Annotated in this window: 28 protein-coding genes and 4 pseudogenes; 9 read left to right on the top strand and 23 right to left on the bottom strand. The window is 58.3% G+C overall.

The genetic code is table 11. The annotated features are described in order from the left end of the window. Positions 1-332: 332 nt before the first annotated feature. The 22 genes and pseudogenes from QC821_RS19870 to QC821_RS19760 all read right to left on the bottom strand — a co-directional run bounded on the left by QC821_RS19870 (position 333) and on the right by QC821_RS19760 (position 25,660). Positions 333-1,274, bottom strand: coding sequence for a tyrosine-type recombinase/integrase (locus QC821_RS19870; protein WP_309724968.1), 942 nt, complete (start codon positions 1,272-1,274; stop codon positions 333-335). Between the two features lie 212 nt (positions 1,275-1,486). Continuing rightward, positions 1,487-3,259, bottom strand: a complete 1,773-nt coding sequence (gene mobH, locus QC821_RS19865) for a MobH family relaxase (RefSeq protein WP_309724966.1) — start codon at positions 3,257-3,259, stop codon at positions 1,487-1,489. 321 nt (positions 3,260-3,580) lie between these two features. Then, the gene (locus tag QC821_RS19860) at positions 3,581-5,845 is read right to left on the bottom strand and encodes an SNF2-related protein (protein ID WP_479691079.1); all 2,265 of its coding nucleotides are present in this window, start codon (positions 5,843-5,845) and stop codon (positions 3,581-3,583) included. Positions 5,846-5,938: 93 nt separating this feature from the next. Further along, entirely contained in the window at positions 5,939-7,441 is a 1,503-nt protein-coding gene (locus QC821_RS19850) for a DUF6094 domain-containing protein (RefSeq protein WP_479691078.1), read from the bottom strand. A gap of 68 nt (positions 7,442-7,509) precedes the next feature. Beyond that, positions 7,510-8,103, bottom strand: coding sequence for a hypothetical protein (locus QC821_RS19845; RefSeq protein ID WP_309724965.1), 594 nt, complete (start codon positions 8,101-8,103; stop codon positions 7,510-7,512). An 82-nt stretch (positions 8,104-8,185) separates the two neighbouring features. Next, a complete protein-coding gene (locus QC821_RS19840; protein WP_309724963.1) occupies positions 8,186-8,818 on the bottom strand; it encodes a DUF3275 family protein in 633 nt (210 codons plus the stop codon). 92 nt (positions 8,819-8,910) lie between these two features. After that, positions 8,911-9,450 (bottom strand): RadC family protein, encoded by a 540-nt coding sequence (gene radC, locus QC821_RS19835; protein ID WP_299311022.1) that lies wholly within the window; start codon positions 9,448-9,450, stop codon positions 8,911-8,913. Between the two features lie 77 nt (positions 9,451-9,527). Further along, entirely contained in the window at positions 9,528-9,893 is a 366-nt protein-coding gene (locus QC821_RS19830) for a hypothetical protein (protein WP_309724961.1), read from the bottom strand. Between the two features lie 358 nt (positions 9,894-10,251). Then, positions 10,252-10,419, bottom strand: a pseudogene (locus QC821_RS19825) (IS1634 family transposase); the annotation flags it as partial. 285 nt (positions 10,420-10,704) lie between these two features. Beyond that, positions 10,705-11,733 carry a LysR family transcriptional regulator gene (locus tag QC821_RS19820; RefSeq protein WP_309724959.1) on the bottom strand — a complete coding sequence of 343 codons (1,029 nt, stop codon included), beginning with the start codon at positions 11,731-11,733 and terminating at the stop codon, positions 10,705-10,707. A gap of 173 nt (positions 11,734-11,906) precedes the next feature. Next, a pseudogene (locus QC821_RS19815) lies at positions 11,907-12,786 on the bottom strand (transposase). A gap of 630 nt (positions 12,787-13,416) precedes the next feature. Next, positions 13,417-14,835 carry an IS1380 family transposase gene (locus QC821_RS19810; protein WP_309724957.1) on the bottom strand — a complete coding sequence of 473 codons (1,419 nt, stop codon included), beginning with the start codon at positions 14,833-14,835 and terminating at the stop codon, positions 13,417-13,419. A gap of 197 nt (positions 14,836-15,032) precedes the next feature. Then, the gene (locus QC821_RS19805; protein ID WP_309724955.1) at positions 15,033-16,172 is read right to left on the bottom strand and encodes a glycerate kinase; all 1,140 of its coding nucleotides are present in this window, start codon (positions 16,170-16,172) and stop codon (positions 15,033-15,035) included. 12 nt (positions 16,173-16,184) lie between these two features. Beyond that, a pseudogene (locus QC821_RS19800) lies at positions 16,185-16,345 on the bottom strand (IS1595 family transposase); the annotation flags it as partial. Positions 16,346-16,801: 456 nt separating this feature from the next. After that, entirely contained in the window at positions 16,802-17,764 is a 963-nt protein-coding gene (locus QC821_RS19795) for a D-2-hydroxyacid dehydrogenase (RefSeq protein WP_309724953.1), read from the bottom strand. Positions 17,765-17,874: 110 nt separating this feature from the next. Then, positions 17,875-18,771: an HpcH/HpaI aldolase/citrate lyase family protein gene (locus tag QC821_RS19790; RefSeq protein ID WP_309724951.1), complete on the bottom strand. Its 897-nt coding sequence runs from the start codon at positions 18,769-18,771 to the stop codon at positions 17,875-17,877. Then, a complete protein-coding gene (locus tag QC821_RS19785; protein ID WP_309724950.1) occupies positions 18,768-19,958 on the bottom strand; it encodes a CaiB/BaiF CoA transferase family protein in 1,191 nt (396 codons plus the stop codon). Before QC821_RS19785 ends, QC821_RS19790 begins: the two co-directional genes overlap by 4 nt. 16 nt (positions 19,959-19,974) lie before the next feature. Then, the gene (locus QC821_RS19780) at positions 19,975-21,087 is read right to left on the bottom strand and encodes a zinc-binding dehydrogenase (RefSeq protein WP_309724948.1); all 1,113 of its coding nucleotides are present in this window, start codon (positions 21,085-21,087) and stop codon (positions 19,975-19,977) included. Positions 21,088-21,103: 16 nt separating this feature from the next. Then, positions 21,104-22,387, bottom strand: coding sequence for a TRAP transporter large permease (locus tag QC821_RS19775; RefSeq protein ID WP_309724946.1), 1,284 nt, complete (start codon positions 22,385-22,387; stop codon positions 21,104-21,106). Next, positions 22,384-22,950 (bottom strand): TRAP transporter small permease, encoded by a 567-nt coding sequence (locus tag QC821_RS19770; protein WP_309724944.1) that lies wholly within the window; start codon positions 22,948-22,950, stop codon positions 22,384-22,386. The genes QC821_RS19775 and QC821_RS19770 overlap by 4 nt, the downstream gene beginning before the upstream one ends. A gap of 194 nt (positions 22,951-23,144) precedes the next feature. Continuing rightward, positions 23,145-24,164: a TRAP transporter substrate-binding protein gene (locus QC821_RS19765; RefSeq protein ID WP_309724942.1), complete on the bottom strand. Its 1,020-nt coding sequence runs from the start codon at positions 24,162-24,164 to the stop codon at positions 23,145-23,147. A gap of 56 nt (positions 24,165-24,220) precedes the next feature. Continuing rightward, positions 24,221-25,660, bottom strand: a complete 1,440-nt coding sequence (locus QC821_RS19760; RefSeq protein WP_309724940.1) for an aldehyde dehydrogenase family protein — start codon at positions 25,658-25,660, stop codon at positions 24,221-24,223. Positions 25,661-26,395: 735 nt separating this feature from the next. Here QC821_RS19760 and istB point away from each other — a divergent pair. After that, positions 26,396-27,099: pseudogene (gene istB, locus QC821_RS19755) on the top strand (IS21-like element helper ATPase IstB). A 223-nt stretch (positions 27,100-27,322) separates the two neighbouring features. On the opposite strand, the gene QC821_RS19750 reads toward istB, so the two are convergent. Further along, positions 27,323-27,601: a hypothetical protein gene (locus QC821_RS19750; protein WP_309724939.1), complete on the bottom strand. Its 279-nt coding sequence runs from the start codon at positions 27,599-27,601 to the stop codon at positions 27,323-27,325. Between the two features lie 143 nt (positions 27,602-27,744). On the opposite strand from QC821_RS19750, the gene mads1 reads away from it, so the two are divergent. The 8 genes from mads1 (at position 27,745) to QC821_RS19710 (ending at position 41,734) form a co-directional block, all read left to right on the top strand. After that, entirely contained in the window at positions 27,745-27,939 is a 195-nt protein-coding gene (mads1, locus tag QC821_RS19745; RefSeq protein ID WP_309724937.1) for a methylation-associated defense system helix-turn-helix domain-containing protein MAD1, read from the top strand. After that, on the top strand, positions 27,932-28,756 hold the full coding sequence (locus QC821_RS19740) for a hypothetical protein (RefSeq protein ID WP_309724935.1): 825 nt from the start codon (positions 27,932-27,934) through the stop codon (positions 28,754-28,756). Before mads1 ends, QC821_RS19740 begins: the two co-directional genes overlap by 8 nt. Then, positions 28,743-29,294, top strand: a complete 552-nt coding sequence (locus QC821_RS19735; RefSeq protein ID WP_309724934.1) for a hypothetical protein — start codon at positions 28,743-28,745, stop codon at positions 29,292-29,294. The genes QC821_RS19740 and QC821_RS19735 overlap by 14 nt, the downstream gene beginning before the upstream one ends. A 50-nt stretch (positions 29,295-29,344) precedes the next feature. Beyond that, positions 29,345-32,779 (top strand): BREX system P-loop protein BrxC, encoded by a 3,435-nt coding sequence (gene brxC / locus QC821_RS19730; protein ID WP_309724932.1) that lies wholly within the window; start codon positions 29,345-29,347, stop codon positions 32,777-32,779. A gap of 16 nt (positions 32,780-32,795) precedes the next feature. Continuing rightward, positions 32,796-34,472, top strand: a complete 1,677-nt coding sequence (locus QC821_RS19725) for an RNA-binding domain-containing protein (protein ID WP_309724930.1) — start codon at positions 32,796-32,798, stop codon at positions 34,470-34,472. Between the two features lie 112 nt (positions 34,473-34,584). After that, positions 34,585-38,040 carry an Eco57I restriction-modification methylase domain-containing protein gene (locus QC821_RS19720; RefSeq protein ID WP_309724928.1) on the top strand — a complete coding sequence of 1,152 codons (3,456 nt, stop codon included), beginning with the start codon at positions 34,585-34,587 and terminating at the stop codon, positions 38,038-38,040. Next, positions 38,033-40,696: a TrlF family AAA-like ATPase gene (locus QC821_RS19715; protein WP_309724926.1), complete on the top strand. Its 2,664-nt coding sequence runs from the start codon at positions 38,033-38,035 to the stop codon at positions 40,694-40,696. The genes QC821_RS19720 and QC821_RS19715 overlap by 8 nt, the downstream gene beginning before the upstream one ends. A 9-nt stretch (positions 40,697-40,705) precedes the next feature. Then, a complete protein-coding gene (locus QC821_RS19710) occupies positions 40,706-41,734 on the top strand; it encodes an AlbA family DNA-binding domain-containing protein (protein WP_309724924.1) in 1,029 nt (342 codons plus the stop codon). Positions 41,735-41,809: the final 75 nt, after the last annotated feature.

Here is a 41,809-nt window from a genome sequence, read left to right as displayed (position 1 = left end):
GAATCGTGTTCTGGCAGGAACATCTTGATTCTACAAGAGGAAACCACTCGCCATCTTCTTTTTCAGGTCGGCCTCATGAATAAGCCGGGTTCATAACCGCCATCACGCCATTGATCAGATTGGCGATGAAAGCACCAGTACCGGGCTTGGCAGTACCACTGTCGACAGCAGCAAGCCCGGACGGCAATACGTAAACGATTACTACAATAGTTACGACTGTAGTACTAACCCGGCAATCTAACAGGTTGCCAAAAAACGCCCAGCATGTTCCATGGTTACGGGACCTGAGGCACACATGAAAAACTGCCGGGTTAACATAAATGCCTGCTAACTTACCTGTTCTCCAGGTGCGGTCTCAACATTTCAACATCTGTATGCACATATTCCAGCGTCGTTTTTACACTAGAATGCCCCAGAAGGGCTTTAGTGATATGAAGATTTCTATCAGGCTCCCTCATTAACTCAGTCCCAAGAGTATGCCGAAATCGATGTGGGGTAATTCGGCAACCACAGGCCTCTGATAGCAAGTCGAAGAACCGCTCAACTTGCCAGGTGTTCATTTTTTCAGATCGGTGCCTTTCGCTAAAACGGTTAACATTGAATAGCTGCTCTCCTCTCTCGAATCCCATCACTCTAGCCGAGTTCATAAGCATTTTTAAATGCGGCTCTAATGCAGTCGAGATAGGTATCGTATGCTCCACCCTGTTCTTTGCCCCTTCAGATGAGGCCACGATATATCTATCCCTAACATTCACATCCCCAGGAGTAAGATAAAGAAGCTGCCTAAGCCGCATTCCTGTGTGATAGAAAGTCTCAAAAACAACCCTCCAAAACCATGCCGGATGTATCCTTTCTGGCTTAGCCTTAACCTGCTCTAACTTCTCCGAAAGCATCAAGCACTCCCTGGCCAGCTTTATTTGCCCCTTGGTAAGCACTTTCTTTTTCTTTTTATAAACAGAAACACTAACCCCGGAAAATGGGTTTTTCATGATAGGGAGGTAGCCGTGATCTATCCCATGCTTATAGATTGCCCTCAAGTGCCTCACATAGTTATTCCAAGTTATCTCAGATATCCTCCTCTCAAAAACATTACCTATGGAGTGCTCCCTCCACTCCAAAACATGGTCACGGGTGACTTCACAAGCAAGAACATCATCACCCATGTAAGACTTAAAAATACCTAACCTGCTTGCATATGTTTTCTGAGTTGCCGGACGAAGCCAGCGATCCTTAAGAAAAACTGCCAAAAGCTCATCCAAGCTCAAAGCGCTCATAGCTTGTCCTCAGAGTCAAAAAAAGTAAGGGTTGTCTGAATTGTGAGTCTCCAGACTCACTGGCATAGTCATGAATCATCCCTGCTATCAGCCAGACTGCCCTAAAAACCGCCGGAACAGCTTCACTGGCAAGCTATAGGGAATACGACTCCTCTCCGTCAGCCAGCGCTCAGAAAAACAGGATTGCAACAAGTCATCAAAGGTAAATGTTTTCATTCTTCAGGCTTCCCATCAATCAGGTTAATAAAGGGGTTATCAAAAACCTCCTTACCCTCCTCCATCAGGTCATCCTTACCCACAAGATACCCAGACAGGGTGCTCGACTTTTTGTTTGGACCGACCACCTTCACCTTGTGAAAACTTCCGCCATCCTTGTTCTTCTTGTGAAGCTTCAGCTTCTGGAATGAATCCTGAACTGCTTTCCACTCATTCTCTTCTCCGCTCACTTCCTGGCAGTAGCGCTTGAACACCCTGGGGCTCACAATAAACAGTTTCCCGTCTACTGCATGCACCAAGGCCTTCGAGTCGTTCATTAATATCGTGTGGGTTTTCAGCCCGCCCCGCAGCCAGGCGAGAAAGTCTTCCCCGGATGATGACTGTCCAAGCGATGCCTGCTCCGCAAGTTTCTCGGCACCCTCATCAGGATTACGACTTGGCTGCCGCTCCATACCTGACGCTGCTTTCTCATTGCCACCTGTGGCGATATCAAGAATGGAGGCTTCCAGATCATCCCGAGTGTGCTCAGTTCTATTTGAATCAGCCATCTCACCTGTTGTCTCCGCAGGCGCAGGCACCTCATCTGACTCCGGCTCTGGAAGTTCCTGCCTATTCGCCCGGCCACTTTCACAACCTTCAATGGCCTCGACGTTTCCCGAGAAAATCTCCGGCTCTTCATCACCATCCCATACTAGAGACTTGTGAACCTTGAGCATGGAAAGATCGGTTTGCCACTCCCCCATCTCGACCCTGCACTTCCAGACCGATCGCCCCTCCGGGTTCTCCATGATCAGGCCATGGGACTGCATTTCGTCATAGAGGCGAGACTCATTGGATGGCACACCCTCGATGCCATGGGAAAGGAGGTAGCTCTTGATCTCTCTTGGCACCAGCGGCGTCACCAGCCACAGTGCCTCGGAGGTAACGAAACCCTGCGCCCCCTTTTCATTGAGCCGGATCTTTTCTTTCACGACGTGGCGAATGGCACCTTTCAGCTTGCTCTGCAGGGAGTCCTTGGGGGCTTTCTCAATGTTGGACACCTTGCCGCCCAGCGACTTGGCGACACTGGCCCTGTCAGCCTGACTGACGATTTCACCGATAACCCCGGAGCGCTCCGAGTGGCCACTGATAGCATACATCAGCAGACCAAACAGCTCCGGCTGGCTTCTCAACCACTCGAGCCCGGCATTGCCAATCACTTCCTTGCACAAGAGAGGGTTGGCCACAGCGTGAAGGAAGTAGTCGCGACCTTTGATATAGCGAACGCGATACTGATCGGGAATGATCCCCTCCCATAGGCACCACCTACGCCCGGATTTCAGGCGTATGTCGACGTCGACGATGACCTTGGCGATATCGTGTAGCAGGCAGGCATAGATGACCGCCACGCTCCACAGCTCCCCGGTAGAGGACTGCCGTTCTGGGGACTCCTTCGGCGGGAGCAGGTGCTGTCGTCGGAGCCTGAGACCAAACACGCAGGTCTCGAGACCGTGATCCAGCATGCCGCCTGGGTAGCTATGGTGATGGGATTCCGAGGCCGGCAGCAGTTGGACACGCTCGGCGTAACGCTGTAGAGGTTCCTTGACGTAGGCCTCGAACACCGGCGCCGTCAGCGAGGTGCTTTCCTGTATTGCCCGGAGCAACTGCTGCCGATAGGGTGTGGCCAGCAGCTCAGCACCGGTGCGCGGGCTCTCCCAGCCGGTATCATCCTGAACGCTATCGGTGCCGGTCGTATTACGGCGCCCGCGTAGTAGTTTACGAATCAGCAATTTTCGCTCCTCTGGATGCAATCCGTGCATCACAGCGGTGGACCCTGATGGGCACCAGCAGAAACGTTAAATGCGATGAGAGGCGTTTTACCCCAGAGCACTCCTTGCTCCGGTGCAATTGCTATGGGGTGCAACCCAAGCGAGAATGATTTTACTTATCAGGCAAGTTACATAACTAAGAAAATAACAATATACTTAATAAGATATATCTTAATTTTTTGTCGTCCATATCTTACAACCAAGGTCTAAAATCTACAGGCATCCGTCCGGTGAACGTGAAGAAAAGCCCCCTCCGAAGAGGGGGCCTAGGTTGGATATCGGTCAGGTGACCAGCTGCCTGGCCAGGGCCATCTCGACAGAATCACCATCCGTATTGAGGGCATCCAGGCCCGACTCGGGCACGTCTCCCGACGTGCTTTGGGCCACGGCGATCTTCTTGGCCATCAGCGACAGGCAGGCGATCTGTGACGATCCGGCATAGCCGAGGTAGAGCACCTTCACCGGCTGCCGCTGGCCGATCCGCCAGGAGCGGCGGGCGGCCTGCTGCAGGGTGTAGACGTTCCAGCCCGTCTGCATGAAGACGATGGTGGGGAAGTCCAGCAGGTCGAGCCCGGTCTTCACCAGGTCCGGATTGGTGATCAGCACGTCGATACCCCGATCGACTTGATCGGCAATCCAGTCCTCTCGCCGCTGGGTCTCCACGCTGGAACGCAGCACCACGACCTTGAAGCCGGCCTGGGTGAGCACCGCCTTGAGTCGGCTGCTGGTATCGCGCTTGCCGGTGTAGGTCGTGTAGACCAGCACCTTGCGCCCCTCCGCCTTCTCTCGCCGGCATATCTCCACCAGCTCCCGCTCCTTGGGCATCGGCTGCTGCTCGCCATAGAGGCTCTTCACGAACGCCAGCAGGCTGCCCGAGCGCGGATGCTTAACCGTTTCCGGTCGGAAGCAGCAGTCCGGCCAGGCCAGCAGCGCATTGAGCACCACGCCCAGCAGGGTGGTGTCCTTGCGTGCCAGGGCCTGTCTGAGCTCGGCGGTCAGTTGACCCTCGAGCCGCCGGTAGGCAAAGGCCTGCTCGTCGTCCATCGGCACCTCGATGAAGTCTTCATCGTAGGGCGGCAGCACGTTGCCACCGATGTCCCTGAGCTTGAGGAAGACGGTGAAGGGCAGCACGTAGCGCATGATCCCCTTCGGGCCGAAGCCCGGGGCCTTGACGGTGCGCACCGACAGCTTCTTGCCTCGTGCTGTCTTGTGCGCGTCGCCGTCGCGCTCGGTGTAGATGTCCTTCAACACCCCGTGGTCACGCAGAAACGACATGGCCGCAGGCCCCATCGATCCGCGCCCGTTGGGGCGATACCCGTCCTCGAGCATCTTCGGCGTGAGGATGCGGAACAGCAGGTGGAACAGGTCATCGGCGTAGCCGCCCATCAGGGTGCCGGTCAGCAGCAGCGACTTACGCGCCTTGGCTGCCAGCACGCCCATGGCCTGGCCCTGGGCCGACCCGGCGTTCTTGTACTCATGCCCCTCGTCCACGATCAGCAGATCGAAGGTGTGATCCGGCAGCTGGCGTTTGATGAACTCGGTCGGCTGATAGCCTCCTTCGCCGAAGCCGAACTCCATCGTGGCCATGGCCCGCTCCATGCGGGCCGCCTGCCGGTCGGAGAACACCAGCTCCCCGTTCTCATCCATGAGGTTGATGAACTCGTGGAGGTTGTCACCCAGCAGCGTGGCCAGGAACTCCTCGCCGAACTGCTGCACCAGACGCTCTGACGAGACCTTGCCGATGGTAGGCAGCTTGCGCAGCGCCTTGAGCACCAGGCCCCGCTGCAGGCTGCCCGTCGCCCGCTGTGGCCGCATCAGCGTCCAGAGAGGGCTGTGACAGTGCCGGCACTTGTGGCGCCGCTCCTCACGGAGAAACTGCGACAGCGATACCGCTTCGTTGTCGCTGTCGATCACCGTGCCACCGCACTGGGGACAGGCCGCCAGCTCGCCGCCCGGCACGCGCTTGCGCACCGCGGCGGGTCGCCAGTGGAAGCCCATGCGCATGCGCACACGCCCCAGGATGAAGAACTCCGGCCGCCCATCGGACGGCTGGCCCAGGGCCTCACGGAGCTTGAGCAGCTTGACCAGGGTGTCCGGGCCGTTCAGCACCCAGACCCTGGCCTGATCGACGGTCTCCAGAATCTCCCGCCGCCACTTGTAGACCAAGTGGGGCGGCGCGATCACCAGGAAGCGCCGATAGCCCTCGCCGTGACAGACCGCCGCGGTGGCGATGGCCATCATGGTCTTGCCGGTGCCCATCTCGGCGTTGATGATGCCCGCCGGCTCGTGCCGGTCGAGCAGAAGCGCCGAGATGGCCTGGACCACCTCGGCCTGCTCGGGGAAAGGCGCTCGCTTGAGGGCCGCCATCACGGCCTGGCGACGAGGGTTGGCCTCGCCGTCATAGACCGGGGGATGGGAGCGGTTGAGCGAGGCCAAAAGGCCATCGCCAAACTCCTCCACAAAGGCGTTGAGGTCCACCTGAGGCCCGAAGGCCTCGCTAGACAGCGCCATGCCAGCACGCGCCGGCAGCTGAGTGATGTCGTTCATGTCCGTCTCCTTGTGCACAAGAAAACGGCGGACACTCCCCTCCCCTGGCGGGTTGGAAAGGCCCGCCGTGGGGAATGGCGCCCGGGGCGCCGGTCAGTAGTCGTCTGGCAGCAGCAGCGTGGTAGCGCTGCGATCCGCCTCGGTGATGATCCAGACGGTGAGCAACTCACCGATCCGGTAGGACGAGAGCAGCCTGTCACCGTGAACCAGGGCCTGCTCATTGCTCTGGCGGTCCTCCTCAGGCACGTCACCCCAGTCGCCGGTGACGTGTCGTCGGAGCAGCGCCATGGGCGAGACCTCGCCCCGCTCCACCATCTCGTTCACGGCCCGAGTCATCACCACACGCCCTACATCGAAGCGGCGTGGATCCGGCCTCGCGGCACGTTCGGCGACCCGGTTGAGCGGCTCAGGAGCATCGCCTGCCTCAGCATCGGCCGTCTGATCATCCTCTTCCGGCTCGCCATCATTGGCCGCCGGCGTCGAGGTAATGGTCAGCAGCTGCCCACAGCGAGGCGAGTCTGGCGTCATCTCCCAGGCGCGGATCACCGGCACAAAGCGGTCGGTGAGCACGCGGGTCTCGGTGATGGAGCCATCCTCCCGCTCGGTGAACTCGGTCTTGGCGACCTTATCCTTGTGGGTGTTGCCCTTGACCACCAGGCAGCGCCCGTTGGGCGCGGTGACCACGCCGGAGATCGCCCCGGCCGCCAGCGACAGGGCCAGATGCCAGGAGGAGAGTCGACGCACCGGAGGACGCGGCGCCTGGCCGGTCTTCCCGAACACGCTGCCCACCTCGGGCCAGAGCCCCTTCAGCCGCCCGACCTCATCGGCCAGCTGCTCGGCATCGAGCGACACGCGGTAGAAGTGGCGCAGCTCGCCCTGAGCCGCCGGCACCGCGTAGGGCTCGAAGGGCCACACCTCCGGGATCACCTCGGGTATGACCTCCTTGCTTCCCACGCGCAGCAGCTGGGCGCGCATCGCCTTGGCCTCCTGGCTGCGCTCCGCCTCACGGCGTCGCACCCGGCGGCCCAGGATCACCACCTGCTGAAAGTCATTCACGGCGGCGCGGAAGACCCTCAGCTCGGTGAAGTGGTTGACCAGCCAGCCGGTCAGCTCCTTGTCCAGGGCGTAGTCGGGAACGATCAACACCATCACACCCCCGACCTGCAGGGTGCCAACGGTGCGCTGGTAGAACAGCTTCTCCAGGCGCCTGCGCCCCTTGCCCTGATAGCTCTCGTAACCGGCGTGGTCGGCCAGCAGGTCGCCATAGGGCGGGTTGAGCCACAGGCAGCCCATGCTGCGCGGTGAGATCACCGTGTCCATCAGGTCGCCCTGCAGGCCTCTATCCACCAGGCCATGCATCGAGGCGGCCCGCTCGGCGTGATACTCCACCCCGCAGGCCTGAACACGCTCGCGCCCCAGATGGTGCGCAAGCTCGGCGATGGCGGCCCCCTCCCCCGCACAGGGGTCGAGCACGCGCATCCGGCCGGCGCTTGCCGGGCTCAGCGCCTGAAGCACCCGCTCCAGCGACGCCTCATCCGTGGGGAAGTAGCCATTCCTGGCGAAGTTGCGCGCGATGCGCTGAAACATCAGTGCCATGCGACACCTCCTGTCGATTGGGTGTAGTAGGCGCGGCCAGAATGGCCGCACCAGGGTGGAGCGAGCGCTCAGGGCTCGGGGGTAAGCACGCCGGCGCGGATCATGCCGCTGAGGCGCAGGGCCAGGTCGTTCTCATCGAGTGAGATCGCCCAGGCCTGAATCGGCCCCTGTGAGAACGAGGCCGGCAGTACCGCCTGCTGGGCATGCAGCAGCGTCATCACCGGCGCCTGCCAGTGATCCAGCAGGGGCAGCGGGCAGAGCTCCCGCACGCGAGGCCATAGCTGGTCATCCACCGGGCAGGCACCCTCCTCGTCGTCGAGCAGGGCGATGCTGTGCAGGTTGGCGCGATCCGGCGAGATGCAGCGCTGATCGAAGAGCCACACGTGCACCAGGGTGCCGAAACGCGTCTGGCGCAGCCGGGCGGAGCGCCGGGAGTAGCGGTCCATGTCGCCAAAGACCATGGCGTGGCGAGTGTCGCCCTGGCAGAGATGCAGGGTATCCAGGCCATTGTCTGCCGTTGGCAGCGTCAGCCTGGCCAGCAGCTCCTGCAGCGCCGTATCCCGCCCCCACAGGGAGAGAAACAGGCACTCACGCTGCCGGCCGATACAGAACGCATCGGCGTACAGGTCCAGGCACTCATCGAGGGTGTAGAGGTCGGGCATGATGGCCTCCATCGGTTAGCGAAGATCGATGGGGACATCCCGAGCCCAGGGCATCGAGATGCCCCGGTGGGGAGTGGCTGCCTCAGGCAGCGGCTTGCCAGGTCTGAGTCGGTGCCTGGAATCGGTAGCCCAGTTCCTTCAGTCGACTCACCTGACGGCGGAACAGCGCCCGGTCCACGGTGGGATCCAGCTTGACGCTCGGCCCCAGGGGCCAGAGCAGCCCGAAGAGCTCGGCATCGGGATGGGCTTCCTGGCCAGCGGCGTGGGTATCCGGGGCTTGGTGCCCTGGCGCCTCGCTGGCTGCACCCTGAGACGGCGGAGCCGGCGCGGGCGGAGCCGGCGGCTCTCCCGGCGCAGGCGTGGATGGGGCTGGCGGCACAGAGGGCGCAGGTGCGGCCCCCTCCTCCTCCAGCGGGTCCATCTCCGCGGAGTCGAAGCGCGGGCCATGCTGGGTCACCAGCATGCCGTCCTCGGTCAGCAGCATCTCGCCGACCTTGGCACGCACCTCCACGACCAGCCGGCCACCGGAGAAGTAGCTCGCCGGACGAATCTCGAGCAGCAGAAACTCGCCCTCAAACACTCCTTCGCTGAACTGGTCCAGCTGAGGGTCCTTGATGACGAACTCGCCGATCGAGGCCGCCAGCCGGCCCACGTTGAAGGGGCCGTTTCGCCCATGAATGGTGCGGACGGTGAGCCGCCCGGGGATCTTGATCATCACCAGACTCCTGTTCGACAGGATGCAAAAAGAGCGGACGGGGCCGGCAGTGCCGGCACCCGTCCAAGGGTCTCGGGCAAGTGCCCGAGGTATCAGAGATAGCCCCGCTCTGCGAAGGAGACCGAGTCCGAACCGCCCACCACGATGTGGTCGAGCACGCGCACTTCGATCAGACCCAGCGCCTCCTGAAGGCGCTGGGTGATGCGTCGGTCCGCATCGCTCGGGTCGGGCTCTCCGCTCGGGTGGTTGTGGGTGAAGATCACCGCACCGGCGTTATGGTGCAGCGCCGCCTTCACCACCTCCCGCGGATAGACCGAGGCGGAATCGAGGGTGCCGTGGAACAGCTCGCTGAACTCGATCACGCGGTGCTGGGTGTCCAGGAAGATGGCACCAAACACCTCATGGTCGTAGCCGGCCAGCTTGAGCCACAGGAACTCACGCACCCGATTGGGCGTGGTGAGCTTCATGCCCTTGGAGACGGAGCGCTCCACCACCTGCCGCGCCGCATCGATGACGCGGTCATCGGGGGCCGCCAGGTAGTTGCCGTCGCTGTCGCGCACGAACAGCTGAGGCGCATTGGATGGGGAATAGCGAGACTCTGCCGGGAGGGCAGCTGCTGAAGTGTGTGTCATGACCAGTACCTCCGGACATGACCGGGACCGCCCCCTCCGGGAGCGATGTCCCGGTCGGGGTGGGTAGTGAGGAAGGATTACGCGGCGAAAAGCTGCGCGTGGTTCAGCTCGTCGTAACGGGCCACCAGCAGGTAGTCACCGTGCTGGCGGTCGTTTTGCACCACGAGGGCCTCGAGCTCGAGAGCCAGAGGCTGGTGAGGGTTCCCGCTGGGCGGGAGGCGATGATGCGTCAGCCGTACCGCCTGGGTCCCTGCCGGATACCCGGACAGCTGGCTGGCCAAGCTCTGCAGCAGTAGCTGGAATCGTTCGATGGGAGTGACCCCATGCTCCGAGACCACGTGCTCTGCGACGTACATGCAGTCATCCATGACCCGCTCGCTGATGCGAACCTTGCCCGCAAAACCGAAGTCACGCGCCAATAACGACATATCGTAGGATTTCATGGTGGATCTCCTGCGGTGGTGCACACAGGGGACACACCTTCCCCACCGGGGAATGTGAATCCCCTGGTGGGTGATGGCACATGAGTGCCGAGGAAGACGTGCTGCATCCAGCCCGGGCGGGTGGCCTCGTCTCGGGATGCGCGAGGCCTTGGGAGGTGGCGTACCGCCAAAGCGGCGCACCCTTGAAACGCCTGGGTGCCGGGGTGCCTCGGTTGGTGCCGGTCGAGACCACCGGGCCGCCATGGGCGACGCTTGCATAGGTAAGCTTACGTCGCCGATAGTCGCAGTCAAGCCATGGACTCGCATACTAAGTGGCCCGCTTTCGGCCGAGGCTGTGTGAAAACTCGAAAAAAACTGAGACGCGCAGCAGGCCATTGATCAGCGTGCTGGATTCCCCCGCCGTAACGGCTTCCAAGCGTCCCAGCGTCGCGATCACGCGTTGGCGCGACTTGCCGGCTTCGGCGCGGTACGACTCGACGAGCTTCACGTAGCGGCGCGGCCCGGATTCGGTGACTTTGACGAACATGCCACCACCATAGACAGCCTACTCATCTATTAGCATGGCACTACGAAAAAAAACGTGTCACTACAAGAATGTTGGCCCCGATTCGATAAGCCACTGAATTCCTGTCATGGCGGCTGGAGTCGTTGATTCTTGATTAGGCCCTTGAATCATAACCGATTTTCAGCCGCCTTTTTCATGTCCTTTCCAATATCCGGGTTAGGGTTAGGGTCAGTGGTTGATTGTTCATGCGACAGGACGAGCTGGATCAGCCGGCGTAAGCTAAACAGCTACAAATTTTAAAAACTGTCAACGATGCTTTTTCATGAAAATAGGATCGGCTGTGGCCAACCATGTTTCTCCTTGTATCTTTTCCCAAACTAATTCTTCAATGATACGGGCTACTTCCTTTGATGCACGGGATCGGATGCGCGCGGTGGGAAATGAAACATTCACGACTCTTGAAATAGCTGGGTTTGCCACACGGCAAGCTACCAAGTCCTGACAGAAGCCATCGTTAAAGGCAGCCGATGACATGATTGTGTAACCATATCCCTTGGAGACGAGGCGCTGAATTTCGCCGAAGGCATCGATTTCGATAACTACATTGATCTTTACAGCTTGCTTATTGGCTTGCTTTTCTATCAGAGTGCGGAGCCCGTGTTCTGGTCCAGGAAGAATAAGATTGATGTCACTCAGCGCAGAAAATTGAACATCCCCGCTTGAGTTCTTGTAGAAATTGAGGCTTTCTTCGTTCTTTCCGACGAGTAATAAATCTTCTCGGGCGAGAGAGGTAATCGAAACGCCTGGTGGAGCACTAGCTCCGAAGGTAATACCAACATCAAGGATGTCACCCTGAAGCCATTGGATAATGTAACCCGACATGCTTTCCACGATCCTCAACTTGACTCCTGGGATCTCTTCCATGCAACGCTCCAATATGGGTGTGGCAAAGCTGGCAATCAGGGAGGTCGGCAGGCCAAGTCGCACAAGTCCGACAGGTGACTGGCGAAAAGAGTTCATTTCTGCTTCCGCATTCTCGAGCTGCCGTATGATGATACTTGCATGTTGAAGAAGTTCCTGCCCTTCTTCGGTGATCTGGATGCCTTTGCTCGTCCTCTGAAATAGCACAACACCAAGTCTATCTTCTAGTGTTCGCATTCGCGAACTGACAGACGGCTGTGACATGTGCAGGAGTGCTGCAGCTCGAATGAAGGAACCACTTTCCGCCACAGCGACAAGACATTTGAGATCTTTGAGGTCCATTGCAACAACCTTTCTAAAACCTGAATCCGTGAAGCCGGCGCCGACACTTTCCCTATCACCGCCAGCGAGCATTTTTTGACTTCCGGCCCCATCTCCATCGCCCAACGCATGCCTACGATGGCCGCCCCTTGCTGCGAGGACCGGCGACGACGGTCCGTGTTGTCATGAATTTCTACCCGCCGAGCACGCTGATTCTGGCTGCTGGTGACCATAACCTCTGCTGGGTGGCTTTGTTCGACAGGCGATCAGCATGGCGTTCCTCGCGGATAGCGCAAGCGGCTGCGCAGAGTGGTAAACACCGTCATGCGCCCGATGTCATGCCCGACGTCGAGGATGATCTGTCGCGCCTTGTGGATCATGAGGGCCGCACGATGCACCAGCTCTTGCAACACTGTGCGTAGCCGGCGCCGCTTGGCGGGATGGCGTACCGGACTCAGCTCGCCTGTCATGCCCATCTGGCCCATCAACCAGCAACTGGCCATCGCGATCCGTGGTGCGCTCCACCAGACGCATCACGCGCTTGACGACGTATTCGCCCTTGTTGTCGTCGCGGATCGAGACGGTCTGCGTCCACAGCGCCTGGCGCTTACCGGGGCGTAGCTCCAGGCCCAGACACCACCCTTCGTTGCCCAGGTAAGCGGCAATCGGAGTGTAGCCGTCGACCTTCTGGTAGGTCCGCGAGACGCCTTCCTTCTTCGAGTTGCTGTTATCCATGACGAAGGTGTCGATGTCCAAGCAGACATGTGTCGTCTCGGCGGTGATCGGTGCCTCGACCAGTGACAGCAGGGTGGTGGACCAGCTGGCGGTGAGCGCCTGCAGGTCATTGGCGGCAAACTTCTCCAGCCACTGTCGCAGCGTCGCCGTGCTGGGCACCTTCTGCAGGGTCAGCAGCTGCTGGAAAGGCTTGTCGCGGCGGAAGTTCTCAATGGCGTTATAGTCGCTCATGCCCAGGCACAGCAGGCCCAGGTAGCTCTTGATCACGTCACTGGTGCGCATGCCGAGCGTGGTTGGGAAGCGGCTGTCGATGCTGTCGACGCCGGCGATCTCGAGGCACTGCCCGATGATCGACAGACCGGCATGGCTGGTGAGGGTGCGGCGACTGGCGCGGAACTTGACGTTGGGCATGGATGGAACTGTCTGGGTGAACGGCGATAATGGCTATATTGCCATTCGGGTCAGTGGGTTAGAAGACTTTTAGGGCGCCAGTCTCACGCATTCAGGCAAAATCAATGCTCGAATGTATTCTCCCTACTATGAGGCCTATATTGCCTCCTTTACGATGCCTGTCAAGCTTGTTGGAACACGGGATCACGCCTGAGGGGGCACTAGAAAATCCATAAGAAAACCAGAATGATATGAATGAAAAGACCTGCATGGGTCGTCATGGTGTAAGTCGCTAAATACACAACCAGGCCAAAGGTGACCCATGCAACCGGATTATTCACCAGGCAGGCGTGAAAATGAAGGTGGCGAATGATATTCTCTAAGAATCAGTCAGTTCCGGAAAGAACACGATCCCAAGAACCCGGCTTATTCATGAGGGCGCTGGTTGAGTGGATTGGCGGCCCTGGTCGCCAACACTGGACCTCAACCGCCGCATGGGCAGCGTGAGAACCTGCTGCGTATGCAAAAACAGTGCACATATTTTTGCTGCTTATAGCTTTCAGGAATGGCTTGCGGTCATCCGTGCAACCGTCATCGTCAGCCGAGGTGGGGCTGCCTTGCGCATGGATCGGTTGTGGTATCGCCGGCGAGTCAGCCCAGCGCGGTCAGCTTCGGCAGCCCCTTCAGCAAGGCGGGCCACCATTTGTCAGCCGCATCGCCCAGGTGAACGGTGATGCGCCGAGCGTGAAGCGAGAGCGTCGCCGCTACCTTGAGTACCTGCTCGCGCATCCGGCCCAGGCTCCAACCCTGCCGGGTCTGGCACACCAGCAAGCAGCGCAGGCCATGCAGGACCTGATAAGCGTAGAGGCTCAGCAGCAGGCTCACCTCGTTGCGGGCCATGACCGCCTGAACCGTGGAGACACCGCGATCCGTCGACGACAGGTGCACATCCAGCGCCGACTTCACCTCACCCATGTGGGCCTCGGCGCTCCCGCGCTTGCGATAAAGCGCCAAGACCTTCTCCGACGGCCAGTCGAACTTGCCGAGGTTGGTGACCAGGAAGAAGGCATGCAGCAGCAGGTCATCGGGGCGCTCCTGCACGACCAGCACCACGCGCCGTGGCGCTGGCCAGGAACCGGCTTGGTACTCAAGGTCATGGCACCATTCTCGAGGCTGTTCAGGAGGTCGGCCGCGGGGCCGCTTCAAGTATGGCGCCGCCAGTTTTTGAAGGCCCTTGTGGCTGCGTAACCGGCCCAGGTACTCGATGTCGTGCGCTTCCAGCGCCTCCAGCGTATCGTTGTCGGTGAAACCGGCATCGATGCGCACCCGAACCTGGGCGCCGGTGCTCTCGTTGAGCCGCTTCACCAGGTGGGGGGTCCAGGTGTCGGCATTCTCGGCCGGACCGGCGTTGCCCTCGCGCAGCAGGCCGCCCACCATGTCGCCGGTTTCGGCCAGCGAGGCGACCAGCGGCGAATAGATACGTGCGCCGTACAGGCCATGATAGGCCGAACCGCCCTGGTGGCCGTGAACCTCGATCGGCAAGCCGTCGATATCCAGCGTCAGTTGCTTGGGACGTTCGCCGTTCTTCAGCGAGGTCAGGCGCCAGATCACCAGCCGCAGCAGGCCTTCGTGCACGGCATCGATGTTGTCGTCGTGACCGAGGCAGGTTAGCAGCCTGGACAGCGTGGCTTGAGAGGGCCGCTCCTGTGCCAACGGCGTCAGTCCGCGCGCATCACTGCAGGCCAGCTGCCAGAGCGGATCACGTCGCAGCGTGTCGGTATCGCTGAGATCGATCCAGCCCATCGCCCGCTGCAGCACCAAGGTGCGTATCTGGCTGGCCAGCGAGTGGCGAATGCGCAGCAGATGGCGCGGATCGACCAGGTTGTCGTCGAGCGCCTCGATCACGCCGCTGCTGTCGAGGGCTTCGCGCAGCAGCAGCGCGCCGCTGTCGCTGGTGGTGCGCTGGCCGCTCAGCTCGACACGGACAGAGCCGTTGCAGGAGGGCGTCCAGGTGGATAGGCTTTCACCCATGGCGAGTGGTCCTCTTAAATCGTGTTCTGGCAGGAACATCCTGATTCTACAAGAGAAAACCACTCGCCATCTTCGTTTTCAGGTCGGCCTCGTGAATAAGCCGGGAAGAAACCATTCGCCATAGGTGAAACCATATCAGTTGGCGCTTTACCGCAAGCGTGGCAAGGCCGAGGCCCATATGGGCGAGCTGAAGTCGGCACTCAACGTCCACCTCTCGTCGACGGACCGGTGTGGCTTCAAGCCCTGCGGCATGCCGTCAGCAGGCGCACCACGCTCTCGGCGCGGTCGGCGAGCAGCTCGGCACAGCGCGACAGCGCCTCGTCCAACGACATAGGGCCATCGGCCAGGGCAAAGGCGGCGCTGATGCCCTCGTCATGGGCGGCCTGCCAGCCCTCGCCGAGTCGGCCCGCCAGGGCCACCACCGGCACGCCCCAGAGACGGGCGCGGCGGGCGATGCCCACCGGCGTCTTGCCGGCCAGGCTCTGGCCGTCGAGCTGGCCCTCGCCGGTGATCACCAGCTCGGCGTCGTCGAGCAGGGCATCGAAGCCCACCTGGTTCATGACCAGCTCGATGCCGGGACGCAGCTCGGCTCCCAGGAAGGCCCGGGCGGCGAAACCCATGCCGCCGGCCGCCCCGGCGCCAGGCAACCCGCGGTGATCGACGCCCAGGGCACTGGCGGCGAAGTAGGCGAAACGCGCCAGCGCCGCATCCAGGCGAGTCACCTCCTCGGCGGTGGCGCCCTTTTGGGGACCGAACACGGCACTGGCACCGCGATGGCCCAGCAACGGATTGTCCACGTCCACCGCGGTGTCCACCTTCAAGCCGGCCAGACGCGGGTCGAGGCCCGCCAGGTCGAGCCGTTCCAGGCGCTCGAGGGCCGCCCCACCCGCTGGAAGCTCCTGCCCCGCGGCATCCAGCAGGCGGGCGCCCAGGGCCTGCAGCATGCCGGCGCCGGCGTCGTTGGTAGCGCTGCCGCCGAGCGTCAAGAGCAGCCGTTCGGCGCCGGCGTCCAGTGCCTCGCCGATCAGTTCGCCGACGCCATGGGTGGTGCTGTGCATGGCGCTGCGTTCGTCACGCGCGAGCTGCTGCAGGCCGCTGGCCTCGGCCAGCTCGATGAAGGCGCTGCGCGTCGCTGGCTGCCAGCCCCAGGCGGCCGGCCGCGGTCGCCCCAGGGCGTCCTGGACCTCGGTCTTGCGGCGTTCGGCGCCGGTGGCGGCGAGCAGGGCATCCAGGGTGCCTTCGCCACCATCGCCCATGGGGCACCGGATGGCCTCGACCTCCGGCAGGGCGCGACGAAGTCCTCGGGCGATAGCGTCGGTGGCGTCACGGGCGGGCAGGGCATCTTTGTAGCTGTCGGGGGCGATCAGGATCTTCATCGCGGTGGGGGTCCTCGTTGGCGTCGACGGTGTTCGGACTGCTACCCCAGCAAGTGCGGGATTATGACCTTGAAGTCGTAGCCCCGAATGAAGCGGTACTCGAACTCGGCCAGGTAGCGCGGTGCATGGTGGCAACGGATGGCATGGTAGGTGCCGGTGATGGTGTACTTGAGTCGGGTAGTCCGGGCGATTGCTCAACCCGCCCCCCCCCCACACACAGATCCGAGTATGCACGATTAGCGCACTCGGCTCCTCAATCACCAGTTTCGCTGAAGGCTCAGCACTCTCCGGGTAGAGCCGTCGGGCGACCCGCGGCTCTGCCCGGAGAAATCGAGTCGGAAGTGTCGAAGTCGGGTCCGTCACACATCCGCTTGGCTTCCCAAGCAACCAGGCATTTCCTGGCGCACTCCCGCTGATTTATCAGACCACAGGTGCCGATTTCAGGCCAAAACAGGGCAGAAAGTGCCGAACTCAAGGGAGCAGTTCCTCAGCGAGATCAAGACCGATCTCAACCTGGAGCGCTTGCCGTGCGGAAAGTTCTGCACCAATAACCTGATCCTGCATCTCGCCAAGTTGGCTTATCGACAGATTATATCATTACCTTTCTATCCCTTACCGGCGGAACGAAACTAAACTACTACGTTACGCGCCTCACCATGATAGAAGGCTTCAATATTATCGATTAACTGGTCTGCGAGACTTTGCACGGCTTCTTGGCTAGCCCAAGCCACATGCGGTGTGAGAATAACATTATGTCTCTTCGCGAGAGTCATCATAAGATGGTCACGAGCAGGAGGCTCCTCAGTCACCACGTCGAACCCAGCTCCAGAAACCAGGCCCTCCTCTAGCGCCCAGCCAAGTGCTTCTTCGTTCACCAGGCCGCCGCGCGCTGCATTGATAATAAGTGGTCTTTTTTCCATTATACTGAATTCGTGTTGGTCAAGAAGATTACGTGTTGAGGGGATTAGAGGGCAATGAAGCGTGATAATATCGCTTTGACGAAGCACTTCCTCAAAGGGAGTGTAAAGCGGCCCCATGCCCTGCACCCCCTTGTATGAGGAGAACAGAACGTTCATACCGAAGGCCTCGCCCAGTCGAGCCACGGATTTTCCCAGCACGCCGTCGCCGATTACCCCCAAAGTGGCATTGGCCAAATCATGAATAGGATAATCGAAATAGCAAAACTGAGCAGCATCCTGCCAGCGGCTATCAAGCACTGACTGTCGGTAGGGAATGATGCTACGCCTCAGTGCAAGAATGAGGGCGAAGGTATGCTCTGGCACGGTATTTTTAGCATAGTCCCGAATATTTGATACTGTCACATTCCTCGCCTTACAGGACTCAATGTCTATACGATCATAACCTGTGGCGGCGACAGCAATAAGTTTAAGATTTTTTGCACCTTCTATGGCCGCCTTCCCCAAGGGAACTTTATTTACGATAACGATTTCGGCATCTGCGATGCGTTCAGAAGCCTCTGATTCATGAGTGCTTTGATAAACTTTTATTTCATGGGGAAAGTTAGGCGTCCTGAGAACAGTCTCAGGAGACAATGTTTCCTTGTCAAGAAAAACGATTTTATAATTTCCCATTATATACACCTACCTCTTATCCTGATTTTAAAATACATCAAGCTTTACGATTACCAGCCATTACAAATGCCTGATCTAAAGCAACATATCATACGGCAATTATTTTGCTACTAGCTCTTTCTTTCCTTGATACGACTATTAGTTTTCAATAATGCGCGTGCCTGCTCGACCACTGGAAGGTCAACCATTTTTCCTTGATAACTAATGGCACCACGCCCTTCCTCTAGAGCTTGCTCAAAGGTTTCGATTAAGGCTTTAGCGTGCGATACCTCATCGGCCGAAGGCGCAAACTCCTCGTTGAGAATTCCCACTTGATCTGGATGGATCGCAAACCCCCCCACAAACCCAAGCTCACGTGCTTCCTTAATAGTCTCACGATATTCCTTGAGATCAGAGTATCCGGCCACGGATCCTACGAAACCAAGTGGAAGACAACCAGCTGCCCTTGCAGCTGTCACCGCTTGCATATTGGGAATCATCAGAGATTTGTGGGTTGGTCGCATACCCATGGAAACTGCAAGGTCCTCTGCTCCGATGATGATCCCGACTACACGTGGATGCGCATCTGCAATTTCATTTATATTTGCTAGTCCTTCGGCAGTTTCAATCATTACGACAAAGTCAGTATGGCCTGGCTCCATTCCCCGTTCTCGCTCAACTTCGTCTACAATCTCGGCAACGGCCCGAACATGCTCGGCATTTGGAACCTTGGGAAGAGTCAAGGCAAGTACCGCGGGACGGATAGAAGCTTCTATATCTGGAATAGCAAGGCGCCAAGGTCGATTGATTCGAACCACCACGTCGCAACCTTTATCAGATAGCCTATCCGCCACCTCTCCCAGCTTCGCTCTGGCTAGTTCTTTCTGACTTGGCGGAATGGCATCTTCCATATCGAGTTGAATATTATCAGCCCCGCGTTCTGGAGCGCCATCAATAAATTTATCGTTCAGGACAGGAACGAATAGGAACGAGCGCCAGAAGGGAAGATCACGACTTATATCTCTCATGGTTGTTCTCCTGAATTTTCTCGATGTCCACCTAGTTCACGCAGGATTTCCTCATTGTGCTCACCAAGCACAGGTGCCGGTCGGCGGAAGACGCCAGGGGTAGAACTCATCCGGGGAATGATGTTATGCATTGGCAAGGTTCCCATGTCGGTGTCTGGAAGTTCCACCAGCACATCTCGGCCTATGACAAAGGGATGCTCCATGAGATCAGCGATGGAACATACCGGTCCGACTGTAACTCCGTAGCGCTCAAAGAGCTCTAGATTTTCAGCCTGGGTACGTTGCTTAATAAAACTCCCAATGATCTCGTCAAGTTCATCGCGGTTTCTGACACGAGCATCATTGTTCACGAACCTAGGGTCAGTCTTGAGTTCTGGCCGGCCGATGGTGTCGAAGACGCGCTCAGCCATAGTCTGCATAGAGCCAGACATCGCAACATAGCTGCCATCGGAACAAATATAGATATTACGTGGAGCGGTGTGCGTGGACTGGTTTCCGCTTCTCATCGTTGGCTTTCCTGTCAGCTTGTATTGGGAAGCCTCCGCTCCAATCATTGAGAATATCGGCTCGAAAAGCGAAAGATCGATGACTTGACCACCAGTGTTGTTAATTTCTATAGCCCTCAAAGCAGTCAGAACAGCACCGACACCGTAAAGACCGGCCACCATATCCGCCATAGCAAGAGGAGGCAGTGTCGGCGGCTTGTCAGGGTGACCATTGACATAGGCCCAGCCGGACATAGCCTCAACCAAGGTGCCGAAACCTGGCCTATTTTTGTAGGGACCTGTCTGGCCCCATCCTGATATCCTAAGAATAACCAGATTCGGGTTTTGTTTCAGTAATTCATCAGGTCCTAACCCCAATTTCTCAAGGGTTCCTGGTAAAAAGTTCTCGACTAAGATCTGAGCAGTATCAACTAGTCTCAGGAGATTGTCCTTTCCTTCAGTGGACTTTATATCGATCGAAAGGCTTCTCTTGTTGCGCGAATATACTTTCCAGTAAATGTCTGTTTCCTCGCAACGCCAATTACGAAGATCGTCGCCCCTTGTCGGATGTTCGACCTTAATCACATCAGCGCCATAGTCTGCCAGAACATGTGTGGTCATATTACCGGCGACAAGGCGGGACATGTCAACTACTCTTACGCCTTCGAGAGGACCTGAGGCTTCTGGTTTGAATGAATGCATGTCTGATTTTCCTTCCTTAAGAGAATTCGATCACGGGTTTGATTTCTTGATATGTTCTCATTCGCTCAAGTGCGGTATTGACATCATTCAACGAAAACCTGCCGGATAAAATTTTTGACATCGGAATCTGATCTTGGTGCTTGGCTGTAAAATCAAGAGCCTGCCAGTAGCTTCTAGCGTCACCGGAAAACGCACCGATTACATTGATGTTCTTTTTTACGATAGTTGACGGTTTTATGCTTGTCTCATGATCACCAAGCTGGCCCACGGTGCAATACCTTCCCCCCTTCCTCACGATATCAAGGCCTTCACTGAAGGCGGGAGGGTGGCCTGTGAATTCCATCACGATGTCTGCTCCTCTGCCCCCGGTGAGGCTGCGAATATCTTCCAACCGTTCATCATAAGTTGTTTGTTCAATGGAAATGACATGGTTGGCCCCCATCTCACCAGCTAGATCAAGCCTCGTGTTCGGAGAGCCGATAGCGATTACACTGCGGGCCCCTCTTGCACGGGCAACAGCGGTTGCAAGAAGCCCAAGTGGTCCGACACCTTGAATTACCACATGTTCATGGGCTTCGATCTTTCCAAGATTATTCATTGCATTCATGACTGACCGGAATGCGCAGGAGCAAAGGCTAGCGACATCGTCACTCACGGCATCCGGCACCTTGATTCGTCCGGATTGCGGCAGCACGTATCCAAACTCAGAAAACCCGCCAAGTAGATAAGGATATTTCGCCATGGTTTCAAACATGTAGGCGCGGCGGTTATCGCAGAGCGTAGGCTGGCGAGCGACCGTGCAGTAGTAGCAAGAACCACAGGACGTATGAGTCCAAAGAATCCTGTCGCCTATCTTGAGATCGTGACCGACACTATCACGTGAGGCGTTCTCCCCCATTGCAACGATTCGACCTGTCATCTCGTGACCAATGATCACAGGCAGGTCCACGTTAAGTGCTAGGGACCCCTGCGAAAGATGGACATCAGTACCACAGATTGAACAGGCCGAAGTCTTGACCAAGAGGGAACCAGGCTCCAGCTTTTCGGGGATTGGAACGTCTTCAATCTGAAGCGGCTCACCGAACTTACGCAACACAGCAGCTTTAGAGGTTTGGGGTAGTTTTGTCATAGTGCCTTTCCGTTTTCTAAAAGAAGCGATACCAGAGCGAGAGGCTCGGGATGAAGGTCAGGAGAAGAAGTGCAACTACTGCAGCCAGGAGGAACCATCCGAAATGTCGTAGCATCTCTACGAGGTGAACATTATTCGTTCGCGCAGCGACATACAGATTGGCAGCCAGTGGCGGTGTAAGCAGTCCAATTTCAATATTCGTCACTACCACAATTGCAAAGTGCACAGGGTCAATGCCAAAAGCAGCGGCAGAAGGAGCAAGCAAAGGCCCCATAAGAATCACAGCTGCGTTGGTCTCCATGAACATGCCGACAAGAAGCAGTAGCAAATTAATAGCTAGAAGAAAAAGAATCGGATTTTCAAACAACCCTGTCATCAAGGCAGCAAGATCTTGGGGAATCTGGTTAAGAATCAATGCCCTATTAAGGATTCCTGTCATGGCAATAATGAAAAGGATTGCGGCTGCAGGCACCGCTGCTGCATAAAATGTCTTTACCAAGCCATCGAAGTTAAGGCTGCGCTGGATAAATAAGACGCATATAGCATAGAGGCAAGCGACGGCAGCTGCTTCCGTGGGTGTGAATATTCCGCCATAGATCCCCCCGAGAACTATGATGGGCATGATTAGTGCTGCGCTGGAGCGTAATAGGGTATTCTTTGTGCGCTCCCTTACGCCATTTGATAAAACTGTGGAGATAGGGCTTTCACCACCTCCTTCAAGAACACGTTTTGATCGGAACCAGTGAACAATTGCGAAGCATAGTGTAAGCAAGATGCCGGGTACGATGGTGGCAATAAAGAGCTCAGTAATTGAAACACCAACGGTGGATCCGTATATAATAAGAGGTATCGAAGGCGGTATGAGCACACCCAGAAGACCGGATGCTGCGTTTAGGGAGGCAATGTAGCTTCTTGGATAACCTCGTTGACGCATTTCGGGACCGATGGTAGAGCCGATAGCTGCCACTGTCGCGACAGATGACCCTGTAATTGCCCCAAAGAACGCACTAGCGAGAATCATAACATAACCAAAGGAAGCACGGATGCGCCCGATAATCTGATCAGCAGTTGCGGCAAGGGATTGTGCAAGTCCACCTCTATTCATTAGTTCACCGACCAAAATGAATAACGGGATGGCAACAAGTGCAAAGCTTGAGATGTTATCGTACGGAATAGTGCTCAGACCATCAATCCAGATATTCAAGCGGTCGGCATTAATAAATACGGTAAGCGCGAAAGCCGCTGCGATGGGCGTTCCGATGATCAGCATGCCCAACAATCCGAAGATAACGATACTCATTGAGCACCTCCCGTGCGCTTGATACCAAAGCTGAGTCGGACGATGTCAATCACGGCATGGATGAGCATTAGACCAGATCCAATGACGATGCATATCATTGGAATCCATAGCGGTGTACCCATGTCGATCAGTCGCTCACCTGACATTCTTGCGTAAGAAAAAAGGCCCCAAGATAGCCAAGTAAAATAGCCTGCAAAGCTCGCCATCGCCAGCGAAGCTGAAATTCTTACGAATTTGACAAGTATTTTACTTTTAATCAGATCGACAACATCGATTGTGATATGCTGATGTAGATAACTGCACAGTGCTGCGCCAATGAATGTCAAAGGTGACATAGCGACGATCGCAATCTCCCCATAACTCGGCAGGGGCAAGCCGAAAAATCTTACTGCAACCCCCGCAATTATAGCTATCATAATTACCACAAGCGAAAGTGCTGCAACTCGTTTCTCAAACCCTCCCAGCAGATATTCAATATTATCTAGTAGCTTACCTAAGGGAGGCTCCGCGCCGATCGCGCGGGCCCTTTTTCTTCGATACTCGTTGTATTTATTTATCGGCATCAGTAACACCAGCTTCTTTTCTCAAGGCCTGAGTACGTTCGGTGCCATAAGTATCTTCTAGATCGGCCCAGAGAGACCGGCCTAGCTCAACAAATCGCTCCATTTCACATCGGAAAGTCTGTGAATCTCGATGCCACCCTAAGGGAGGCTCCGCGCCGATAGCGCGGGCCCTTTTTCCCCGATATTCGTTGGGTTTATTTATCGGCATCAGTAACACCAGCTTCTTTTCTCAAGGCCTGGATACGTTCGGTGCCATAAGTATCTTCTAGTTCGGTCCAGAGAGACCGGCCTAGCTCAACAAATCGCTCCATTTCGACATCGGAAAGTCTGTGAATCTCGATGCCACCATCTGCAATTCCCTGAAGGTATTCCGAATTTTTCTCTCGGTTGTTCTCGATCTGCTCCGCAGCGGCATCCTCAGCACAGACGTTTATGATTTTTTTATTTTCTTCCGACAGTTCATCCCAGAATCGCTGACTAGCAGTTATCGTACCCATGGCATAGACATGGTTAGTCAATGTCATGTAATTCTGTGCTTCGAATAGTCTTGAATTGTAGGTGATACTTGCACCATTATCCTGGCCATCAACTGTGCCCTGCTGGAGAGCGACGAAGAGCTCCGGAAACGGTAGGGTTACGGCCTGTGCTCCTGCGGCATCGAACAAACTTCTGATTGATTCAGAACCCGGCACACGGAGCTGTAGTCCATCAAGGTCATCGATAGACTCCACTGCATGTCTGGAATTAGTAAGGGCACGAAACTCAAGCTCGAAAAAGCTAAGTGTCTCCATGCCGCGATCTTCCAGAGTTTCCCGTAGCGTGGTCTGTAAGATACCATCAGGGTTGTAAAAGATTTCGTCAACTTCCTCAAAACTGCTTGCTATATAAGGTAGATAATGGATATCCAGCAGAGGGTCGAGACCTGTCAGAGACCCTGGATTCAGGAATGCGAATTCAAGACTGCCGCGAGAGAGGCTCCGGCCGAGAGATTCATCCCCGCCGAGTTGACTGTCTGGAAAAACTGTGACTGACACCTGCCCCTTACTGTCTTCGGTAACGCATTGGGCGAATTCTTGGCTGGCCACGTCCACTGGGCTCCCGCTTGCGAACACGTGGCCCAAGCGTACCTGCTTTACTTCTTGCGCTGCGACTGGGTGGATGATTAGTGATGTGATAATTGTTGCAGCCGGCACAGTATATTTTGTTATCTTCATGGTCATTATTACCTGTTTAATTTGTGTGATTGGATTTATTCTTATATTTACTTGAGTCATCCGTGATTAAAGACAACTGTCTTTGAAACGGTGAATTCCTTGAGAGCCTCGAGTCCTTTTTCTCGACCGTGTCCACTTTTCTTGAAGCCGCCAAACGGTAGTTCGATCCCTCCCCCGGCGCCATAACCGTTGATATAGACCTGCCCTGCCCGCACGGCCTTTGCGAGGCGCATCTGACGGGCTCCGGAATCGGTCCAGATACCCGCAATCAACCCGTAATCTGTTCCGTTAGCCAGTCGGATGGCATCGGTTTCGTCATCGAATGGGATTGCGGATAGTACAGGGCCGAACACCTCTTCCTTTGCCAGCTCGTGTTCGCGAGGCACAAGGCGGAAGAGCGTTGGCGTCACAAAGAACCCCTCCTTTGAGGCTGATACATCAAGCTCACCTTCAGCCCCGATCTCAATGCCATCCTTCTTCGCTCGTTCTAGGAATCCCAGAACCCGCTCCAGCTGCACCTTCGAAATCACCGGACCGCAATCGAGATCAAGCTCGTGTGAACCGGCTCTTAGTTGCTTAAAGCGCTTGGTCAACGCCCCCATAAACTCATCATAAATCGAACGCTCGATCAGCACTCGGCTACCTGCGGAGCAGGTCTGACCAGTATTCTGAACAATGGCTCCCACAATGGACTCGATGGCTTTAGCTTGGTCGGCGTCAGAAAATACGATCTGCGGAGATTTCCCGCCCAACTCAAGAATGCAGGGCACATGATTCACAGCGGCCGCATTTTGGATCAGAGTGCCCACTTCGGGCGATCCGGTGAAAGAAATTAGATCAATGTCCGGATGAGCGCTCAGGGCAGCCCCGGCTTCTTCGCCGAGTCCGGGCACCACGTTGATGGCGCCATCGGGAAAGCCTACCTCGGCCGCAAGTTCGGTGAGGCGTATGCAAGACAGGCAGGCCTCTTCGGCCGGTTTCAGTATTGCAGCATTCCCTGCGGCCAAAGCTGGGCCCAACGCACGGCCGAACATCTGAGCCGGATAATTCCAAGGGATGATATGACCTGTCACACCCCGTGCCTCGCGCAAGATCATCACTTGGTGGCCGGGCATGAACGGAATGGTGTCCCCATGAATCTTGTCGGCAGCTCCAGCATAGAACTCGAAGTAGCGGGCTGCAGCCTTTACATCATCGCGAGCTCGCTTTAATGTCTTACCGGTGTCGTTGGCCTCGATTTCAGTAAGCTCATCCTCGTGTTCGAGAATTTTCTCGCTGAGCTTCGTCAACAGTCGACCCCGGTCAACGGCGGGCATCTGTCCCCAAACGCCCTCGAAAGCGCAGCGGGCAGCTTTGACAGCAGCATCAATTTCAGGAGCACCGCCGCGAGCGATGGTTCCAATTTGCTTCCCCGTAGATGGTGCGATCATTTCTAGCGTCTGGCCACTTTCTGGTTTCATCCAGTGACCGCCTACGTAAACTGAATCACCATTCATAATTATCCTCCGAGACTGTTGAGACTGCTTAGATAAAGCTGGCAGGGAGAGCGCCATAGAGCAAACTACATTTTTTCTCCTTCGCTATAGATAATGTCTATACCAAGAGGTGCTGAAGAATACCTATGTCCTGTATTGACCCCGGGTCATTCAACAGGCGGAGGCGTATTCCGCGCCATCGTGACCGTCCGTTCCTTTTCATCTTGACCGAGTTCGGCCTCTTCCCCGGAATGGCCGGTCACGATGCCGGAATCTAACCTAACTCACTGGAATGATTCTGACTTTTACGGCACACCCCTCCTTTTGCCCTTCACCCCTGGAGGGGACATGCCAGCACCGAGGATTCCCATGCGAGCCATCACCGCAGTGTTGCGCCTCAAGTACGACGCCGGCCTCAGCCACGAGAAGATTGCTCGGGCCTGCGGCCTCTCCTAGGGCGCGGTCAGCAAGTACGTCAGCCTGGCGCAGGTCGCCGGCATCAGCTGGCTGCTGCCGGACGGCACCGACGAGACTGCGCTGGAGGCGCGACTGTTCCCGGCCAAGACGCCGCCGGTGCGCTTCTCGGCACCGGACTACTTCCAGGTCCACCAGGCGCTCAAGCACAAGGGCGTGACCCTGCAGCTGCTGTGGGCGGAGTACGTCGAGGCCCACGGTGACAAGGCGTACCGCTACAGCCAGTTCTGCCAACACTATCGCACCTGGCGTGACCGCCAGCGCCGCACCCAGGTGACCTGCATGCATGATGCCCTGGCCCACCAGCTCACCCAGCCGGATACCTACGACCTGCCGTTCGAGGATCGCCTGGGCATGCTGCTGGACCGCGAGGTCCTGCATCGCGATAACCGCCGCCTGGACCGGCTGCTGAAGGCCGCCAAGCTGCGCATCACGACCTGCGAGGACACATCGACTACCGCCATCCCCGCGGCCTGGAGCGGGGTCGTATGGCGCCGCTGACGAGCGGCGAGTGGATCGGCCAGGCGCTCAATCTGTGCATTACCGGCCCCACCGGGTGCGGCAAGACCTGGCTGGCCTGCGCGCTGGGCAACCAGGCCTGCCGGCAAGGGTACTCGGTGCGCTACCTGCGGGTGCCGAGGCTGTTCGAGCAGCTGTGCATTGCCCAGGGCGACGGCTCCTACGCCCGACTGATGGGCCAGCTGCAGAAGACCGACCTGCTGATCCTCGATGGCTGGGGGATGCAGAAGATGACCGCCCCGCAGCGCCAGGACCTAATGGAAGTGATCGAGGACCGGCACGGCCGGGGCTCGACGCTGATCGCCAGCCAACTGCCCATCGAGCACTGGCACGACTATATCGGCGCGGCGACGGTGGCCGACGCCATTCTGGACCGGCTGCTGCACAGCGCCCACCGCCTGACACTCAGAGGAGTATCGATGCGCAAGAACGCCGCCCCGCAAGCGGCAGCAGTTGACCTATCGTGACCGGTCAGCTTACAAAACCAGAGCCAGCGAGAGAGCGGTGAGCAAATCGGTCACGATCGCCGGAATGACCGGTCACGTTCGCCGGAATACGCAGAGCGCGCAGGAAGGCCTCGTAGCGGCCCGGCAGCGTGGTGGAGTCCACCCAGGCAACCAGGGCACCTTCCACAGGGTGGCCATGGAAGGTCTGGCTGGTCGGGAACGATAGCGTGCTGAACTCCCAGGGTCACGACCAAGCATCGCCCTGCACCTTGCTCAGCTGCACCGTCTGCAGCCAGCCCGACAATGACGGCTCCGGCACCACCAACCTGCCCTCGCGGGAATGGTGCCACTCAAGCATCAGCATCTCACCGTTGATGGAGTGCACCACCTGCTCACCGAGCACCATCTGGCCGAAGATCTCCGCCTCGATGCTGGGCTTCTTGGGCAGGCCCATCATCTTCATCACCGAGCGGACGTAGCGGCGGGTGAAGCTGGGGTAGTGGCGGTAGGTGATCGGGCGCATTGGCGTCTCGTCGAGGCAGGAGCGATGGCGTCAGGGTACATCACTGAGCCTCTGCTTGAGGAAAGCCATTCAGGGCAGCGGCAAGCACAAACCCAGCTCAAACTCTGCTAAAGTCAGTCAAAACCCGCTGTAGTGGTGGAAACATGGAAGACCGTTGGCTTTCCGTCGATGAGATCGGCGAGTATCTTGGCGTGAAACGCGACACTGTCTATCGCTGGATCTCCGAGCGGGCCATGCCCGCCCACCGCATCGGGCGGCTGTGGAAGTTCAAGCGCGACGAGGTGGACAACTGGGTCCGCAACGGCGGTGCCAGCGAGGGCAGCAAGACCGATGCGTGATCAAGCCACCCTCAAGCGGCTGGGCTTCATGACCCAGCAGGGCAGCACCCACATGGCCCGCACCCTGATGCTCAGCGAGTTGAGCACCCTGTTCGACCATGTCCCAACTGAAGCGGACAAGGATGCATACCAGGCCGCCATTCGCGATGCCAACTGTCTTGCCAAGCGCTCCGGCCGTACCCGTCATCTGACGGCCCGCCACCTGTCCGATCTCTATGGACTTGATCCTGCCAACCCCATCCACGCCGGCCTGCGCTACTTCTGGTCGCGGGATGAAGCCGCACGCCCCCAGCTCGCCCTGCTGGCGGCTGCCGCCCGCGATTCCCTGCTCAGGGATCTCGCCCCCGCCATTCTCGCCAAGCCGCTCGGCACCTCGATCACCCGCGAATCGGTCGAGGAAGCCATCGAACAGCGATGGCCGGGGCGCTTCAGTACTGTCACCCGCGAATCCATCGCCCAGCGGGTCAACAGCAGCCTGGTGCAGGTCGGTTACTTACTTGGCCCCATCAAGAGGCTGCGCGTGCATCTCGAACCTGCGACAGGCGCTGTCGCCTATGCCCTCTATCTTGCCTGGCTCCAAGGCGGCCGGGGCGAGCTGCTGCTGCAGAGCCCCTGGTGCAAGCTGCTGGACGCCAGCCATGACCGCCTGCTGGAACGGGCAGCCCAAGCCTCGGCCAAGGGCTGGATGGTCATGCGCCGGGTCGACAACGTGATCGATATCGACTTCCCGGCCCTCACCCAGGTGGTCAGCCAGGCACTGAAGAGCAATGAACTTGCTACTGCCACCCAGCAGGAGATCTTCCATGAGCAAGGTTAAGCGCCTGATCGACTCCTACGGCCGCTTCATCGCCCTCCCCTGGCGCGACGACGCCGCAGCGGCCCAGCGTGTCGTCTTCTGCGTCTATCCGGAAACCGAGGAGCTTCGCCTGCGCGCCAACCTCGGCGAGCTCGAGCTGGTGACCCGCCAGAATGGCCATGAGTGGATGGCCTTCGACCTCACCGACACCTTCGCCCTATGGATGGCAGAGCAGAAATATGCCAAAGGGTACTTCAGGTCGCCGGCCAAGCTGGCTACGGTGATCCATCGCTACCTGGATTGGTTGGAGGCACGTTTCACCGCCGAGCTTTCCGCCCAGGGGGCCGGCGACAACCACGTCGTCACGCTCTATGGCGTGGGCAGCCTGTTTGGCCTGCAGAAGGTCAAGGAGGTAGTGGATCGCCTGGCTCCTCACGTCAGTGGGCGCCTGGCCGTATTGTTCCCGGGCAGCTTCGAGAACAACAACTACCGGCTGCTGGACGGTTACGATGGCTGGAACTATCTGGCCACGCCCATCACCGCCGATGGCGCCCGTTGAGCCGCCGTCACGCACCAATTCGAAATTCGCTACCGCAGGGGAAAGGACGCATGCTCAACCGCGATATCTACGCCAAGGACCCATCCCAGCAACGCCTGGTCAACGAGGGCGTCGCCTACGTCAACGACGACAGGAGCACCCGCGCCCAGAAAGTGCTGCGCTACGAGCTGGAGACCTTCGTCTGCGATGGCCAGTACGCCAAGGGCATGCACGATATTCTCGACACCTACCTGCGCAACCTGAGCGGCGGCGCTTCCCAGCAGCCAGGGGTATGGATCAGCGGCTTCTTCGGTTCGGGCAAGTCGCATATGGCCAAGATGCTGCGCAACCTGTGGGAAGACGTCACCCTCGACGACGGTGCCTCCGCCCGTGGCCTTGTCCATCTGCCCCAGGAGATCCAGGACCTGTTCAAGGAGCTCTCCACCCAGGGCAAGCGCCACGGCGGCCTGTTCGCCGCCTCCGGTACCTTGGGGGCGAGCTCCCGCGACAAGAGCGTACGCCTCGCGCTGCTCTCGGTGATCTTCCGCGCTGCAGGCCTGCCCCAGCACTATCCAGTAGCCCGCTTCGTGATGTGGCTGCGCGACGAGGGCATCCTCGAGCAGGTACGAGAAGACGTTGTCAGCCGCGGCGACGACTGGCAGGAAGAGCTCGACAACTTCTACGTCGCCGAGTCGCTGCATGAGGCCCTGGTCCAGGCCAAGCCGAGGATATTCAGCAGCGTGGAGTCCTGTGCCGAGACCCTCAGCCACCTCTACCCCCACGTCAACGACATCAGCAGCGACGAGATGCTCAAGGCCATTCGCCAGGCGCTGAGCCGCGACGGCAAGATGCCGCTCACACTGGTGGTGCTGGACGAAGTGCAGCAGTACATCGGCACCGACGGCCAGCGCTCCATCGACGTACAGGAAGCGGTGGAAGCCTGTTGCAAGGAGATCGGCAGCCGGCTGATGTTCATCGGCACCGGCCAGACCGCCATCACCGGTACCAGCAACCTGGCGCGCCTGCAGGGCCGCTTCACCACCCGCATCGAGCTCTCCGATGCCGACGTCGACGCCGTGATCCGCCAGGTGGTGCTGGCCAAGAAGCCCGAGGCCAAGGCGCCCGTCACCGAGGTGATGGAGAGCAACCTCGGCGAGATATCCCGCCACCTGGCCGAGACCTCTATCGCCCACCGCCAGGAAGACACCCGCCACTTCGCCCAGGACTACCCCATCCTGCCGGTGCGTCGCCGCTTCTGGGACGCCGCCCTGCGCGTGCTCGACCAGACCGGCACCGACAGCCAGCTGCGCAACCAGCTCAGCATGATCCACAAGGCGATCCAGACCAACCTGGACGCACCGCTGGGCAACATCATCCCCGGCGACTACCTCTACTTCGACGCCACCGACAAGCTGCTGCAGTTCCGCATGCTGCCGCGCAAGCTCCATGACGCCACCCAGCAGTGGCGTAACGGTAGCGAAGACGAGCAGCTGATGGCGCGGGCCTGCGCCGTGGTCTTCCTGATCAACAAGGTCGCCAGCACCAACACCGAGCTTGGCCTGCAGCCCACCCTGGCCAATATCGCCGACCTGCTGGTCGATGACCTCAAGGCCGGCAGCAGCTCGCTGAGAAGCCGCCTGCCAGGACTTCTCGACGCCTGCGAGTTCATCATCAAGGTGGGCGAGGAGTACCGCATCCAGACCGAGGAGAGCGCCGCCTGGAACGACGCCTTCCTTTCCCACAAGAGCACCCTGGGCAACGCCACGCATCAGATCGAGACCGAGCGCGATGATCTGATTCGTCAGCACTTTGGCAAGCAGGTTGGCAACCTCACGGTGAACCACGGCGAGTCCAGGGTGCCGCGTCCGCTCTCGCCGGTCTTCGACATGACGCTGCCCAAGGATGCCGCCGAGCGGCTCTACGTCTGGGTGCGCAACGGCTGGTCGGACGACATCAGCCAGGTGCGCGCCGATGCCCGCCAGGCAGGGTCGGAGTCCCCCACCCTGTTCGTGTTCATTCCCAAGCGCTCCGCCGACGAGCTACGCAACCAGCTGATCGAGTTCAAGGCCGCCAGCGCTACCCTGGAGACCCGCGGCACCCCCGGCACCCCCGAAGGGGAAGAGGCACGGGCCGCCATGCAGACCACCCGCGATGCCGCCCAGCGGCGCATCCGCGAGCTCCTCGACGAAGCCTTCAACGGCGCTCAGGTGTTCCAGGGCGGCGGCAACGAGATCGTCGGCGCCACCCTGCGCGAGGCCATTCAGGAAGGCGCCGAGAACGCCCTCGCTCGCCTCCACCCCAAGTTCCACCTGGCCGACCACGCCGGCTGGGACAAGGTCTACGCCAAGGCCAAGCAGGGGGCTCCCGATGCCCTCAAGGCCGTGGGCTACGACGGCGAGCCCCAGAGCCATCCGGTCTGCAAGGCCATCCAGAGCTACCTCGGAAACGGCAAGAAGGGCAGCGAGATCCGCGACCACTTCGAGCACGGCGACTACGGCTGGCCCCAGGACGCCATCGATGGTGCCCTGCAGGTACTGCTGGTCGCCGGCCAGATCCGTACCGCCGATGGCACCGCCCCCCAGGAGCTCGACCGTCGCGCCATCGGCAAGACGGAGTTCCGCGTAGAGGCCACTACCATCTCCGCAGCGGAACGTATCAAGATTCGCAAGGTGATGCAGAAGCTCGGCGTGCAGGCCAAGTCTGGTGAAGAGTCGGCCAAGGCGCCGGAGTTCGCCGACAGGCTCCGAACCCTGGCGGAGCAGGCGGGAGGCGAACCGCCGGCTCCGGAGGCCCCGCGCCTGGATGCCCTGGAGGCCGTGCGTACCAGCGGCGGCAACGACCAGCTCAAGGCCATCGTCAGCAACCAGGCCGAGCTGCTGGCTGCCATCGACGAGTGGCAGGCCACCGCCGAGAAGATAAAGCAGCGCCGCCCCGCCTGGGCTACGCTCAAGCGCCTGGCCGACCACGCCAAGAGCCTGCCCGACGCCGAGCCGCTGCTGGCCCAGGTCAGCCAGATCCGCGAGCACCGCTCGCTGCTGGACGACCCGGACCCCGTCCAGCCTCTGCTGGCCAACCTCACCCAGCAGTTCCGCGACGCCTTCAACGACCTGCAGCAGCGCTATGAAGCAGAGCATGCCGCCGGCATGCAGCGCCTGGCGGCGGACGATAACTGGCAGCAGCTCTCGCCGGACCAGCGCCACGACCTGCTGGCCGCCAAGCGCCTGACGGCCCACGATGCCCCTGAGATCACCCTCGGCGCCACCGACCAGGTGCTGGAGACCCTCAGCCACGTGCGCCCCGACGCCCTGGCCGATCGCATCGCCGCGCTACCCAGCCGCTTCGATGAAGTGCTGGTCAAGGCCGCCGAGGAGATGGAGCCCGAGGTACAGTTCGTCAACCTGCCGCGCCGCACCCTCAAGAGCGAGGCCGACATCGACGCCTGGCTGGAGGACGTTCGTCGTGAGCTGCGCGAGGCCCTGCAGGACGGGCCGGTAATCACCCAGTAGGAGCGGCAAACGGACCATGAGATCACGCCGTGATATCGAAGCGTTGCTGGAGGAGCTGGAACACGGCATCGCCGATGACCTGGAAGACCAGGACCTGGACTTCAAGCAGTGGGACACCAAGAGCCGCGACAAGGCCGTGAAGAAGGTGGTCGAGATGGCCATCTGCATGGCCAACGGCGGTGGCGGCACCGTGGTGTTCGGCGTGGCCGACCGCATCTCGGGCCGCGAACAGGCCGTGCTGGGCGTTCCGCCGGAAGTCGACGTCAATGTGCTGAAGCGGGCAGTCTACGACCAGACCGACCCGCACATCACCCCGGTGTTCGAGGAGCTCCACGTGCCGGAGGGCACCGGCCGGGTGCTGATCATGCAGGTGCATCCGGGCATGCCGCCCCATACCGACACCAAAGGCGGTGGCACCGTGCGCATCGGCAAGGATTGCCAGCCACTGACAGGCACGCTGCGCCGCAAGATCGGCGTGGAAACCGGAGAGACCGACTACACCGCCGAGAGCGTTTCGGTCACGTTCCAGGACGCCATCTCCAACGTGGCGCTGGAATCTCTGCGCCAGATGGCCAAGGAGCAGGACGCTCCCGGTGACCTGCTGCGCAGGGATGACCGCAAGCTGCTGGAGGCGCTGGGTGTACTCAGGAAGGGCAAGCTGACGCGCGCCGCGATCCTGCTGTGTGGCAACGAAGCCACCCTTCGCGAAGTGTTTCCGGGATTCTACTGGCTGTTTCTCGCCATGCGCTCAGATACCCACTACGACAATCGGGAAGATCGGGTCAGTGCCATCCCGTCCGCCATCGCCCGGCTAGAAGAGCTCTCGCGGGCCTATAACCCCATCAGTACCGTCGAGCGCGGCATGTACCACTTCGAGTACCGCGACTATCCCGAGATAGCGCTGCGCGAGGCGTTGATGAACGCCTTCTGCCACACCGATTACCGTCTGCACGGCCCCGTCATGGTGAAGTGGTACGCCGACAAGGTAGAGATCAGCAACGGTGGTGGGTTCATCGCCGGCATCCGCCCCGACAACATCCTTCATCATCCACCGGCGGCGCGCAATCCATGCTTGGTCGAGGCGCTGACCCGCCTCAGGCTGGTCAATCGCAGCAACCTCGGGGTCGCGCGGATGTTCGATGCGTTTCTCGTCGAAGGCAAGCACCCACCCCTGATTCGTGAGTTCGGTGAATCGATCACCGTCACCTTCCTGCGCTCCTCGCTGGATGCTGAGTTCCGCCACCGCATCGCCCAACTGGACGATCCCCCGCTGACCACCGACCAGCTTCTGGTGGTCCATGCGCTTCGCCGGCACCCGCTCGCCGACCGAGACACCATCGCCTGGGAGTCCCAGTTGAGTAAGCGGCGAGTCGAAGAGGTGCTGAAGGCTCTCGCCAAGCGGCACCTGGCCAGCGCCACCGGCGAAGGTGAGGGGCAGCTCTGGCGGCTGGCAGGGGCGTTCCAGTCAGCCCCGCTCACGGCGCAGGACCCGGAAACTCAGCGCGAAACACTCCTTGAGCTGCTGCAGCAAGGCCCCTGCTCCATCAGCCAGCTGATGGAGCTGACCGGCCTCAACCGCAGTGCCACCAAGCGACAGCTCAATGAGCTCCGCCAGCAGGGGCTGGCACGCCTGGAAGGAAAAGGCCCAGCGGCACGCTGGCACGCTAGCGAACCCGAATTGGCCAGGGATTGATTCGAACCAGATAGCGAGCCAATTCTTTCTAAAATTGGCTCAAGAATTGGTTCAAAACCAAAAGCACCCCGATACACGGACCCATTTCGGGCGAGGAAAGGAACGCAGACACATGCAGCCACTCGACAAGACACTCCGCAACCAGCTCGACCGCACCGTGCGCAAGGCCCGCCCGGTGGCCGAACAGGCCGCCGAGGCCGCCCTGGAGCAGCTCGGCGTTGGGGAACCGAAAGTCCCTGAATATCTCGGTGAAAGCCAGCGCAAGTTGCGTCAGCGGCTACGCGCCCACGCCCGCAGCCTCGGTGACCCGCTCAAGGAGGGTGCCCAGGCGGTCACCCGGCTGATCAGCGAGATCGCCTACGAGCACTGGCATCGCATGCTGTTCGCCCGCTTCCTGGCCGAGAACGAGCTGCTGATGTACGACGGCGTGGCCGTCACCCTGGAGGAGTGCGAAGAGCTGGCCGAAGAGGAAGCTGAACAGGGCGAGCGCACCAGCGGCTGGGCCCTGGCCGCCCGGCTGGCCAGCACCATGCTGCCCCAGGTGTTCCGCGTCGACAGCCCAGTGTTCGAGCTTACCCTGGCCGCCGAGCACCAGCGCGAGCTGGAGGAGCTACTGGCCGGCCTGCCGCTGGAGGTCTTCCACGCCAGCGACAGCCTGGGCTGGGTCTACCAGTTCTGGCAGACCGACAACAAGGAGCGCATCAACCGCTCCGAGGTGAAGATCGGCGCCGACGAGCTGCCCGCCGTCACCCAGCTCTTCACCGAGCCCTATATGGTCAGCTTCCTGCTGGATAACAGCCTGGGCGCCTGGTGGGCCGCCCGCCGCCTGTCGGAAACCGACCTGGCCAGCGCCGAGAGCGAGCAGGAACTGCGCGACAAGGCCAGCCTGCCCGGCGTGCCGCTGGAGTACCTGCGCTTCGTCAAGGACGAGGAAACCGGGAACTGGACGCCCGCCGCCGGCACCTTCGACGCCTGGCCGCAGAGCCTCGCCGAGCTCAAGACCCTGGACCCCTGCTGCGGCAGCGGCCACTTCCTGGTCGCCGCCCTGCTGATGCTGGTCCCCATGCGCATGGAGCTGGAGGGCCTTAGTGCCCGCGACGCTGTGGATGCGGTACTGCGCGACAACCTGCACGGCCTGGAGATCGACCAGCGCTGTGTGGAGCTTGCCGCCTTTGCCCTGGCCCTCACCGCCTGGCGCTACCCCGGCACCGGCGGCTATCGCAAGCTGCCCGTGCTGCACCTGGCCTGCTCCGGGCTGCCCATCAGCGTGGCCAAGGAGGAGTGGAAGGCCCTGGGGCTCGGCAAGAAAAATCTCACCATCGCCCTGGACTGGCTCTACGACAGCTTCAAGGACGCCCCCATCCTCGGCAGCCTGCTCGACCCCACCCGCACCAGTGCCGCCAAGATCGCCCAGTGGGAGGAGCTCTCCGAAGCGCTGAATCAGGCCCTTTCCCAAGAAGCAACCCAGGAAAGCAGCGACGAGCAGCATGAAACGGCCGTCACCGCCCAGGGACTGGCCAAGGCCGCCACCCTGCTGGGAGATCGGTACCACTGGGTAATTACCAATGTGCCCTACCTGGCGCGTGGAAAGCAGCATCCCAAGCTGCAGTCATTCTGCGCCGACTACTACCCGGCGGCCAAGAATGATCTGGCCACGGTCTTTCTCGACCGCTGCCTGGAGCTCTGCGTGGAGGGCGGTACCACCAGCAATGTGCTGCCACAGAACTGGCTGTTCCTGACCAGCTATAAAAAGTTTCGGGAAAAGTTGTTGCAAAACGATATCTGGCACCTGATTGCGCGGTTGGGGCCAGGTGCCTTCGAGACCATTAGTGGTGAAGTGGTGAAGGCGATTCTCATCAACCTTAGTCGGGGCAGCGCAGATGGACAGGTAGCGGATCTGCTGCATCCAAATAGTCAGGCTACTTGGATTCGGGGAGTTGATGTTTCCGAGCCACGTACAGAAGTAGAGAAAGCTTCTGGATTGCTAACTGATGAAGTGAAGAGTGTTGAGCAGGCTAAGCAGTTGGAGAATCCAGATGCAATTATTCAGATTGAAAACTCATCAGAGCATGAGCTTTTTTACAAAGTGGCGACCTGCTTTCAGGGCACATCAACAGGCGACAACCAGAGACTGGTCAGGTCTTTTTGGGAATGTGAAGTAGAAAACTCTGATTGGGAGTTTCTGGAGGGGGTGCCTGAACATACCAAGCATGCCGGAGGGAAGGATTCTGCTATTAAGTGGAAGGATGTAGTAGGTTTCGAGAGCTCAGCAGTCAGAGGCTGGGAAGCCTTCGAAAAAAAAGGTATTGCCATTGGGCAAATGAACAGCCTGCCAGCAACGATATACTTTGGTCGCCGCTTTCCCAATACCACCCCTGTAATTATTCCGTTAGATTCTGAGGATTTGCCAAGCATCTGGTCCTTCTGTGGATCAGTGGAATTTTCTAAATCATTGCGGCAAGTGAATCAAAAGCTTAGTGTCGATAATGGTTATGTTGGAAAGATTCCGTTTGACACAGAGTATTGGGCAGGGGTTGCAAAAGAACAATACCCTAATGGCCTTCCGGCCCCCTACACCAACGACCCCACCCAGTGGATTTTCCACGGCCACCCCTGCGGCTCGGTGATCTGGGATGAAGAGGCTAAATGGACCGCCCATGGCCCGCGGCGCACCGACGATACCGTGCTGCAGGTCGCCGTTGCCCGGCTGCTGGGCTACCGCTGGCCGGCGGAGCTAGATCCGGAGATGGAGCTGGCCGAGGAGCAGCGCGAGTGGGTCAAGCGCTGCGAGGCGCTGCTCGACCATGCCGACCGCGACGGCATCGTCTGTCTGCCCGCCGTACGCGGCGAGCGCCGCGCCGTGGATCGCCTGGAGGCCCTGCTGGCCGACGCCTACGGCGACCAGTGGTCCGCCACCACCCGCGGCAAGCTGCTGGAGAGCGTCGATCACGCCGGCAAGGACCTGGAGAGCTGGCTGCGCGACAAGTTCTTCGCCCAGCACTGCAAGCTGTTCCAGAACCGCCCCTTCATCTGGCACATCTGGGACGGCCTCAAGGACGGCTTCTCCGCGCTGGTGAACTACCACCAGCTCGACTACAAGGCCCTGGAAACTCTCACCTACACCTACCTGGGCGACTGGATCACCCAGCAGAAGCGACAGATTGGCGAAGGGGTCGACGGCGCCGAAGGCCGCCTCGCCGCCGCCGAGGCGCTGCAGAAGAGCCTGGAGCTGATCCTCGAAGGCGAGGAGCCCTACGACATCTTCGTACGCTGGAAGCCGCTGGAGGAGCAGCCCATCGGCTGGCACCCCGACCTCAACGACGGCGTGCGTCTCAATATCCGCCCCTTCCTATCCGTCCCCGACGTCAAGAAGAAGGGCGCCGGCGTGCTCGTCCACAAGCCCAACATCCACTGGAAGAAGGACCGCGGCAAGGACGTGGAAACCGCCCCCTGGTACCACCTCGGCCCCCAGCTGGGCGGCGCCAAGGGCGACCGGATCAATGACTACCATTTGACACTGATGGCGAAAAGAGCTGCCCGCGAAATCGAGGAAGCTAAGAATGGCTGAACAATACACCAAAGCCCGGTTTTGGAAATGTGCCTTGCAGGTTAACCCGGCCGGTTATATTAAGTATCGTGGTCAGGAGCAGTCCTCAACAGAGGCAGACTATAACCAAACACTATTGAAAGTCTGCCTAGAAGAAAACATCAAGGTCGTGGGTATCGCTGATCACGGCGACGTGACCGGTGTTGATGCCATTCGAGACTTGATGGCTCAGCATGATATTGTGGTCTTCCCTGGATTCGAGATTGCCTCTAGCGAGAAGGTGCACTTCGTTTGCCTATTCGCTGAAAGTACTAGCTCACAACAGCTTGAGCGGTATCTTGGTAACCTCAAGCTTCTAAATACAGAAGATGGCATTCGCCCCTCACGCCTAAGTGCAGAACAACTCATCGATGAAGTTGATCAACTTGGGGGATTCATCTATTCAGCACACTGCACCAATGACAATGGGCTACTGAAACGCCGATTGGATCATGTCTGGAAAAACACCAAATTACGAGCCGCTCAAATCTCAAACGGCATTGAGGACCTCAGGGGCATCGAGGATGATTTCTATCGTAAGGTACTACTGAACAAGAATACTCAATACCAGCGAAAGCGGCCTATAGCCGTGATAAATGCCAAGGATGTAGAAGCACCGGAAACGTTAAAAGAACCCGGTGCATCCTGCCTGATAAAGATGACTACCCCCTGCTTTGAATCTTTCAAGCTGGCTTTTCTTGATCCAGAATCCCGGGTACGCTTAAACTCTGATGTACCAAAAAATCACTCATCGGCTATTGAGGCTGTAGAGTTTACTGGAGGCTATCTCGACGGAGTAAAAATCGAGTTCTCTGACCACTTAAATGCCGTAATTGGCGGACGAGGAACTGGGAAGTCTACGCTATTGGAGTGTATCCGCTTTGCTCTGAGCATCCGCCCCTTAGGACAATCCGCCCAACGGCAGCATGATCAAATCATCAAGGAAAACTTGGGGCGTGAAAAAGGCCAGATAAAACTCAAGGTTCGTTCCTCTGCCATGCATGGGCGAACTTTCCAGATTTCCCGGCGCTTTGGCGATCAACCGATAGTCAAGGATGAAAGTGGTGCGCTATCACCTTACACCCCTTGTGATTTGTTACCTAGGCTAGAAATATTCGGACAAAACGAAATATATGAACTGTCCCAAGACAGCAGTCGCCTCCACCTTTTACTAGGTCGTTTTTTAGAAGGAGGACAAACATCCTACGAATCACAAAGCCAGGAGATATTGACAAAGTTAAAAGAGAATCGACAGGCGATCATCCGTGCCTATCAGCAGTTAGGTGACGTTGAGTCCGAGGTATCTCAGCTACCCAAGTTGCAGGATCAGGTTTCTCAGTTTCAATCACTTGGGCTTGATGAAAAGTTAAAAGCCATACCCAAACTGGAAACAGAAAAGCGTCTTTCCGCCCGCATTGCCGAGGAATTGACGCAGCTTCAACAAGCCATTGAGTCAACTTATGACACTTTGCCAGATACTATATTCTTAAGTGATCAGGCGCTTAAAGAATTACCTCATGCTGCCCTTCTCGTAGAACAGCGAAAGTTGTTAGACGAAGTTGGGGCCCAAGTTAAAGACCTGCTCAATCAAGCCAACCAGAAGGTAGTAACCACCCAGCAGGCATTACAGCCACTCCAACACCAGCTCACTGGTCACATTACCTCTTCGGAAGAAGACCTGGAAAAAGATTTTAAGGAAATACCTGCTAGCCAGGGAAAGAGCGGTCGAGAAATCGGGGCCCAGTACCAGTCGTTATTGCGTGAGATTGAGCGTATCAAGCCCATGAAAATGACCCTTACCCAGCGGCAAGCCTTGATTACCGAACTAGAAAATAAAAGAAAATCCCTATTAGCCGACCTTGGAGAGGCGCGCACCCATCGCTCCACCACACTTCATCGAGCCTTGAAGAAACTAAACAAAAAACTAAAGGGTAAGCTAAAACTAACGATCGTGACAGAAGGTGATCGAGATCCGCTTTTCCAATTTTTTAGCAGTTGCGCCCTGGAAGGTGTCGGCCCCAAACGCCTCGCCGGTATTCGAGACGAGTGTTCAGAGTCTCCTGCGAGCTTGGCGGAATTAATTCGCAGTGGTTCTGGTGAATTAAAAATCAGCCTAAGTGGCATTGTCACACCATCTGTAGCCGAAGCACTAACCAAACTGCCACGAAGTAAACTGTTAGAGCTTGAAGAACTGGATCTTCCAGACTCTATTCAGCTGGAGTTAAATGTTGGACACACTGAGGACGAGGAAAACTACCGCCCATTAGAAAGATTATCCACAGGGCAGCAGTGCACCGCAATTCTCCACTTGCTTCTTTTGGAAAACCAAGACCCACTTATTCTCGATCAGCCCGAGGATAACTTGGACAATGCTTTTATAGCCGATCGCATTGTCACTGAGCTACGATCAGCTAAAGTTGCTCGCCAGTTTCTCTTTGCAACTCATAATGCTAACATCCCCGTATTTGGCGACGCTGAATGGATTGGAGTGCTCAATGTGTCTGAAGGTAAGGGCGAGATACCCAGCAACCAGCAAGGCGCCATAGACCTTCCTGAAGTTAAGCGCTTGGCGGCAGAAATTCTCGAAGGTGGCGAGAGTGCCTTTAACCAACGGCGTGAAAAATATGGCTTCGAGTAGGGTATTCACATGTTAAAAACTGAACTACTGGAGATTATCGCCAATAGCGAAAACTCAGGTGTCGAATTCAAACGGGACGATATTCGACCTGAACAGCTCGCCAAAGAGGTCGTGGCCATGGCCAACCTTAACGGTGGCATGGTAATACTGGGTGTCGAAGATGACGGCACCATCAGTGGCATACAGCGTCCAAATCTTGAAGAATGGGTAATGGATAGTGTCTTTGGCGCCAAGATACACCCCCTCATCCTGCCTTTCTACGAAGAAGTGAAGATTGACGATGAACGCCGTGTCGCGATCGTCTCATTTACCCAAGGCATCACCAAACCTTACGTCCTTCGCCACCAAGGCCGTGAAGAGATCTACATCCGAGTAGGCTCGACATCACGCCTTGCCACTCGTGAACAGCAGGCGCGCCTATTTGCCAGTGGCGGCATTCTACACCCGGAAATGCTGCCGGTGACTGGCACAAACTTTCAGTCGCTCGACCTTGATCGTCTGGATGATTATTTGCGAAATGTCATCGAAGACCCTGACGTACCCGAGGATAAAGCCGATTGGGTAGATCGTCTTCTTGGGCTGGGTTTTATGGTGGAAGGTATTGGCGATCAGGTGGTCTGTACCATTGCCGGACTTGTGCTTTTCGGTGTATCACCGCGTCGCTATCTTCGTCAGTCTGGCCTTCGTGTGCTGGCCTTTGATGGTGAGGATAAAACCTACCGCGCCGAGCTTGATAGTGTTCTGGAAGCTCCCATGGTAGGTCTGTGGCGGCGAGATGAGCAGGGTAGCCGGCGCCTTGCAGAGAATGACTACGGGCTCATTGAACGCTTTATTGACACTATCGAGCCGTTTATTTCCGAAGAAGATACAGATATTGACTCGGGATTTAGGCGCGAACGCCGATGGCATTATCCTCGCGAAGCCATCAGAGAACTTCTTATCAATGCGCTTGCTCACCGTGACTGGACTCGCTCTGTGGATATCGAAGTCGCGTGTTACTCGGATCGACTGGAAGTCATCAGCCCGGCTTATTCATGAGGCCGACCTGAAAAAGAAGATGGCGAGTGGTTTCCTCTTGTAGAATCAAGATGTTCCTGCCAGAACACGATTCAA

This window comes from Franzmannia qiaohouensis, from assembly GCF_031451695.1.
Lineage (GTDB): Bacteria > Pseudomonadota > Gammaproteobacteria > Pseudomonadales > Halomonadaceae > Franzmannia > Franzmannia qiaohouensis.
The sequence above is the reverse complement of the archived record's forward strand: the minus strand, read 5'-3'. Positions and strand labels throughout refer to the sequence as shown.

Coding starts and splice junctions, on each gene's coding strand:
- QC821_RS19870 (WP_309724968.1), bottom strand. CDS start 1,274: ATGAGCGCTTTGAGCTTGGATGAGCTTTTGGCAGTTTTTCTTAAGGAT.
- QC821_RS19860 (WP_479691079.1), bottom strand. CDS start 5,845: ATGAACGACATCACTCAGCTGCCGGCGCGTGCTGGCATGGCGCTGTCT.
- QC821_RS19850 (WP_479691078.1), bottom strand. CDS start 7,441: ATGGCACTGATGTTTCAGCGCATCGCGCGCAACTTCGCCAGGAATGGC.
- QC821_RS19845 (WP_309724965.1), bottom strand. CDS start 8,103: ATGCCCGACCTCTACACCCTCGATGAGTGCCTGGACCTGTACGCCGAT.
- QC821_RS19840 (WP_309724963.1), bottom strand. CDS start 8,818: ATGATCAAGATCCCCGGGCGGCTCACCGTCCGCACCATTCATGGGCGA.
- radC (WP_299311022.1), bottom strand. CDS start 9,450: ATGACACACACTTCAGCAGCTGCCCTCCCGGCAGAGTCTCGCTATTCC.
- QC821_RS19830 (WP_309724961.1), bottom strand. CDS start 9,893: ATGAAATCCTACGATATGTCGTTATTGGCGCGTGACTTCGGTTTTGCG.
- QC821_RS19820 (WP_309724959.1), bottom strand. CDS start 11,733: ATGCTCGCTGGCGGTGATAGGGAAAGTGTCGGCGCCGGCTTCACGGAT.
- QC821_RS19810 (WP_309724957.1), bottom strand. CDS start 14,835: ATGTTCCTGCCAGAACACGATTTAAGAGGACCACTCGCCATGGGTGAA.
- QC821_RS19805 (WP_309724955.1), bottom strand. CDS start 16,172: ATGAAGATCCTGATCGCCCCCGACAGCTACAAAGATGCCCTGCCCGCC.
- QC821_RS19795 (WP_309724953.1), bottom strand. CDS start 17,764: ATGGGAAATTATAAAATCGTTTTTCTTGACAAGGAAACATTGTCTCCT.
- QC821_RS19790 (WP_309724951.1), bottom strand. CDS start 18,771: ATGAGAGATATAAGTCGTGATCTTCCCTTCTGGCGCTCGTTCCTATTC.
- QC821_RS19785 (WP_309724950.1), bottom strand. CDS start 19,958: ATGCATTCATTCAAACCAGAAGCCTCAGGTCCTCTCGAAGGCGTAAGA.
- QC821_RS19780 (WP_309724948.1), bottom strand. CDS start 21,087: ATGACAAAACTACCCCAAACCTCTAAAGCTGCTGTGTTGCGTAAGTTC.
- QC821_RS19775 (WP_309724946.1), bottom strand. CDS start 22,387: ATGAGTATCGTTATCTTCGGATTGTTGGGCATGCTGATCATCGGAACG.
- QC821_RS19770 (WP_309724944.1), bottom strand. CDS start 22,950: ATGCCGATAAATAAATACAACGAGTATCGAAGAAAAAGGGCCCGCGCG.
- QC821_RS19765 (WP_309724942.1), bottom strand. CDS start 24,164: ATGAAGATAACAAAATATACTGTGCCGGCTGCAACAATTATCACATCA.
- QC821_RS19760 (WP_309724940.1), bottom strand. CDS start 25,660: ATGAATGGTGATTCAGTTTACGTAGGCGGTCACTGGATGAAACCAGAA.
- QC821_RS19750 (WP_309724939.1), bottom strand. CDS start 27,601: ATGCGCCCGATCACCTACCGCCACTACCCCAGCTTCACCCGCCGCTAC.
- mads1 (WP_309724937.1), top strand. CDS start 27,745: ATGGAAGACCGTTGGCTTTCCGTCGATGAGATCGGCGAGTATCTTGGC.
- QC821_RS19740 (WP_309724935.1), top strand. CDS start 27,932: ATGCGTGATCAAGCCACCCTCAAGCGGCTGGGCTTCATGACCCAGCAG.
- QC821_RS19735 (WP_309724934.1), top strand. CDS start 28,743: ATGAGCAAGGTTAAGCGCCTGATCGACTCCTACGGCCGCTTCATCGCC.
- brxC (WP_309724932.1), top strand. CDS start 29,345: ATGCTCAACCGCGATATCTACGCCAAGGACCCATCCCAGCAACGCCTG.
- QC821_RS19725 (WP_309724930.1), top strand. CDS start 32,796: ATGAGATCACGCCGTGATATCGAAGCGTTGCTGGAGGAGCTGGAACAC.
- QC821_RS19720 (WP_309724928.1), top strand. CDS start 34,585: ATGCAGCCACTCGACAAGACACTCCGCAACCAGCTCGACCGCACCGTG.
- QC821_RS19715 (WP_309724926.1), top strand. CDS start 38,033: ATGGCTGAACAATACACCAAAGCCCGGTTTTGGAAATGTGCCTTGCAG.
- QC821_RS19710 (WP_309724924.1), top strand. CDS start 40,706: ATGTTAAAAACTGAACTACTGGAGATTATCGCCAATAGCGAAAACTCA.